Origin of the sequence: Fibrobacter sp., assembly GCF_017551775.1 — a bacterium.
Classification (GTDB): Bacteria; Fibrobacterota; Fibrobacteria; order Fibrobacterales; family Fibrobacteraceae; genus Fibrobacter.
This window is the reverse complement of record NZ_JAFZKX010000013.1, coordinates 1-51,984: the sequence shown is the minus strand read 5'-3', so window position 1 is coordinate 51,984 and position 51,984 is coordinate 1. Positions and strand designations below refer to the sequence as shown.

Sequence of the window (51,984 nt, the reverse complement as noted above, 5' to 3'; positions counted from 1 at the left end):
TTTCGCTGAAGGCGGTGTGACCTCCGTGTTTGCGACCAACGATGGCTGGAACGCTGCAGGCGGTCCCAAGAACCCCAACAGTTCCATGGCCATGTTCAGTGAAAGCAGTGGCAATATCGTCATTAGCGGTGGCTACCACTACATCAGCATAAAGGGCAACATGGTTGACGGGTTAGATGCCAACGGTACTGGAAAAATGACTGGCGGCGTGGTGATTGTTGAAATCACCGGTCAGAGCTACGAAAACAGCGGCATGGGCGGCATGGGTGGCTGGGGCATGCCCGGTATGGGCGGCCAGCAGGGCGGCAACAACTGCGGCGCCTACAACTTTGCCGGCGGACTCGTCGATACCGATGACGGATTTACGATTACTGGTGGCGTTCTCCTCGCATTCGGTAATTACACGATGGACGTTCCTGGATGCGCTGAAGTGTCCTACAACACCAACACCTACTACGGCAGCGACAAGGCCGCTTTCAAGCCTACTTACCAAGGTAAATACGTTATTTACGGTGGCGAAGTGAAGTCCGTGAGCCAGGTGCAGACAAACGGCATGAAGGAATTCAAGTTCCCCAACGGCGTAAGCTACATGTACAAGTAAGACTGTTCAATAGTTTCTCTCCAAGGTACCTTCCGAAAATCGGGAGGGCCTTTTTTATGTGAAAAAAAGAGCCGCGAGATGGACTCGCGATCCGATTTTTTCCATAAATATTCTTTTCCCGCAAATAGTTACGGGCTATTTTATTGCTATCCGCTTGACGAGGCTCGAAGATCCGTCGCGGACTCGTACCATGTAGATTCCTTCTGCGATTCCTTTCAGTTCGACAGAGCCCTTTTCGCTCTTTCCGCTGAATACCGGGCGGCCCTGCATGTCGAATACCTCGACCTTCGCGGAATTCGCGCCGGCGATAAACAGCGTGCGGCCGGAAATGTGCATGGAAAGGCTGGCCGGGCTTGCGATTGCCTTGATCGCGATTGTCGAATCCGTTTCGGTGGAGTCCGGCGGGTCGATGAATATCTTGCTGTCATACGGGGAGACTACGCTTTCTGCCGGGTGCGCCAAGAGGCTCGCCATGACGCTGTCATAAGCGGGCTTCGGCTTGTATTGCTTGTCGTAGAGGAGTGCTTCCGTTTTGCCCTGCTGCTCGTCGAGCCAGCTGTGAGCATCGGTCAGGCCCCAGATGACGAATTCGCCCATGTTCGGTTCTTCGAGGAACACGTCCATGAACTGGCGGTACAGATGCCCTTGCTTCGCATAATCTGCGGCGGTGAGTTTGCCCGCTTCTCCCTTCGGGAACCCGATGTCGAGTTCGGTGATGTTCAGCGTCACGTCGAGTTCCGCGAGCGCCTTCGCGAGCGCGCGTACGTTCTGCGGGGTCGTCTCGTGCGCGATTTCGATATGCGTTTGCGTGCCTACGCAGGTAATGGGAATGCCGTTTGCCTTCCAGCGCTTCACCTGCTCCACGACGAAGCTCGCCTTGGAACCTTCGCGCAGGCCCCATTCGAGGGAGTAGTCGTTGTAGCAGAGTTCGGCATCCGGGTCGGCCTTGTGGGCCCATACGAAAGCGGAATCCAAAAATTCAGCACCGATGCCTTCGTACCATACGGAACCATTGCTGCGCCAACCGGCGTTGTAGTCATCGTTGATGGCCTCGTTCACCACGTCCCATTCGGCGACCTGGCCCTTGTAATGTCCGACCACCTTCTCGATGTGGTTCTTGAGCACCGCGAGCAGCTTTTCTTTTTGCCCGCCATAATTGCTGCTGACCCATCCGGCGACCTGGCTGTGCCAGGCGAGGGCGTGGCCGCGCACGCGGATTTTGTTTTCCTGTGCGTACTTGACCATCTTGTCGCCCTTAACAAAGTTGAACTCGTTTTCGGCCGGTTCGGTGGCGTCGAACTTCATCTCGTTCTCGGCGACGACCACGTTAAACTGAGTCTTGTGAATTTCTTCGAATTCCGGTTCAATTGCGTCATTGAACCATTCGCTGTTTAAAATGGTGCCGATGAAGCGGCCTCGTTCCTTTGCGAGTTCCCTGATGGTCGGCTCTGCGGCGAAGGCGTCTGTGATACCCGTGCCGATGAGTGCGGCACCAAGCGCGACATTTGCAAAATAATGACTGTTTTTCATTTATTGCTCCTGTTAAACCCGATACTCCTGATATTCAATATATATAATAAACGGCAACTCTAAAAAGACATTTTTTATTTATTTTATAGGTATGAAGAATATCCAAAAATCACATCTAATTCTACTGGCTCTCGTGCTCCTGACTACGGTCTGGTCTGTCATCGGGGTCGTCGATACATATCTTACCTGGGTTCTCGAGGCTTCACCCGCGATTGCGGGGCTCCTTGTCCTCGTGTTCACGTACAACAAATTCCGGATGCCGACCTTCCTCTACGTGGTGATGGCGCTCCATATGGTGGTCCTCCTGGTGGGGGCGCATTATTCATATGCGAAGGTCCCGCTCGGCTTCTGGATGGAAGACTGGTTCGGCTGGACGCGCAACAATTACGACAAGATCGGGCACTTTATGCAGGGCGTTACGCCCGCGCTCGTGATGATTGAACTTCTGCGCCGGAAAACTCCGCTCAAGACCAACGGATGGACGGGGTTCATTGCGGTGTGCGTCGCCGAGGCTATTTCCGCGCTTTACGAAATTATCGAATGGATGGCTTCTTTGGGCAACCCGACAGATACGGAAGCCTTCCTGGGAACGCAGGGCTACATTTGGGATACGCAGACGGACATGTTCATGTGCCTTATCGGGGCTACAGTCGTGACTTTGATCCGCTTGCTGGTGCCGCGTGCTCGCGGCGAGCAGAAGTCTATATAGGAGGTCGCTATGATTTGTAGGTCGAAACTGGCCGTAATGATATCTGCCGTTGCCGTGTCTGCGATGTTTGTCGCGTGCAATGACCGAGCCGAAGAGAAGGCGCAATCCAAGGCGCAGCCCGCTGCGGAAACTGCCGCGCAACCTGCGGCGAGCAAGTCGGTTGTCGTCTACTTCTCGCAGACGGGAACGACGAAGAAACTTGCCGGGGTCATGAAGCAGGCGGTGAATGCCGACGAAATCGAACTCAAGCTGGTGACACCGTATCCTTCCACTTACGACAGCACTATTGCTATGGTAGGTGCGCAGCGTGAAAGCAAGCAATGGCCCGCGCTCGAGAATGCGAAACTGGACCTCGCCAAGTACGATACTGTGTATCTGGGCTATCCGATCATGTTCGGGAGTTTCGCTCCGCCGATTTATTCTTTCCTCGATTCGAACGATTTGTCGGGCAAGGTGGTGGTGCCGTTTTGCACCTACGGTAGCGGCGGCCGCAAGGCTTCTGCTGCCGAACTCAAGACGCTTGAACCCAATGCGAACGTGACGCTTGCGATGGGTGTTTCCAACAAGCGTATGACAAGGGAAGATGGCGATTCCATCGCGAAGGTAGAAGTGGAAACGTTCCTTGCGAATCTTGCCGCGGGCAAGACCGACGAGATGCTCATGGGCGGCTATTCTGAACAGCGCCCGCTTACCGCGGAAGATTCCGCCGTGTTCGTTGCCGCGACCAAGGACTACGCTTACTTGAATCTGACTCCACTCAGCGTCTCGACGCAGGTTGTGGCGGGAATGAATTACCTGTTCACTTGCGAGATGAAAGCCTTTGGTGGAGCGGCGATTCAGACGAATGTCAAAATCTTCAAACCGCTTCCGGGGCGCGGTGATCCGGAACTTATCGTTGTGGAAAAGTAAATCGTCATTTTAAAATAATATAAAAGAAACAATAACGAATAAAGTCTCTCCTGAACGGGGAGACTTTAATTTTTTGTAATAAAAAAAAATGTTGTCGCAGGGGTTCTCTTTTGCTAAATTCCGAGCGCTCTAAAAAAGGAGGAACTGTGAGAGCTGTTACTGCACTCAAAATGATTCTTATCTCTAGCCTGGTTTCTTTTGCCAGCGCACAAGTGTGTGATTTCCCGGGCGGACGTCTTGTTAAGGACTCGAAATTTCTGGATTTGAGTTCCTACAGTGATGATGATACCTCCAAGGTCTACATCTCTGACGCAACAGTAGAATGCGCCGGCGATATCTCCGGTTACGATATCTACGTAAACCGCAATACTCCTGTGGCTTCCCATTCGACGGTCGTTCTTCCGGTTGCATTTACGCTGGAGAAGAATGATTGCTTGAAGCTGTATGATATTTTCAATTTCACCACGGATGACAATGGCAAGTGGTATGCTGAGGCTCATGTTATTTCGGAAGTCAGCGCCAATCGCCCCGTGTTGATGATGAATGACACCGAAAACAAGAAGTGCCAAGATATCTATACGCTCGAATTCAAGGCTAAAGGAAGGCTGTCTGGATCTCAGCATGCTGTTATGAGTTATTGGCTTTACAACCAGAAGACCAATACCAATGATTGGTCCTTTGAAGGCGTGTATAACTTTACCCGCTGGGAAGCCGGTGACGCGGACCTGGGCAAGGTCTATGGCTATGCCGCCAAGGACAAGGGCAAGGTTACTTCGGGCCAGTTCGTCAAGGTCGGTTCCGGCGCCTATGTTCCGCCCCTGCGCGCTTACCTGAAGTATATCGGTGCCGGCGATGCTGACAGCAAGAAAAGTTCCCGCAAGCTCGGCAAGTCTGCTAATGAAGACGCCGTCGAACTGCCCAAGAGCATCGATGTGTTTCTTATTGATAGCGACAACGGCACGACCGGCATTGCTCGCTGGAACATGGCTACGGGCGAAATCACGAAGGTCAATAATTGGTTCGACCTGAAGGGCCGTAAGCTCAACGGAAAGCCCGAAAACAAGGGCATGTTTGTCGGCAAGAAGACCATCCAGAAGTAATTATTGGGGGAAAATAAAATGATGAAGAAAGAATATCAGGCTCCGAAGATGGAAGTCGTTGAACTCAAGCACCAGGCTAGTTTGCTTGATGCCAGCGACGCTTGCGATGCTGAATACTGCGATGAACTCGGTTTCAATATCGACAAGTCCGTGAATACGAAGGCCTAAAGAAATCCGTACTCCTATAATCGGAAAAGAAAGTCCCGAAAGCAGAAGCTTTCGGGATTTCTGTTAAATAACGCGATCGATATAGAGAATAACGAACTTTAAAAAATGAAAAGGTCCCGATCAAAAGTCGGGACTTTTTTTATTTGATTGAATTTTTGCAACGACGCTATGCGACGAAAAAATTATAAGCGAGCAGAGCGAGGCCGCAGGACCGAAGCTGTACAAGTAGTACAGCGAGAGTCCGAGTACGAAGCTATGCGACGCTTATTGGCGGGCAGCGAGTTCTTCAGGAGTGCGGGCGAGAATATCCCAGTCCCCGCGCTTGATGATCTTGTAGGCGTATCCCTGTTCGGTGAGGAACAGCTGACGGTTCATGGCGAATTCCTGTTCCTTGGAATCCTGCGTCACGATGCTGTAGAAGTGCGCGGCACCGCCGTCGCTCTTGGGGCGCAATACGCGGCCGAGACGCTGGGCTTCTTCCTGGCGGCTTCCGAAGGTTCCGGAAATCTGGATGAGCACGTTCGCGTCGGGAAGGTCGATGGCGAAGTTGCCGACCTTCGAAACCATGAGGTTCTTGAGGCTTCCGTTGCGGAAGGCGCCGTAAAGCTTTTCGCGTTCCTTGTTCGGGGTCTTGCCCGTGATGAGCGGGATGTCGAGTTCCTTCGAGAGCGCTTCGAGCTGGTCGATGTACTGGCCGATGATGAGCACGCGGTCGTCGGGCTTGTCGTAGTACTTGAGCAGGCGTTCCACGATGTCTGTCTTTTCGGGGTTCGTGCTCGCGAGCGTGATCTTCTCGCGGATAGGCGCGAGGGCGTACTTCATCTTGAGTTCCGCTTCCATCGGGATGCGAATCTCGTTACAGTCCGCAGTCGCGATCCAGCCCTGGGCTTCGAGGATGCGCCACGGGATGTCGTACTTCTTGGGGCCGATAAGGCTGAATACTTCAGTTTCCTTGTGGTCTTCGCGCACGAGCGTTGCCGTAAGGCCCAAGCGGCGGGTGGCCTGCATTTCGGTACTCAGGCGGAAAACGGGGGCGGGAAGCAGGTGCACTTCGTCGTAAATCATGAGGCCCCACTTCTCCTGGCTGAACAGCGGGAAGTTCGCGAGTTCCTTCTTGACTTCTTCGTCGGTAAATTCGTCGAGCGATGTCTCGGGCTTCTCGTTTTCGGCGTTCTTCACGCGCTTCCTCTGCGTGAGGATCTGGTAGGTCGCGACGGTCACCGGGCCGATTTCCTTGACTTCGCCGGAGTATTCCTTCACCTGGTCGATGGTGAGGTCGGTCTTGTCGCAGATTTCGCGAATCCACTGGCGGGATGCCGAAATGTTCGGCGTAAGGATGAGCGTCTTGGTCTGGACGAGGGACATGGTCGCAAGTCCGATGACGGTCTTACCCGAGCCGCAGGGGAGCACGATGACGCCCGAGCCGCCCTTTTCGGAACCGCTCGCGTAGAATACCTGTGCCGCTTCTCTCTGGTAGTCGCGGAGTGCGAACTTCTTGCCGGAGAGCGTCGTCTCGCGCAGGTGGATGGGCAGCGGGTCGCCCACGGTGTAGCCCGCGAGGTCTTCGACGGGGAATCCGGCGTTCGTGAGTACCATCTTCAGGTGACCGCGGCGTTCCGGGTCCATGATGGCGTGCAGGTCGTCCTTAAGTTCCAAAACGAACGGCTCGACATCCTTGAGCTTGCAGATTTCCGTGAACATGTACTTGTCGTCGGATTCCATGATCAGGAGGTCGCCATCCTTCTTGAGGCGCAGCAGGCCGTAGCGGGCCATGTAGTCCTCGATTTCGGTGATGACCGTCTGCGGGATGGGGTAACGGCTCTGGCTTTCCAGGCGTTCCAGCACTTCGGGAGCGCGCAGGCCGGTTGCTGCCGCGTTCCAGAGGCTCAGGTGCGATATCTTGTATGTATGCAGGTGCTCGGGGCTCTTTACCAGTTCGGTGAAGGGGGCGATTGCGTCGCGAGCTGCTTCGTAGGAGGGGGAATCAACCTCGACCATGATTTCGAGGTTGCTCTGTACAATGATTGCGCCGTTCGGATTCATAGGGCGCCAAATATAGTAAAAATGAGTGCCCTTGGATAGGGGGAATCTGACGGGCTGTTTAAGGCCGCCGACGGATGGACCAAAAAAGAAAAACCCCGATTCCTTGTGGAACCGGGGCTTCGAGCCACCCAGCAGATTTGAACTGCCGACCTGCTGATTACGAATCAGCTGCTCTACCAGCTGAGCTAGAGTGGCATAGCGGGGTCAAAAATAGCAATACAGGTCGTTTTTGTCAAGATAAAAGAGCGTTCGGTTGGCAAAGTCCTTCGTTTTTTCTATGTTTGGTTCACGAAATTTTAACATGGAAGTCTAAAATGGCTAACGAATCTAATCAGAGCAATTCCGAAATCAAGGAGTTTTTTGTCCAACACGGTTCCAAGGTCCTCGTGGCCCTCGCCGTTATTCTTGTTGTTGTCGCCGGCGTCGTCCAGTTCAAGGATAGCCGCAAGGCTGCTGCCGTAGAACAGGCTGAACTCCTCGGTACGGGTCTTACTTATCTCTATGTCAACGACAAGGACAACGCCCTCAACGAATTCGAGGCGAAGATCAATTCCGGTAAGCTGAATGGTCTTGCCCTCGCGAAGGCCGCCCTGTTCGCTGGTAACATCAAGTTCGAAAAGGCTGACTACGATGGCGCTATCGCGCTGTTCCAGAAGTCCATCGACAACGCCGGTTCCGTGGCGCTGGTCCGTTCTGCCGCCATCCATGGCCTTGCTTCTGCCAAGATGCAAAAGGGCGACTATTCCGCTGCTGCCAAGCTTCTCGAAGACTTCGTGAAGGAATTCGGCAAGCGTACGGGCGACAAGGAAGACCGCTTCCAGAAGGAAGAACCGCAAGATGAAACCCCGATTGTCCCGGATGCCATGTGGAAGCTCGTGCTGCTGCACAACGAACTCGGCTCCAAGAACAAGGCGAAGAGCGTCGCTGAACGTCTCGTCGAAGTCTACGGCGATACCCAGCCGTACGCCGACAGGGCCAAGAAGTTCCTCGCTAGCTTCTAACGCAAATTGAGAATTTAAAGCACGACCCCCGGTACAAGCCGGGGGTTTTGTCGTATGCGGGAGAGGTGTTGCGCATGGACCGTGTCTCAGGCCCTGCACCGGTTAGGAAAGCGCGGCGTGCCAGCCTACGATGAATATGGCGAAATAGATGGCGACCCACACGAGGTCGGCAAGCGTGGTAGGCGTTCCCCAGCGGAGCGTCTTTTTTTGTGGGATAAGCCCGCAGACTGCGCCCGCGATGAAGCCGTAGGCGTGGCCGAGGATGTCGGCGTTTTCGCCGAGCCCGAGGAATACGGCGAGCGAGGCCGCGCCGCACAGGGGTGCGAAGCGACGGAGCATCCCGTGGGTTTCCCGAGGCATGAGCCGGAATTCGATGACGGCGAGGGCCCCGATGGCGGCGAACACGAAGGTCGAGAATCCGAGGGCGCGGTAGTCGCTCTGGACGGTAAGCGCGACGAAGAAGTTCGCGATGGCGCTTGCTACGGCGAGGAAGGGCGCCATGCGTGCAAGCGGGAGCCTGTACGACATGAGGTTCAGCACGATGTAGCCGCTGAGCAGGTTCGACGCGATGTGGCGGGCGTCGCCGTGCAACGTGAGCGCGGTGATGGTGCGCCACCACTGGCCGTGCAGAACCTTGGAGGCATCTGAGAGTCCGGCGAAATGCATGCGGTCGACGAAGTTCCCGAAGTCGAGGACGGTGCAGACCACGGGTACCAGTAGAACCCATACGGGTTGGAGGCTCAGGCTCAAGGGGAGCGGTGGGTTTTCTTCCTTGGGCGGGTTTTCCCTGCGGTAGAGCTCAATCTGTTCGCTGGCGCGCGTCTCGAATTCGGGCGAGACGAAAATTTCGAAAGGTCCTTCCTCGGAACGCTGGAACTGGTGGACGATTCCTTGTGATAGGAGCACCAGGCTGTAGTCGCGAATTTGTCTGTAAGTGCCGATGGCGATGAGCGTCGATTCTTCGGGTTCTTCGAAGGCGGGCGGTTCCTGGTCGGGTACGGGTGGCTCGGGCGGGCGCTGCTCGTCGTCGCATAGGGGCGGCATGGGTCTTCTCCGAATCATGGGGGACATGAGGCGCGGCATGTTACCCCCTTTCAAAAGTTGCGGCGGATGTCAGGGCGAAATGGCCCGTGGCCGATTCGCATTCGGCGCGCAGGTAGGCGAAATTGTCCGTGTAGACGGCGATGTCTGCCGACGCGGGTGCGGCGACCAGGCTTTCCTTGCAGACTTCCTCTTCTTTCGTGAGCTTGCCGTTGCTCTGGTAGCGCCGGCCGAAGATGCGGATGTAGCGGAAGCCTTCTCCAAAATCCTTGGTGTTGCGGGCATGGAATACGACGCTCTTTACGCCGTGGACTTCGGCGTGTTCCCACCACAGCGCGGGGCCGTCGGTGATGTAGCAGTTGTCGCCCGCGAACGCTTCGTTCAGCATTTCTTGCGTGATGGCAGTGCTCTTGTCACCCTGGAGTCCGGAGGCAACCACGCCATTTCGCGGTTCCGAGGCCACCATGTCACTCCGCAGCCCCGTAGGGGCAAGAGAGTCTAATTGATGTCTTGTGGAAACACTTGTCTCGCTGCGCTCGCCTTCGGCATGACGTGGGAGGCACACCACGGTGCGCACTTTCCCGAACACGTGGTCGCGCGAATGCTTGAGTGAGAAGAGCGGGGTCGAGACCGCGGTCGTGTCGTTCAGGTCGCCATGCGCGTCGTTGCCGCCGATAGGCAAAAGGTAGTTCCCCTTGCCGAGTTCCTGTATCCAGAATTCGCGCCCGAGTTTGAAGCCTTCGTCGCGCACGCCGTTCCAGAACTGCAGCCCGCGGATGGAATGCGGTTTGTCGCAGTGCAGGTCCTTGGCGGTCCAGTACCCGCGCCGGAACACGAACTTTTCGACGATTCCCATTTGCTGGAAGGGATGTGCCGCAAAGCAGTGTGCGGTGGTGTCTTGCAGAATCTGGGCGATGCTCCGCGTGGGCTTGTTCTCGAGCCAGTACCGCCCGCAGTCCCCGAGTCCGGGGAGGTAGCTTTCTGGGGCGAACACGGTGACGTGCACGTTCTCGCCCTTGGAATTTCCGGCGGATACTTCTTCGCCTGCGAGCAGGAGCGGATTGCCTTCTCCTTGCGGGAGGGCCGCAATCTCGTCGCGCAGGGCCTGGAACCTCGGCGCCGGGGACCGCGCCTCCTTGGTGTAGTCCTCGTCGGTGAACGCGAAGTCGTAGGCGTGGTCGGTGCAACAGGCGAAGTCGAGACCGACCGATGCGGCCGCCTGTTGCAATACGGCAGGCGTGGCCCCGAATTCCACATGGTCGCGTGAATACTGGGTATGGCAGTGCATCTCGCCTGCCGCATACCCCGGCGCCTTCGGGGGCATTTCCGCAAGCACGTGCAGTTTGAGCGGTGCTGGCTTTAAGCCGGGAAGGTTCCAGCGATCAAATATCTTTACTTTGTCTGTAATATTCCCCGTTGCGGGATCGATGCGGCGTGCGGTCGCCTTGCAGCGGATTTCGTATTTGCCGGCGGTGAGCGTCCCGAGCTTTACGGGGTAAAAAACGACTTGTTCCGTGGCGCGGATTTGCAGGTCGATAGTCTTTGCAGGTAAGGTTTCGGCATCCGGCGATTTGCCCTTGATTTCGACTTCCACTTTCTCGATGAGCGTCGGGAACCTGTCCGCGTCACGCACCACGATCCACAATGCGGGTTCCGTTCCGGGAACCGCCTGGAAGGGCATGTCGAAAATGATTTCGGGCCAGGGCCTGTACAAAAGCGACCAGGGGAGCCTGAACTTGAAATGCGTCTCGGCGTACCGCAGTTTTTCCCCTGGCCAGAAACTCATTGCCCCGCCTTTTTCTCTGCCGTTTTTTCTTCGCTTGCGTTCGGCTTGGCCGCCGGTTCAGAAGCCTTCGGCTCGGTTGCCTTCGCTCCGTCTGCGCCAGTTTGTTCTGCGGGCGGATTTCCTTCCGCGTTCGTTTTTGTTGCGGGAGGTTCGCTTCCGTCAGTCTTGCTTTCGGCCGCGGTGCCGCCCTGGGTTGCATCCGTGGGTCCGGATTTGGCGGTCGTGTCCTTGACGTCCTTCGGCTGGAGCGTCTTGGACTGCGTCGCGGTCGTGTCGCCCAGGGTCATTTTCTTGTTTATGATTCCGAAGCTAGCGCGCACCTGCAGCTGCAAGCCGCCGATATTCCACTTCGCCTTCTCGGTCGGTCCGTCGGGAACGATGTCGGCGAAACTTTCCTTCGATTCCACGGAGATGGAACTGTATCCGATGTCGCCGTAGATGTTGATGCCGTTCCAGCTTGCAATCAGGTAACCGAGGCTTACCCCGAATCCCGCTCCCCAGGGCTTGTTCTCGGCTTCGAGCTTGCCCCACGTGGTGTAGATTTCGGTGCCGGGGAGTGTCCAATACCAGCGGACTGCGATGCTGAAGAGGCCCCCGTTCGAAAGGGTGATCAGGTTCTTGGGAATCGCGAGCCTGTATTCGAGGAACATCGGGACGCCCTGAATGGTGTAACTGTAGTTGTGCGCCTTGTTTTTGCGGTCGGTGAGCACCACGGATTCGTTGTCGTAGATGAATCCGATGCCCGCACTCAAAAAGTGGTCGTCCATGAGCTGGTATTGAATGCCGCCCATGATGGGGAAACAGAAGTTGACTTTCTGGAAGTTCTGCTTGGCGACGTAGAGCGATTCCTCGGCGTTGACGGCCTGCGAACGGAAATCGGCGTAGATGGTGTCGATGGCGTCCTGGAAATAGCTGCGTTCTTCGAAATTCAGGAAGGATATGGATGCCTGCCCGAAAATGGAAAGCTTTGCCCTGTCGTGTTCTATCCTCTGCTCGTCATCGGCGAAAGCGCCCGTTGCGAGGAACAGTGCGACAAGAGCAAGAACCGGCTTGAAACCCGCATGACCCATGGAAAACCTAGTTCAGCATTTCGCGTTCTTCTTTCTGGACGCGCTTTTTCTCGGCATCCTTCTTTATGCGCTTCTCGAAGCTCTTTTCGGCCTTGGCGATTTTCTCTTCGGTCTTTTCGAGCATCTTCTGCCCGTCCTTGTCGTCTGCCTTGAGTTCCTGCCTGGCGATGTTCAGGTATTCGCGAGCGCTTTCGAACTGGTCAAGTTCGGTATAGGCCTGCGAGGTGAGGAACAGCGCTTCTTTGCGGCGCTTGGACTGCTTGTAGGTCTCGAGGAATTCCTTGAAGTAGATGACGGCCGCCTGCGGCTTGTCCATGCGCAGGTAGAGTCTTGCCGTCTGGAATTCCTTTTCGGCGAGACGTTCAATCAAAAGTCCGTAGTAGTAGTTGATGGAATCGCGGAGCGGCGAATCCGGATGGTTCGAAAGGTAGCGTTCGAAATCCTTCATGGCGACGGTCGTGTTCGCGTCGTCGCGGCTCACGCGGAACTCCATGTTGAACGAGGCGATAGCCTTCCTGAATTCTGCGGTTTCCGCATACGGCGAACCGGGGAAGTTCATCACGAAGCTTCCGTATTCTCCGCGGGCCTCGATCCACTGTTCCAGATTGAAGTGGCTTTCGGCAAGCAGGAAGGATGTCTGTTCCAGGTAGCCGGTACCGGCGCAGTAGCTCATGATTTCTTCGAGCTTGTCGATGACGCGTCCGTACTTTTCTTTCTTGAAGAGTTCTTCCGCCTTTTCCAGTTTGTCTTTGCAGAACTGGGTGTGGGTGACTCTCGTGGAAGAACTGGAGGAGCAAGCGCCCAGCATGGCGACAGAAAGGAAAAGGCTTGTGAACAGGGCTGTCTTTAGAGAAAGTTTCATTTTTTTTCTTCGGTTAATTCTAATTTTTCATCGTTAAAGTAGAAAAAAAAGACCGACAGGAAAAATGATTTTAGTCCGTTATGTGTTGAAAGAACTTATTGGCCCGTTTTTGGCGGCGCTTTTTGGCATAACGTTTTTGTTCGTCGTCGATTTCTTGGTGAAAATACTGGACAACGTGCTTTCGAAGGGGCTGCCCGCGTCGACGGTTCTCGAGATATTCGTGCTGAACCTCGCATGGATGCTTTCGCTGTCCATCCCGATGGCGGTGCTTGTCGCATGCCTCATGGCGTTCGGGCGCCTTTCGGGTGACCACGAAATCACGGCGGTGAAGGCGGCGGGTGTTTCACCTTTGTCGCTCATGCGTCCGGTGATGCTTGTCGCACTTTTGGTCACGGTCCTGATGATCCTTTTCAACAACTGGATCCTGCCCGAGGCGAACCACCGCTCCGTCGAACTGATGAACGCCGTCTCCCGCAAGAAGCCGCACGTGTTTATCGATGCGGGCCGCCTCATCACGCAGTTTCCCGACGTACAGCTCTGGGTGAACCGCATCGACCCGGTATCGGGCGTGCTCTACGGCATCCAGGTGTATGAACTCGAGAAGAAGGGCGCGCCCAGGGTCGTGTATGCGGACAGCGCGACTCTCGATTACGTGGACAACGGGGCTACCCTCATGTTCCGCATGCGCAGCGGCGAGACGCATATCGTCGACCCCGACAAGCCGGAAAGCTATTTCCGTATCAGGTTCTTCTCGCAGGACCTCGCCATGCAGAACGTGGACGACCGCCTGGAACGCAGGACCAGAAGTTACAGAAGTGACCGCGAGATGCCTGTCGAGATGATGATGGACGTGGTGAACGAGGCTCGCGCGAAGTACGATACTGCATATGCCTTTGCCCGCGACAAGCGCCTTGCTTCCCTTATTTCCACAAAGAACTTGGTCATCGGGGACAGTATCGTTCCCAAGGATGCCGCCGGGGGAGCTCCTCTCGATTCTGTCCAGGGGCGGCGGTCGCTCCAGCGCATCCGCATGCAAGAAATTTCGGCGCTCCGCAATACGGAGAGGCTGTGGGGTAGGATGGAGGCCGAACAGAAGCGTGCCGCCCAGTATCTCGTAGAAATTCACAAGAAGTTCAGCACGTCGTTCGCATGTTTCATATTCGTGCTCATCGGCGCCCCGCTCGGGATTATGGCCCGCAAGGGCGGTATCGGTACGGGTATCATCTACAGTCTTGCGTTCTTCGTGATTTACTGGATTTGCCTTATCGGCGGCGAAAACCTGGCCGACCGTCTCATCATTTCTCCTGAACTCGCCATGTGGGCTTCGAATATCATCATCGGCGCGTTTGGCGTGTTCATCACCATCGCGATGGTGCGCGACCGCTTTACGGGAGATTCCAAGTTCTTCAGGGCCATGCGCGCCATAGGCCGCAAGTTCCGTTCCATCGGCAGGGGTCACGCATGAAGTTCTCGCGTTACCTGATATGGAATTTTGTGAAGATGTTCCTCATCGTGACTATCGGTGCCATCTTCATGTTCGCGGTCATCGACTTCGTTGGCAACATCAAGATATGGCTTGCCCGCGAAACGAAGGACGCTGTTGACTACTATGTGAGCTACATCCCGTACATGCTCTACCTCATCACGCCGGTATCCATGTTCATCGCGGTGCTCGCCTCGGTGGGCAACATGTCCAGGCATCTCGAGATGAGCGCCATGCAGAGTTCGGGCCAGAGCCCGCTCAAGACTTTGTTCCCCATATTCTTTTTGGGCATACTCGTGTCCTTCGGGTCGTACGAGATGAGCGAACTGTGGCTTCCGGATGCCAACCACAAGCGTCTCGAAATCATGGAGACCAACGCGCAGAAAAAGAAGAACCCGCGCATCAAGGAAAAGAGCGACTTCACGTTTATCGACAGCGAGAAGGCGAGTTGGTTCTTCAAGTTCTATTCGGGCAAGGCGAAGATGGGCCGCGACGTGGTGCTTCTGCTGCGCGAACAGGGAAGGCTCGTGGAACGCTACGACGCCAAGACCGTCAGGTGGGTGGAACCGGATACCACCTCGATCGACAGCACCTCCCGCGACAGCGTGATGAAGAGCTACGAGGAAAATTCCTACTGGATGTTCGAACGCGGGATGAAGCGCATATTCAACAAGGACGGCACGGTGACGGTCATACCGATTACGCGCGAAAAGATGGTCGGGAAGGTCACGACCCGTCCGGCTGACCTCATCAACGAGCGTCAGGTGCCCGACGAGATGGATTCCAAGATGGTCCGGGAGCGCATCGAAGTGCTCAAGCGCTCCGGCGAAGACACCCGCGCGATGGAGACTGCCCTCCATTTCAAGCTTTCCGCCCACTGGATGAACCTAATCGTGCTGCTCATCGGGGCGGCCCTCTGTCACCGTTATAGCCGTTCTGGGGGCCTTTCCCAGAAATTCGGCATTGGCCTCTTGCTCGTTTTTAGTTATTATATTCTGGAAAGAATCGGATTGAAGATGGGTGAGAACGGCGCGCTTTCTCCATTCTTGGCTGCCTGGATAAGCCATATCGTCTTTGGTGGCGTCGCGTGTGCCATGCTCTACCGCTCTTTCCGGCTTTAAGTGTAGAGGATGCAGATGCAGATATCGATGATAATGTTCGCTGTTGCAGGCTTGCTCCTGGGAGTTGCCTTCCAGGGAGGCATGTTCCTGTTCCTCATCCCGTTTGCAGGTGTCGCCGCGGCACTCGGGTACATGAACCTGCCGCGCGTTCCCGGCGGCAAGACGGCCTCGTTGCCGGTTGTCGGCTCCGCGGTGAAGGCTACCGGGATTTCTCCGGCCGTCACGCCCGAACTCAAGAACTCTTTTGACGATTCCGCATCGGAATACAACGAGCCCGGTTCTACGCTGCGCGTAAACCAGGTGTGGGCCCGCGCTGATGCCGACGTGAAGAAGGCTTTCAGCGACATGCTCGAAGGCCTCAAGCGCGTTGTCCCGAACGTGCACTCGCTCGTGCTGTTTTCGCCCCTCAATTCCATGAAGGAATGGGGCATGCGCGCCTACGCCTGCACCAATCCCGACGTGCGCATCGCCTCCGACGTGAAGATTACCGAGAACACGGGGCTCATAAGCCAGCTTTTCCGCATGGACGTGAGCCGCCTGCTCGAAGGCGACCTTTCGGGCGGCAAGCAGCTTCTCTACTATATCGACAATCCGATGGTCAAGTCCGTGGTCGCGGTCCCGATGCTCGACCGCGGCAAGAACCGCGTGGGCGCCCTGGTGATGGATTCGCTCTACCCGAACGCGTTCAACCAGCAGACGGCTCAGGCGCTCACCTATATCGCGAGCACCCTTTACACGCTCTACTTCAAGAGCTTCGTCTCGGCAAAGAACTACATAGAGCAGCAGCAGTTCAGCGTGCTCTACCATTACCAGCACCAGTTCTTCAAGAACATGACGGTGAAGGACGTGTTCCGCCAGATTTTCGAATACGTGAAGGGCAACATTCCTTTTGACCGCATGATGATTCTCGCCCTCGACCGCCAGAACGACAACAACCTGCACCAGGAGCGCGTGGGGCATGTCGTGTGCTGCGACGGTATCGACGCCGACCAGTTCGTGAACAAGAAGTTTACGCTTTCCGACAAGGGCCTTGCCATCCTCGCGCTGTACCACAACAGGCCCGTGGAACGCACTTTCAACCAGTCCGCCTTCAACGCCTACATCCCGCGCATCGACAACCAAGAAAAGAAGAACATGGAATTCCGCCAGCTGTTCGTGATGCCCGTGCCTACGGAGACGAATGCGGAACAGGCGGAACTTGCCATTTGCCTCGAGAGCCGCAGGAACGACCGCTACTCCGAACACGAGATGAACTTGCTCAAGGCGTTTGCGGGGGTTGCGGGCTTCGCGTATGCGCGCGCCTGCCAGGCCGAACAAGATAAGGACCTCGCGACGCGCGACGGGCTTACCGGCCTTATCAACCACCGTACGCTCCACGAGAATCTGCGTACCGAAAAGATTCGCGCCGACCGCCAGAGATACAATATCGGCGTGCTCATGATGGACATCGACCATTTCAAGAGCGTGAACGACACCTACGGTCACCCGATTGGCGATGTGGTCATCAAGGGAATCGCCTCTGCCATCAGCGGCGAAATCCGCAAGGAAATTGACGTGGTCGCCCGTTACGGCGGCGAGGAATTCGTCGTGGGTCTTGTCGACACGACGGCGGACGGCATGATCGAGACTGCGGAACGCATCCGCCATGCCGTGATGAAGCTCGAGTTCGACGTGCACCAGCAGGAACCGCTCCGCGTGACAGTGAGCATCGGCGCCTTCCTCGTGACGCCCGAATTCCACGACATGAAGAAGGCCGTGAACTATGCCGACCAGGCACTCTACAAGGCGAAGGAGGGTGGCCGCAACCAGGTCATCCAGTACACGGAACTGCCGATGGAACCCGCACCCGTGGACGATGGCATTCCGGTGCTTTCGTCTTCGATGAAGGCCTAGCACAGAATGTTTACCGTTATAGATTGGATTGTCCTCGCGGCGTACCTGCTGCTTTCCCTCCTCATTGGCCTCTGGGTTTCCCGGGGCAACAAGAACCTCAAGGAATACATGTTCGGCGGCGGCACCATCCCGTGGGTTGCCGTGGGCATCAGCCTTATCGCCACGTCCGTGAGTGCGACGACGTTCCTCGGGGCGCCTGCCGACGTGTATGGCGACAACATGACTTTCCTCATGTTCCAGATTGGCGCCCTCCTGAGTATCATCGTCGTGGGTTTCGTGTTTATCCCGAAGTTCCGCAGCTCGGGCATCAACAGCGCATATGAACTTTTCGAGGTACGCTTCGGCTCCAAGACGGTGCGCAGGCTTGCCGCGGTCTTCTACAGCCTGCACCTCCTTTTGCGTACGGGCATCTTGCTCTATGCGCCGTCGCTCGTGCTTGCGCAGATACTGCATGTCGATTTGAAGGTCGCCATCGTCGTGTCCGCCGCTGTCGCAATTTTTTACACGTGGTTCGGCGGTATCAAGGCCGTCATTTGGACCGACGTGATGCAGTTTTGCGTGTTCTTCGGTGGCGGCATCCTGGTGCTCGTGCTCATCTCGAACGCCGTGGGCGGTTTCGGCGAGATGGCCGCGCTTGCGAGCGAGGCGGGCAAGACCAAGTGGTGGGACGCTACGATGGATGTTTCCAATGCGCGCACGCTTATTTCGGCTGGATTCGCATATGCCATCCTCGAGATCGCGATACGCGGGTGCGACCAGCAGTTTGTGCAACGTTATTTGAGCTGCAAGGACGTGAAGGCGGCGAACCGCTCCAGCGTCCTCTCGATGGTTCTCGGCTGCTTCGTCTCGATTCTCTTCTACTGGGTGGGTGCCGCGCTCTACGTTTACTACAAGATGGCGAACGTCGCCCCGCTCCCCGAAGGAATCGGTCAGAACGACGTGTTCCCGTATTTTATCGTGAACGGCCTTCCGGTGGGCGTGACCGGCTTGATTGTCGCCGCCATCTGTGCGGCCGCCATGAGCAGCCTTTCGGGAGCCATCAATTCGCTCAGCAACACGTCTGAACGCGATTTCCTGGGATGGGAAGAATCGAAGGGGATGGGCGGACTCAAGCGTGCAAAGATCTGGACGGTGGTCTGGGGCGTGCTCGGTGTCTTCTTCGCTCTGTTTGCCGCGACGCAGCAGGGGAGCCTTCTCAAGAATGCGCTCTTCTTTACCGGGCTTTTCACCGGCCCGCTCCTCGGCATGTTCCTGCTCGCGTTCTTTGTCAAAGGACTCAAGAGTTGGCAGGTGGTCGTTGCCGTCGTTTGCGGCATGGCAAGCCTCGTGCTCGTGCAGGGAATTCCCGCGTTTGGCGTGCCCGCGGTGCTTGAAAATGTCTTCAGCTGGCCCTGGATGCCGTTTATCAGCATGACGACTACCGTGCTTGTCGCCGTTGTGCTCAAATACGCGGTGTTGCTCGCTCCGAAGAAGTAGGAACCATATTCTAGATTAGACTATAAAATCCGGTAAAAATCTTTTTGCCGTGGGCAGTTGCCTTCGGCAATATCTTTTTGTGTAATTTAAGAAGTGGTTCCAACAAGGAGTGCCTTATGCAGAACAAAGTATCATACGTCGTCATTATCGTCCTCGCATTTGTATGCCTGGTACTTTCCTTGAGCATTGGGCGCCCTTCCGATGTGTCTGCGCAAAAAAATGTTTCGTCCTTGGAACCGGTCCCAGAGCAGGAGGCTCAGCCGTTTGGTGGTGTGGCTGTCTCCAGCAAAGAGACCAAGAATTTCTTGGCGGATGAATATGTCACGTCTTTTTCCTTGGTCTTGAAACACAAGAAGAAGGATGCCGCCTACAAGCACCTGAATGAAAGCCGTGACAAAATTCTCACTTTGCTGAAAAAGCATTCCGTTGATTCGCGGGCATATGAATTCAGCAGTATGGTGGTGAAAGACGACTGGAAATATACGAACCACAAGAAGATTTTCTTGGGCTATGTAGCCTCGCAGAGTGTGAAGGTCATATTCCATAGCAAACAGGATGCCGATTCGCTGGAGTTGGACTTGGCGGGTCTTGCTTTTGTCGATAACGTGTCCACCTCGTCGCGGTTGAAAAACGCGGAAGCCTTAGAAGTTTCCGTCATCAAGGAGGCCTGCAAGAAGGCGTCCAAACTGGCCGATGTGCATGCCCGGAGCGTCGGTGCCGAAGCCGGGAAGGTCTTGTCGGTGGAAGGCTCTTCGATGGTTGAAGAATTGAGTTCTTCGGATTCTGTTGAGGTCTTGGCCTCGATTGCGGCGAACCTTTCGCTGGTGGGGGTGGAAAATGGCGGAAAATCTTATGTCCGTGTTTCGCAAAGCGAGGACAAGAATTTCCTGGCCGACAAGTTTGTCGTAGTCGTGGGTATGTCGATGAACGGTGCTGACAAGGAAATGATTTATAAGCGGGTGAGTGAACGCCGCAATGATGTGGTGCAACTGGCGAAAGACCTGGGCGTCGCCGAATCCGAGATAGACGAGGAGTCCATGCATCTGTTCAAGAGGCCGGATTATGAATTCGACAGCAATGAATCCCGCAAGGATGCCTTCAGGGCGGCCCAGAAGATTACGGTCAACTTTACGGCCAAGGCGGCCGCGGAAGCCTTCCTGGACGGTATGGTGGGTATGGAGAACTCCCGCGTGCTTGCTGCCCGCCCTGTTCTGAAAAATGAAGATTCCCTCAGGGTCCAGGTGACCAATATCGCCGGCAAAAAGGCCATGTCCCGCGCCAAGGCGATAGCCGAAGGCTTTGGCGGGTCTCTCGGCAAGGTCGTTTCCGTGAGCAACAAGCCCGAAAACGAGTTCGGGAGAACCGGTCTTGGCTCTCTCAATGGAGCCTTGTTGCGCAAGGCTAGGGGAAAGTCCGCTCCCATGGTGCTGCCTGATGCTGATTTCCCGAAACCCGGGATGAATATCGCCGATTCCGTGTCAGTTTCTGCATATCTCGCGGTCACTGCCGAAATCGAATAAATAAACGATCTCCCGAATTCGGCTAGGTTTTTAAAAGGTGGTGTCCCATGGAACTTGTAATATTTGCCTTGCCTATCGTTATTATCTTGCCCATAATTACAGTTGTATTTGCAAAGCTAATAACTAAAAAAGAAAGACATGCTTTTGAACAACAACAAAACACAGATTTGTTTATCAAACTTCAAAAAGCAGCCAAAGGTTTCAAGATAGCCTCAATCGTATCCGTATCTATTCCCTTTCTGTTGCTTTTCCCGTTTCTGTTTAGTAAACCAACCCATTCTACCGGAGACGATCTCCTGGTATTCCTAGTTTTTTTGTCTGTAGCAATAATTGTTTCATCGCTTTGTAGCATCAACTGCTACAATTATCTTTTCTACGCCTCTAGTAGCAAAAAAGCATTCTGGATTTTATTTACTCCATTTCTTCCGTTTTTCATTATAGGAGGTTTTATAACCTTCATTATGAGCTTGTTTGGCGGCGGTATTATCGATTCCGGATTGATAATCATGGGACCGTTCGCAATGATTTTGGCTATAATGGCGTATATTTTGCATCTTAAAAGGAAGTCCTTTAACGCGAATTCCTGAAAAAAATACGATTTGACTTGACAGAGCCTACAAAATACTGTATTTTTGTGTAGTAGAACAAATGTTCACTATTTTGCGAGGTGCGCATGGCTCAAGAAAATATGGATCAGGAACAACGGGAAGCGGTGGAAACCACCGAGGGTTATGTGCGCGTGGTGGCGGGGGCCGGTTCGGGCAAGACCCGGACGCTGACCCAGCGTTACCTGTACCTCGTGAAGGAGATGGGCATTTCGCCGTCGAACATCCTTTGCGTCACGTTCACCAACAAGGCCGCGAACGAAATGAAGAAGCGCATCCGCACGGTGCTGGGCGGCGACGACAGCGGCTATATTTCCACGTTCCACGGCTTTTGCGTGCGGTTCCTGCGCGAAGAAATCCACGTGCTGAACTACCCGAAGGAATTCATGATTCTGGACGAAGACGACCAGAAGTCCCTTTTGCACAAGGCCTACGCCGATTTGGGCTACTCGCTAAAGGATTTGAAAATCAGCAGCGTCATCGACTATATCGGGGGCCGCAAGGCTGCCGACATCAATTACGTCTCGCTTTTTGCGGAACTGCCTTCGGAGGGCATGGCTTCTAAGGATCATTTGCTCGCGCTTTCGGATGCCGCCGACGACAAGTGGATGAAGGTTTATTACCGCTACCTCTACGAGCAGAAAAAGAATTACGCGCTGGACTTTGACGACCTGATTCTTTCGACGCTGTACATTCTCGAGAACTTCCCGGAACAGCTCGACAAGTGGCGCAAGCGCATGATGTACATCATGGTGGACGAATACCAGGATATCGACGGACAGCAGTACCGGCTGGCGGACTTGCTCGCTAGCTACCACAAGAATCTTTTTGTGGTGGGCGACCCAGACCAGACCATTTATGGCTGGCGCGGCGCCGATGTCAACCGCATTCTGGAATTCGACAAGACTCACGAAAATACGAAGACGATTTTGCTGCAGAACAATTACCGCTCGACGCCGAACATTCTGAAGGTTCCGGACGCGGTCATCAAGAACAACAAGTTCCGAATCGAAAAGGTCTTGAAGCCAAAGCGTGCCGACGGCAAGACGCCCGTCTTTTACCACGCCAAGAACACTCGCGAAGAAGCCCGCTGGATTGTGGAGCAAATCCAGAACGCCGTGCAGAATGCGGACGGAGTCCATTACAAAGACATCGCGGTGCTCTACCGCATGCATTCGCAGTCCCGTTCCGTGGAAGAAGCCTTGATGGCGGAGAATATCCCGTATAAGGTTTACAGCGGGGTGGGCTTTTACCAGCGCAAAGAAATCAAGGATGTCATTTGCTATTTGCGAATGCTGGTGTACGCCGACGACTTGTCGTTCATGCGTACGGTGAATACGCCCAAGCGCCAGTTCGGCCCGCGCAAGATTGCGGCCTTGCAGGATTTTGCCGATGCGCGTGGTGTAGGCCTTTACGAGGCTCTGCTTGAAATTGTTTCGGAGGCGGGCCTTTTGAACAACGTTGCTGCCGATGTCTCGTCGCAGGCGGAACTTTCATCGGTCGGAAACGAAAAGCAAAAAATCGATTTCGACTGCAAGGGCTTCTTGTCGCGTAGCAATGTGGTGGAATACGTGAAACTGATCGAGAAGTACCGCTCCCGCTACAAGGACATGAGCGTCTCCGAAGTTCTTGCGAAAATCCTGCGCGAAACCAAGTACGAAGAAATGCTGCGCCTCGATGGCGACGAAGACCGCCTGGACAACCTGGCGGAACTCAAGCAGGGCATTCTGGAATTCGAGAACTACTACGAAGAAGACGCCTCGCTGGATGAATACCTGCAGAACATCGTGCTGTTCACGAACGCCGACGAAGACTCCGAAGAAAAAGACCGCGTGCAGCTCATGACGATCCACAACGCGAAGGGCCTGGAGTTCCCGTACGTGTTCGTGTGCGGCTTGAACGAAGGCTTTTTCCCGGTCAAGCGCGTGCAGAACAAGATTCAGCTCGAAGAAGAGCGGCGCCTGGCCTATGTGGCCTTTACCCGCGCCGAGAACGTGCTTTGCCTGAGCGATGCCGAAGACGGCGTGGCGGGGGAAAGCGGAACACGCTATCCGTCCAGGTTCCTGCTCGAAATGGACATGGACGGGCTGGATGTGGCGCGCGGCATTTCGGAGGATTTCCTTGAGGCGGCGAAAGCCTACATTGAGAACGTGGATTTCGAGCGCGATTTTTTGAGCGACGAAAGCCTAGGGCCCGTAAAAAAGGCGCCTTCGGCTGATTTTGCCGCGGGCGACAGCGTGATGCACAAGTTTTTTGGCGTGGGAGTCGTGCGGACGGTAGACGAAAAGAATTTCTGCTACGAGATTTCCTTCGAAAAGTTCGCTACGCCCCGTTCTATCCAGTTTGATTTTCCCTTGAACCGGGTGTAGGAAGAATGATTGACAGGGTATTTGTCAACCCCTCCGCGTAAAAAAATATGCTTTTTGGGGTGTGAATAGATTCCAAAAAGTGCCCGAATGTCTAAATGTATGTGCGATAGGGACTTGGAAAGTTGCAGACCCGACCTGCGGTGGCAGTTTGACGTTACATTTTTGGAAGATGTTGATAAGTTTTTCGGATGTTACAAAAAAAATACGGTTTTTTTCGAAAAAAGGTCTCAAATCTTCAAATCTTTTATTATCTTATACCCATATCTTGTGCTACTGGTTTGGTGTTGAACACAAGATATAGTGGAAAAATGGAAAACAAGCTTATTTTGAATAAACGTCTTTTGACTAGGGCCTAGTTAATAGATTTGAAGGATAGGTGATGATTTTTACAGTCAAGAAGCGCGACGGCCGCGAAATGCCGTTCAACATCGAGAAGATTTCGGACGCCATTGTCAAGGCGTTCCGCGCCTCCGGCGAGCTCAACGACCAGATCAAGGCCTCCCAGGAGCAGATTGACCTCCTTGGCCACGAAGACGTCTTGAGCAGTACTGCTCTAAAGGTAGCCGCCTATGCCGTGGGCCGTCTCGAGGCCGAAGGCAAGACCAAGCCCGATATCGAAGAAATCCAGGATGCGGTCGAAAAGGCGCTCACCGACAACAACTACGCGGATACCGCCAAGAGCTACATCCTTTACCGTGCCGAGCGCACCCGCATCCGCGAGGTGAACACTCGCCTCATGCACACGCTCCGCGACATCACGTTCAGCTCCGCGAAGGAATCCGACCTCAAGCGCGAGAACGCGAACATCGACGGCGATACCGCGATGGGCACGATGCTCAAGTACGGGTCTGAATCGGCGAAGCACTTCTACACGATGATGATGCTCAAGCCCGAGCACAGCCAGGCCCATTCGAACGGGGATATCCACATCCACGATCTGGATTTCTATTCCCTCACCATGACCTGCTGCCAGATCGACCTGATTAAGTTGTTCAAAAACGGCTTCAATACGGGTCACGGGCACCTGCGCGAACCGAAGGATATCCGCAGCTATGCTGCCCTCGCGGCGATTGCCATACAGAGTAACCAGAACGACCAGCACGGCGGACAGTCGGTGCCGAACTTCGACTATGCCATGGCCGACGGCGTGCGCATCACGTACCGCAAGGCCTACCTCTCCAACATGGTGAAGGCGCTCATCCTCTTCACCGGCAAGGAAGAGGAAGAAATCCTGCCTATCGTAAAGAAGCTCCATTCCGAAATGGCGGAAATGGGCATGGTGGCGACGCTTGTGCCGAACGAGAAGTTTGTCGAGACGGAAGCCCGCGAACTTTCCAAGTCCTTCGATACCGAGATGGTGATGAAGTCCCAGAAGTTCGCCGAGAAGCAGGCCTACGAAGAGACCGACAAGGCGACTTTCCAGGCCATGGAAGCGTTTGTCCACAACCTGAACTCCATGCACAGCCGCGCCGGTGCGCAGACTCCGTTCTCCAGCATCAACTACGGCATGTGCACCGATCCGGAAGCCCGCATGGTGATGAAGAACCTCCTCCTCACCACGGACGAGGGCCTGGGCGGTGGCGAAACGGCCATCTTCCCGATTCAGATTTTCCGCGTGAAGAAGGGCGTGAACCTCAACGAGGGTGACCCGAACTACGATCTGTTCAAGCTCGCCTGCCGCGTGAGCGCGAAGCGCCTTTTCCCGAACTTCAGCTTCCAGGACGCGCCGTATAACCTGCAGTACTACAAGGAAGGCCATCCGGAAACCGAAATTTCGTACATGGGCTGCCGTACCCGCGTTATCGGCAACAACTACGACCCGAGCCGCGAGATTTCTTACGGCCGTGGCAACCTGAGCTTCACATCCATCAACCTCCCGCGCATCGCCATCAAGATGCGTTCTATCGACCTGTTCTTCAAGGAACTCGATCGCATGCTGCAACTCGTGAGCGACCAGCTCATGGAACGCTTCGCCGTGCAGAGTCGCCGCAAGGTCAAGAACTTCCCGTTCCTCATGGGACAGGGCGTGTGGATTGATTCCGACAAGCTCGGCTGGGAAGACACCGTGGGCGAGGTCATCAAGCACGGTACGCTTTCCATCGGTTTCATCGGCCTCGCCGAAACCCTGGTGATGCTCACGGGCAAGCACCACGGCGAATCCGAATCCTCCCAGCAGCTCGGCCTCAAGATCATCGGCCACATGCGCGATTTCTGCGACAAGGAAAGCAAGCGCCTCGGCCTCAACTTCAGCTTGCTCGCCACGCCGGCGGAAGGCCTTTCGGGCCGCTTCGTGCGCATGGACAAGAAGAAGTACGGAATCATCCCCGGCGTTACCGACCGCGATTACTACACCAACTCGTTCCACGTGCCGGTGTACTACAAGATTTCGGCCTTCAAGAAGCTTGCGCTCGAGGCTCCGTACCACGCCCTTACCAATGCGGGCCACATCAGCTACATCGAGCTCGATGGCGACCCGACGCAGAACCTCGACGCGTTCGAGAAGATTGTGCGCTACATGGCGGAAGTGGGCATCGGTTACGGTTCCATCAACCATCCGGTGGACCGCGATCCGGTTTGCGGGTTCGTGGGCGTCATCGGCGACAGCTGCCCGCGTTGCGGACGTAGCGACGGCCATTCCATTTCTGAAGAAAAATTGAACGAACTCCGGAAGAAGTTCCCGGGAATGCCTGCCTTCCGCGGCATCAGATAACCATTTTTTAGCAAGGAGTCAAAACAATGTCCGATAAAGAAAAATCCCTCTATGGCGAAGGCGTGTGCTTCGAACGCATCCGTCGCATCACGGGCTACCTCGTGGGTACAGTCGACCGCTTCAACAATGCGAAGCGCGCCGAAGTGAACGACCGCGTAAAGCACGGCGTGTAAGATGGACGTATACCCGCGTTTGCGGATTGCCGGAATCGAGCCCGAATCTTTCGTGGACGGTCCCGGAATCCGCATGACCATCTTTACACAGGGCTGCCACCACAACTGCCCCGGCTGCCAGAATCCCCAGACCCACGATTTCAACGGGGGTCGCGATATCGACATCGAGGAAATCGTCTCGATGCTGGATGACAATCCGCTTTTGGACGGTGTCACGTTCAGCGGAGGCGACCCGATGGACCAGGCGGAGGCCCTGATTCCGCTTGCGCGCATCATCAAGGAACGCGGTCTCAATCTCGTGATTTTCACGGGATATACCTACGAACGCTTGATGGAACTTGCCGCCGGACGCCCGGGGTTCACGGAACTCCTGAGCTATGCCGACATCCTGATCGACGGACCGTTCATCATGGCGAAGAAGTCGCTCGAGATCAAGTTCCGCGGTTCCAGCAACCAGCGTATCATCGACGTGCCGAAGAGCTTGGTAGAAGGCCGTGTGGTGCTGCACAAGATTCAAATTGAAGAAATGGAAGAACGTCCGGACTTGCATTTTGGGTAAAATTTCGTGATTTTGCTTATAAAAAAGCAGCAATAAAAAATTAAGGTCCTTGCCCTAGTATGGGTAGGGATTTTTAACTTATATTAGGAAAAAAGTTTAGAGTCCTGTAAGGAGGGAGTCCATGAAAAAGCTGTTTGCCGGCTGTATTGCCATCTCTTTTGCTTCTATGCTTGCTGCCTGTGGTGATGATTCTTCGTCCACTTCTCCGGATGCTTCCGGAAACGAAAGTTCTTCCTCGGTGGAGGATGTTTCCTTGTCCAGCCAGACGCCTTTATCATCTGAGGCGGCACCCGGGTCATCTTCCAGCGCGCCATCTTCGTCTGCCGCTCCGGCGTCGTCTTCTAGTGCTAAGATCATTATCAGTAACATGCTCTGGGATGCCGAGAACGACCGCGGCGCAGGTCAGGTTATAACGGGTGGCGACAGCCGCACCTCTGGGTTCTGGTATCAAATTAGCGATGGCGTTAATGGAGGTTCTTCTGTACTTCAGTTCCCGTCCGATATAGATACGCTAATTTATGGTTCTCCATTCCCGGAGCTCATTGAAAAATATCACGGAATTGAACTGGAAGCCAAGTTCGGAGCTGGCTACGAAAAACCGTATGCGGGGGTCGCTTTCAATGTCTGGAACGAGGAACAGGAAGGGGGGAATATCTCTCCGTGGGGTGGCCTCTGCCTTGATTACAAGTCATCTATCGATTTTGTGATAGAGCTTGGTCTGGAAGATGGAGCGATCCCGACGATGGATTCCTGCAGCTTTGTGGCGAACGTTCCGGCTTCTGCAAGTGAAAAAGTCAGTGATTTCGATTGGTTGATGTTCAAGAACAGCTGCGGTGCTGGCGTGAGTCCCGATATAAATGATGTTCTGAAAAACGTTGCTACTGTCAGGCTGAAGTTCTCGGGTGCGGCCGGGACTACGGGAGACTTCTTTGTACGCCGTATCGGGGCTATTGGTTTGTGTCACGATATGGTGCCTGCGCCGTAGGCAAGGACTGGTTACATGACTTGCTTTGAAAGAATGAATCATATTGATGATGCGCCTATTACGTTTGCAGTTGTCAACTACGGAGGTTGGGGCGCTCGTCCTAAAGGTATTATTCTTTATAACGACGGTGTTCTGTGCACGTACGAAAGGGACCAGTTCCCTGAAAAAGAAGATGTCGAGGAATCCATCACGCCGGTCGGCTTTGCTCCGCGAATGGTGGAAGATATCTCGGGCCTGATTCTCGCAAACGAGAAAAAGATTTTGCAGTTTCCCGAAGAATTGCGTGGCGATGCTTTTGATGTGGGATTCACGGAAATAAATTTCAATGGGAAATGTTGCTATGCCTATGCGTTGAGCTGCTGCCCGGAAGGGAAGGAAATTATCTTCTGGAAAGATGCGATTCTTTGCTGCATCAAGCGGTATGGCTATTATAACTATGTGAAGGATTTGTTTGGGTAAAAAAAAAAGAGTGAGTGGGGTAGGGACCGATTCGTTTTGCAAATAAATTAAAAAGACGCCGCAAAGGTGTCTTTTTTGTTTGGAGCGTGCTGGGCCGCACCCTCTCCCCCAAGGGGTCTCGGGCCCGGTCCCTTCCGCGTATAAAAAAGAAAACCACCCTGATGGGTGGTTTTCTTTTTTAGAGCGGGAAAAGGGACTCGGACCCTCGACCCCGACCTTGGCAAGGTCGTGCTCTACCAACTGAGCTATTCCCGCGAGGTGAGCACAATTATAGAATATTAATTTAGGGTTGTCAAGGGTATTTGCAAAGAAAAAATCAAAATTTCGTTTTTTTTTCCCCTTAATTCGAAAAATCCTTCCCTCTTGCATAAAAATCCGTGCGGAAGAGGCTTCGGAAGTGCCGCAAAGAGGTCTTCGGATATTAAAAATTCCTGTCCGAGGCGTCCGCAGAGTGTCTGGATGCGACTTGTTGTGTTCAGCACGTCGCCGTGATAGGCGAGTTCGCTCCCGAAATTTCCTACTTCGGTCGTGACGACGCGCCCGCAGTGCGCTGCCGCCTTGAAACTCGGCACTCTGCCGTACTTGCGAATAAACTTGTAACTTATCCTTTCGAGGCATTCGCTGAAGTCGAAGAAGCAGTTGACCGGCCGTGCCTTTTTCCTGCATGCGGAAATGGGCCAGGTGAGGAATGCGCCGTCGCCTGCTATCTGGTAGATTTCGCCGCGGTTTTCTTCGCAGCAGTTGGAGAGCAGCTTGTAGTAGTCCTTCAAGAAGCTGCTGTACTTCACGTGCCCGAGTTCTTCGGCGAGCGTGGTGGAGTTGCGCAGGTCTACCATCATGAACACGAGATCTTCTTCGAGAGGTTCCTGCGACTTGCCGAGCAGCGTGTTCCAGAAAACGCGGGGCCCGAACTTCTTGTGCACCGAACGCACGAAGGTGATGAGGTATGCCATCAGGAAGAATACGAGCAACTGCATCTGCACCGCGGGATTGGAAAATTCCGAGAAGACGCTCCCGAAGCCGATTTCGTTTATGATTCCTTCGCTGGAATCCCTCTGGAACAGGAGAATGCAGAGAACTTTGCTCGAGCAGATTGCCGAGATGAAGTACAGCGTGCGCATGAGCAGGGATTTCCAAATGGACCTGCAGTCCATTTCGTCTCTGAGGATAAGGATGTCGTACACGCCGTGCGAGAGTCCCATGAACAGGGCGAACTGTAGCATCGAGAGAACTTCGCCTGCGTCAATCGTTCCGAACTGGGCGTAACTGTCGACGGCCGAGAAACCTTCCGCGGCAAAAATCCAGCAAAAGACGTAGTAGCAGACTGCGTTGAACTTTCTCTCTGTCTGACGTGTGATTCTCATTGGCTGGCTAATGGACGAACAGGGGGAGAGCCCAGATCATGGCGATGAGGATGATGTCCTTGTAGGAATCGTCCAGTAAAAGGGTAGATGCGAGGAAGAACACTATCGTGGCGATAGTGAGGAATATGAACAGGGGAACCTTTTTTTTCACCCGATCAATGAATTTCTTCTTTTTCTTGTCTTCCATGTTACGGATATAAATTAAATTTTTACAAACGGAACCCAAAAAACTTAAAAAAAAATAACTTGACGATGCTCGGCCTGTATATTCATGTCCCTTTTTGTGCAAAAATCTGTGATTATTGCGATTTTCACGCATTTTCGGCACCTGAATGGTTGCAGTTGGAATATTTGGAGCTGATTTCGAGGGAAATGACCGTTTTCGCGGAGCGCCATCCGGGCGTATTTTCCCGTGTCGAGACCCTGTATATAGGCGGGGGGACGCCCTCCGTGCTTTCGCCGGAGCGCCTGGCCAGGCTTTTCGGGATTGTCGCCGGTGCGGGCGTGAGAATGGGGGCGCTGAAAGAGGCTACGATGGAGTTCAATCCGGAGTCCTGCGACGCCGAACGCATCTCCGTGGCGCTGGAATCGGGCATCACGCGGGCAAGTCTCGGGCTGCAGACGCTCAGTGACGACTTGCTTTCGCGGGTTGGCCGTAGGCACGATGTCGCGACAGGCCGGCAAGCCCTCGACCTGCTCCTCTCGCAAAGGGGCCTGCGGGTGAACGCCGACCTCATGTTCAATCTCCCTGGGCAGGGAATCGACGACATGCTTGCCGATGTGGAATGGCTTACAGACCGGCCGCTCGGCCACGTGAGCTTCTACGGGCTTAAAGTCGACCCGACGCGCCGTCTGGGCAAGCGCATCGCGAAAGGCGAGGAATCTGTGGACGAGGACCTCTATGCGGATATGTACCTGCGGGGCGTCGAAAAGCTCGAAAGCAGGGACTTTGTTCGTTACGAGACGTCGAACTTCGCGCGCGTCGGCGAAGAGAGCCTGCATAACCTCAACTACTGGCGGCGTGGCGAATACCTCGCCTTCGGGCCGAGTGCGCACGGCTATTTCGGGGGAGTGCGTTTTTCCGCCCCCGAAAAGTATGCCCCCTGGCGCGAATACGTGAAGGGCGGCTGCCCCGATAGCGCCCTGATGCTCGACAGGCTCTCGCCCGAAGATGAAATTGCCGAAATCATCCAACTCTCGTTACGTACAAAGTATGGCCTTCCGTTGGAGGCGCTGAAAGAAAGGGGCGTGGCGATAGCTCCCCAAGCTATCGAACGCTGGATTTCGAGAGGTTATCTTGAACAGGCGCAGGGCACAATCCGCCTCGTGGGCGAGGGCTGGCTTTTCATGGACACCGTAGTGCTCGACCTTTATTCGAACTGCGTTAGGTGATGTTGTTGCTAATTGTTTTTTGAGAAAATCTCGGAAGCCCCGGTTGCAAGAGGCTCCGAAAGCAGGAAGAATCCCTGCAAAAACACTGAAAAATTCGCTAGTTTATTCCATATTGGAATAACATTTTTGAGTGAAAAATGGCCCGTAACCCCCTGTATGTATGCGGAGCATCACAGAACGGCCTGCTCTAGGGCCCGGTGTGATGGCCGTCGTTCCCACTTTTCTAAAAAAAAAGATACATTTAATAATGTAAATGCACCCGTTAGGGTGTAGTGTTTGTTTTATTGAGGTCCCCTATGTGCTCTGTGAAGAGAAATCTCGTGATGTTTTTCCTGTCGGTGATGATGCCGGTGGGGCTTTTGGCGCAGGAACCTGCTGACTGCATTGAGTATACCGGCACTCCGGACCCGCTTTGCACTTATCTCCGCATCGAAGATGGTAAACGAATCGGGCTCTTTGTCGTCCCCGAGAACATGGACGTCGTCTCCGCGAACGCGCTCCCGAACACGGATTTCTTCATCTACATGCCCAAGGCATCCTCCGATTCCATCACCGCGAAGCTCGATGCCGATGGTTCCGCCGTTACCCACATGCGCAAGGTCAATTCCGGCGACGAACGCATTGTGGTGGCGGAAATCAGGGGCCTCTATCCGATTAGCAACGTCGTGGTGGGTACGACTGCGGCCGAAGACGGCGACATCGCCTACGCCCGCGTGTACAACTTCTACGCTCCGGATATCGAATACTGCCTCGACTATGACTGCCAGGAAGTGGTGACCAGCGTCTCCAAGCTCCAGCTCGAGGTGGGCGATACGCTCAAGGTCTATGTGAGGGCGGTTATCCCCGTGGGCCCGGGTACGGGACTTACGGATTCCACGCTCGAGAAGGATTTCTACATCAACACGGAAGGGGCGAGCGAGAACCTCCGCTTCTACACGCAGGGCGGTACCGAGCTGCCCAAGGGCGAGAAGGGCCAGCAGCTCATATTCCACGAGGGTCGTGCCTCATTCCTGGTCTGCGCGACCAAGGCCGTGACCGATGGTTCCACCTTCACGCTTAGCGGTTTCGAAGACCCCACCCCCGAGGGCGGCACGGACTTCATCGTCAATAGCGAGTTCCCGGGTAGCCTGCAGTTCGTGAACCCCGACATGCCGATTCTCGACAGCGCATTCATCTACGATACTAACGGTGACGGCGCGGGCGACAGCATCGTGGCGTACTTCTCCGGCCGTATGGATTCCGTGCAGATGGAAGAATTCGCCTACAACTGGCCCGATGGCGGCAAGTTCAAGGATCACCAGGGTGATTGGAAATGGAACCCGAAGACGGGCGTCCTGGAACTTACCGGCGTGAGAGCCTCCATTCCGACGGATTCGGGCAAGGGCGACCTCTCTGTGACGATGTCCTCGGTGAATACCGGGGCGCGGGCCGAGGCTACCGGTGCGCTGACCGACCGCATCGGTCCTGTCATCAAGGTGGCGAACCTCATCAAGGGCGAGGGCTCCACCGATACGCTCGAACTCTTCTTCAACAAGGACATTGACACCTCTTGGACCAAGGGCAAGGGTTTCATCGTGAACGGCACTCCGGTGAATCTCGAGGCCATCCAGAAGGACGGCAATCATTGGTTCTTCGTCATCGATACCGGTGTGGTGGACTTCGGCGATTCCATCCAGATTGCGGTGAGCTGCTCCAACAAGGCCTGTCCTGACGGGCTCGTGAAGGCCGCCGACGGCAACGAGACGGGCAAGAACAACCCGGCAATCGTGCAGAATTCCGGCCGCATCTACGTGGACGACGAGCGCAACGCCTTCTTCGACCGCAACGGCGACGGCCGCATGGACAGCGCCTCCATCGCCTTTGACACGCCCATCTCGCGCGAAGAACTCGACAAGATGACCATCCGCTATTACTGGCTCGACACCGACGGCAATCTCCTGGTTCTCGAACCCGACGTGGAGAAGCTGAACCTTTCGGAAGACGGAACCGTGGTCGGATTCGCCCTGAAGGAAGACAAGTACGGAATCAAGGAAAAGCTCACTTCCATCGACCAGTCCTACTCTAAGGACGGCGAATACGGCTACGTCACGGTGACCTACAGCGAGACGGTGAACGGCGAAAGCGAAGAGAAGACCCTCAACCTCGCGATGCACGACCGCATGGCGCCGGTGATTTCGGGGACGTTCCTCGAACCGGAATCCTACCAGAAGATGGCGTCTGACGTGTTCCGCATCGAGTTCTCCGAGGCTATCGACTACAAGAACCTCTCCACCGATGAATTTGCCGATGTGCTGCGCTTCTACGTCGACGGCGAATGGGTGAAGATTCCGTTCTCTTCCGTGCGCTGGGATTCCGACGGCAAGGGCGCCGAAATCCGCATGGAAAGCGGCACGAGGCTCGTGGACCGCATGAACCCCGCCGATTCCGTGAGGTTCGACCTCGACGGCGTGAAGTTCGTCGACAGTGAGGGCAACGGCGTATCTGGCCTCGCTCCGGCCGAAATGGTGGAGGGCGACCCGCGCGTGCTGATGCAGGCCTACTCGTTTGCCTCCAAGCGCGATGTCGACGAGTCCGTGCAGGATGCCATTACCTTCGAGGTGGCCGACAAGCTCACCTCCGAAGAGGCCAACAAGGCGCTCGGCGTGCTCATGGACATAAGCTTCGCCACCATCCTGAAGGAAAACGAGAAGAAGCCCGAGATGGACCTCTCCGAAATCGGTATGGAATGGGAACTTGAGGTCTATACGAACCTCGGCAACTTTGTGGCGAGAAAATCGCAGAAAATCAAGTGTGATGACAGGGAAATCTTCGACGGCAACTGCTTCGAGAACCCGCATCAATTATATTTACGTTGGAATATGCTCTCGGACAACGGACGCCGCGTGGGCGTGGGTGCCTATGTCGCCCATATCAAGGCGCGCGTCTATGGTGCGAAGGAAAGTTTTAAGATGGAAAGGTTCTATAACTGGGGCATCACCGGATCCCGCAAGATCCGCTCTAGCTCCAAGAAGTAGGCTTACCGGAGGATAGCGCAATGAAAACGACGTCGAAAACATTACTGACCGTAGCGCTGTGCTGTGGATTTACCATGGCTGCGGGCAATATGGCGCCGCCGGAGAACCCGGCGGTCGGTATCTGGATTCAGCAGGTGGGCGATATCGTGCCGCACGCTTCCACGAAGGCTACGCTGTACTATACCAAGTATAGTCAGGATGACCGCGTGAAGGACCTGAACTATTATTATGATGGTGCGGGTTATTTGCAGCTGCTCAGCAAGGAAACTCTTTGTACCTCCGGCGACGGTATGGCGGGTGCCGACGGTATCGTGCACCACCCGGATGGCGACCTCCTGGTTGCGGCTCAGGGCGTTAACATCCACAAGGTGAGCAAGACCGCGAAGAAGGAAGGCGGCCATTGCGTCGTGAAGACGGCCACCCCGGCGACAAGTACGGAAGGTTTCTGGCACTTGATGATGGACCCGACCCAGGAATGGCTCTGGGCGGCGGGTATCCCCGGCTACCTCTACAGGTTCTCGACCAAGATCGACAAGACTCACCCCGAAAGGAAGAACTTTGCGGACAAGGGCTACAAGGTGGAACTCGTTCCGAAGTCTACGGACAGATTGCAGAAGGATAAACTCGCTACGCTTGTCTGGGACAAGGACGGCAACGCCTTCTTCACGTATTCCGACTATTTTGGCGGTGGATGCGAGGCTAATTCCCAGGGAAAACTGTGCTCCGATCGCTCCAAGAATGAACGCAGGGCTGGTGCCTACTTCGGCTACATCACCGATACTACTTGGACCAAGGTGACCAACAGTAATAAGAATACTATCGGCGGTGAAGTCGGCGATTCCGTCATTACCAAACTCGGTACGACCATCCTCATCGACTCCCTCGAAGGTGCGCATGGCGGTACGTACGACCCGTATTCCGAGACCATCTTCGTATTTGGTGGCGCGCGCATCGTGCAGATCAAGCCCTACAAGCAGGGCGGCAAGATGAAGGCGGAAGTGGTCGCATTCATTGACCTGCGTGACTATTTCTTCGTTGAATCTTCGGCCAACCTGACCCAGCCGAGAACCCCCGATGTGGGTTGGCGACTCGACCAGGGTACCGTCGACGGCATGGGACACCTTTTTGTGGCTAGCAATACGGGCCACCTTGTGTTCGTGGACTATGCGGCGAATCCGAACAAGAGAATTAACGACAACGTGCTCGTGCATGTGCAGTGGATTGACAACTACCTCGATGACCTTGCTCCCCTTTCGGGCGCGGGTGTTGTCCGTACGGGTGCGAATACCGGTTCTGACGAAGAAGAGTACAGCAGCAGCGTCGGTTTCAGTTCTTCGCGTATCACTTACCAGGAATCCTCTTCCAGCGTGAAGTCTAGCAGCAGCGTGAAGTCCTCTTCTTCGGGCAACTCCAGCGGCAACAATCCTGGTTCGTCTAACGATAATCCGGGCAACTCCAGCGGCAACAACCCTGGTTCGTCCAACGACAACCCGAACTCCAGCGGCAGCAACCCCGGTTCGTCCAACGACAACCCGAACTCCAGCGGCAGCAACCCCGGTTCGTCTAACGACAATCCGGGCAACTCCAGCGGCAGCAATCCTGGTTCGTCTAACGATAATCCGGGCAACTCCAGCGGCAACAACCCTGGTTCGTCCAACGATAATCCGGGCAATTCCAGCGGCAATAACGGCAATTCTTCCGGCGGCAACCCGGGAACTTCTTCCGGCAGCAACCCGGGTACCTCTTCCAGCAGGCAGACCGGTGCCGAAGATATCGAAAACAGCTCTAGTTCCTCGAGAGTGTATGTCGGGTTCGAAGACTACGACCTCTCCAGCAGTGGTGGCATCGACTTCTACCCGTCCGATGACAAGTACGAGAAGGGCGATTCCCTTGTCGCTTCGGCCACGGTGCTCTTGCCGGTGGATTCCGGTAGCGGTACTGGCTTCATCAAGATCGGCGAGAACTACTACATGGAAGAGAACAACCCGACCGGGCTCAAGCTTGACCTGCGCGTGAATTCCGGACTGGATTCCGCCCAGGTGGGCCAGGTGGTGGCTCTCACGCTCGATTCCGCGAAGGTTGCCGAATACTTCGGCACCAACCTGGATAGCCTCACGTTCGCGACGGGCTCGGGCCTTATCCTGATTGACCCCACGAACCCGAATCCGAACGACACTATCAGGGTGAACGCCGACGGCTCCATTACCATCTGGGTGACTGCGGACAGCGTCATCCAGGGCGGCTCCATCATCGTGCATGACCCCGTGAGCAATACGACCGTCATTATCGATAACATCAACTTCTACGACCCGATTCCGGATGCGGAACTTGGCTACATCAAGGATTCCGATGGCCTCGATGGCTTGGATTACGTGGAAATCGTGCTGAAGGATTCCGTGATCGCGGATCTCGAGGTGGCCTCCGTGGCGCTCGTGGTGAACGGCGATACGCTCAGGACGAAGCACAAACCCACATTGAACGATTCCCGCGACCGCATATCCCTGAAGGTGGAAGACCTGACGTTCCCGGAGAAGTTCCCGGAGGATGCCATCGCCATCATCACCTACACCAGCGTGCATGACGGCTCGACCTACATCCGCGAGACGGGAATTGTCGAGGTCGGCAGCCACGTCATCAAGGATGCCTTCGCCATCCGCAATACGAGAGGCAAGGACTCCCTGTTTATCGAGTTCAACATCGACATCATCCCGAAGGACCTCTCGACGCCGGAACTGCTCGTGATGCTCAAGCAAGATGCTAAGCGCTACGGCTTCGATCTGGACCAGATTACCAACGTGTACATGCCGACCAGGAACATGGTTATCCTCGTGGGCGAGAAGATGGGCCTCAAGGGCAACGACCGCGACAGCGTCTCGCTGCACCCGCAGGTACAGTTCAGCAACCTTCGCTACGTGACTTCCGACGAATACGACCGCGAAGTGCCGGTGACCGTCATGGACCGCCTGCCCGCCGTTGTTGACGTCGAGTACAGGGACGAGGATGGCGACGGCGTGCTCGATCATATCGTTACCAACTTCAGCGAAGCGCTGAGTGCCAAGGAAAAGGACATGATTTATGCGACGTTCCCGTGGTACAGCGAACGCGGCATGCTCATCCAGCTGCAGGCTCAGCCCTCCGACATGAAGTTCGACGGCAAGGATTCCACGCGCCTTGTGTGGGAAGTGCATTCTACGACCCCGATCGCGAAGGGCGTGACGAGCATCAGCGAATCTCTGCCGAACGCGACCATCTTCAGCTACTACGACGTGCTGGGACAGACGTTCGTGAGCGAAGAGGCCGCACCGCTTGTCGACAAGATGTCGCCGGTGGTCGCTGGCGTTACCCTCAGCTATGGGAACAAGGCCGATACGCTTATCGTGTACTTCTCTGAAACCATCAAGTACAAGGATTTGAAGGGCGATGACTTCTTCCGCTACATCCACGGCAAGGATACCATCGATATCACCCCGAAGGGAATCGACTGGGCTGCCGACGGCCTGAGCGCGAAGCTCATCATCGATGGCAGCGTCTCCACTATCCTCCCGGGTGACTCGCTCATGGTGGTGAAGGGCGCGAAGAGCGTCATCCAGGATAACTTCGGCAACGTCGCCGGCGAAAAGCCGAGCCCGGTTGTTATCGCAGGCCTGCTGAACCACCTTGTCGAGGCGACCAACATGGGTACCTTCGATGGCGAGGATGAAGTGCTGCGTACCCTGAGCTCCGTGAACCTGCGCTACATGGACGGCTCCACGACCAAGGAAGACATGGAGAAGGAAGGGGCGCTCGGACAGCTGGTGCAGCTGGGTGAACGCTTCGTGCCGCAACTCCTCGACCGCGCGCAGATTTCTGCGGACGGTACGGTAGACCCGACGGTGCTCGATTCGCTCGATCCGGAGAAGGTGTTCATCACGTTCGTCGTGAACTACTACGACCACTTGGGACAGTACGTGAACGATACGACCATCATCGTGCCCTGTAAGAGCCCGAAGTTCGGTGGAAACTGCCTTGTTTCGGACAAGAAGATCTTCGTGAACTGGAACTTCAAGGATCACCGCGGCCGCTTCGTGGGAACGGGCGTTTACTCGGTGCAGTTCAAGATGGTCGTCCGTTACGAGAAGAAGAAGATCGAAGAAGAAATCAAGGACAAGTGGGGCGTACGCCGCAAGAAGAAAAAATAGTCCTGGTAATGTAGCCCTGGAGCGCGGCCGCCGGCCGCCACGATAGGGCTTGAGAATATGAGAAAGGCTCCGCAGATGAATGCGGGGCCTTTTCTATATGTGTTATGTCGAGGCCGTTAGCTGTTACGGGGCTTCTTCCACGATATTCTGGTTTTCTATCTGCTTCCCGTCGGATTTGCGGATCAGTTCGTCGAAGAGCAGCCCGCTGTTGGCTTGGTATTCGCTGATTGTCTTGCGGTTGCCCAGCCAGCAGAAGGATTCTCCGTTGAACCAGCGGGTGCGTTGCGCCGTTTTGGTGACCTTGAAGCCATAGCCGCCGAATTGGTCTTCGTCGATACGGAAGGGCTTGTATTCGTTGTCCGAAACTCCGGCCCCCTTTGCACCCAGAAGCTGGGTGGACGGGCGTGTCGGCAAGTAGGGATCTTTGGTGGGGTCTTCGTTTTTGTAGAAAATGGGCATCTTGGCGCGTCTCATGAAGATGTTGCACTTGTCGGATTTCTGCTCGGGGATGAACGGAATCCAATTCAGCGGAACCCTGTTCTGGATGAGCAGGGAATACTTCGCGTCGTTTTTCGCCTTTTCGGATGTGTTCGAATTTTCAAGAGCGTTATGACGGTCAACATCTTCGAATACCGCGTCTGAGAGCGTCTTGCCGTCCATGGTGCCGCCGCAGCCGTCGTTTATCTTGTTTTCGACGCCCCATACCATGTTGGCCATCTCGTCGCGAAGGAACTGCACTTCTTCGATAGGGGCGCTTTCTTCGCAACGCAGGACCGTCGGCGGGCAGACAAGTCCCTTGTTTATGGAAAAGTCATCGTTCTTGTAAGCGTCTGGTTTAGTTGTGCCGAATAAACTCCAACGGTTGATGGGAGGGGTGTTTATTTTGTTGTTGTCAATGTCTTCAGCGCTTTTATCAATGACTCTTGGTTCGCCGAAGGTATCTATGACCTCGATTTGTTTGACATTGATGACGGTACCTGTTTCGACTTCTATCGGGCTAATCATCCAGTCGTTGCCGTACATACTGACGTACTGCATCATTGTTGCTGCTGATATGAACCTTTCGTCGGGGACGCTGTTGCCCATCTGGACTTTTCTGTCCTCGAATTCCCAGAGCCTTTGTGCTGGAGCACCAGGGAATGTCGCCGGTGTAGGAATGGTTGTCCATTCTTTTGTCTCACTCTCCAGAGGCTTGGGAAGTTCTCCGGATCCGTCGAAAGAATACCACGATAATGTACCGGAATCGTAACATTCGGTGGAATATGTCAAGGAATTCTTTGTGTTGTCTAATTTCATGCCGACTTCGTAACCGAGTTTTTCGGTGCTCCAGTAATTGTTGTCGGCCTCGTTAGGCAGGAACTTGTTGCCAAACCATTGGGCGTATTTTTCTAGTTCATCCTTTGCCGATTCGGTGCCTGCTATGTTTTTATAAATGCTGTTGCTCTTGATTTCGCAATATACTTTATATCCATCGAAAGAACGCTTTGCATAGAATGCGATAAATTTCTTCAGGGTTTTGTTGTTTTTTGTTTTGAGTTCTTCAAGGGCGTCGCCTTTGAAAGCAATTTCTAATGGATATTTATTTTTTAACTGAGGAACTAAATTGGAAAGTCCTCTGGCCTTGAGCTTTTTTGTCAACTGCATCGCGGATTCTACACGCACGTACGGTGTGATGTCGTAATCTTGTTTTTCGACATCGTATTCTGTCGGACGCTCCGTACTGTAGGGCTTTGAAGCCCATTCTCCATCTGCTTTTTTATATTGCAGCTGGGTGATTTTTTTGCGGCTTGTTTTAATCTTCATTTGTACAGGTGTGCCGCAATCGTTTCCTTGAAAACGTCCGTATTGCCACTGGCGGGTAAGCATCCAAAGAGGGTCGAATACCTCGAAGGAAAGGGCGTTGTCGTAGTTGTTGTTCCTAGTCCTGGGCTCGATTCTCGACCAGATTTCGGTATCGCCAGTTTTCTTTATATATTTTTCTATGGTACTTTCAAGATGGCTTGTGTTCGTGATAAAAGCGTATGCGCCATTGTTCTTTTCGTCAATTGCCATAATAGAGTCCTCTTCCTGGTTGCCTATTTTTGCTTAATCAAGGGGAATATTCTTGATAGTTCCATGTCTTTGTAAATCATATCCGGTTCTACGGCGCGGTTCATCATCATGAATCGGGTTGTGTCTAGGATTTCCTTTAAGGAATCAAAATTCCATGTTTCTTGGCTAGATGGAACTACGCTCGGATACATCGCATATAGGAGTGCCTGCGGAGCTTCATTGTCCGGTTTGTCGCAATGGAAAACTAGGCCTGCGTTGTGCTTCTTATATGGTATGTATTCTATCCAGGAATCAAAGATGAATCCGGAATTGTAATTGTTTCCACATTCATAGGAACCCGTGTTGTATAGGATTAGGGAATCGGCGTCTGTTAGGTATTTTTCGTCTTTGACCGCAGCTCCCATCCAATACCATTTTTTGCTCTCGTCATCAGTCTTTTTTGTATTCTGTAAAATAGAGATTTTCCCGACATCCTTTTCAAGAGCCGTCTGGAACATGGAGAGGTTGTGTATTTCCTTCATGCCGCTGCGGACTTCGGCAATTTCGTCTTCCCATTTTTCGAAGGAATCTTTGTCTGTATTTTGAATTTTTGAAAAGTCATCCGCAATGTCGTTATCAATTCCCAAATTGTTTGGAGGAAGTTTAAACAGCGGGAATACTTTTGCGTTTTTCAATGTGAGCGTCTGAATGGCAGAAACGTAATCCTTAGATTCGAATTGTTCGATTGCAGAGAGAATTCGATTCTTCGATTTCGAATTGATATCTAAATCGTTCATTGCGTCTTCTACATATTGATGCAGCAAGGCCTTTGATTCTTCGGAATTGAAAATATCCGTCTTGTACTCGATGAGGCTGTTCACCATGCCGAGTTCATAGCAATTGCAGAGGAGCTCGTATGCACGACGGATGGCATTCTCGTCAAGTTGAGCTGCGCTCTTATTCTCATCCAACCATTTTTTCAATTCCTTGTGAAGGTCTTTGGCTTTTTGTGCGATTGTATTGAATCGTTTTTCTAAATCATTAGAGTCAATATAGTCTTCGTCTGTTATATTGTTCTCGTCTGGATTCAGCAAATCCGATGGCTTTAGGCTTCGTCCGGCCTTGATTATCTTGCGAAGGGTCTCTATTCTGAGGGCGTCTTCTTCGAGGCTCAGGCGAGTGCCCATATCTTGTGCTTCAAGATCAATGGGGCTTTCGGTGAATTCAATCGGCTCGCTATTGAATTTATTGTTCTTGATTCGCCAGCATATTTCAAGGTATTTGTTGAATGCTTGCGGGTTTGCCGAAAGGTAAAGGTATTCTGCTGCAGAAATATTTAAATCTGCGAGGGTACATGCTCCTCCATTGATGGTGAAATAGATGTTGGCTGTATCACCCAAAATAGAATCTATCCAGCCGTCTATGGCGGGGTCTGCCATACACAAGGGCTTGCTTGAAATTTCGCTCTTTGATTGTGGAAGAATAAGACCGGCCTTATGCGCAACAACGACTTTTTCACTAGGGAATTTTAGGAGTTCTGGTTCTGGAACTCCCCCCTCACCTGTAGCGATAAAATTGCCAATGGCAGCAAATGATTCCTTGTCGCCCATAACCAGACGATGAACACCCTCTGAAAGCAATAAATCGTTCAATGCGTCATAAGAATCCATCAAGCGTTCTATGATTTTGAAGAAAGCGCTCTTCTCTTTCTCGTCTTTAAGATCAAGACCTCTTATCCAATTAATAGAACCTTCGTTTGTTTCTAACCATTTGGAGGTTGTCTGTTCCCATTTCCAATTTTTATGATTGATTATAGTATCAAGCAGCGCTTCCCCATTAATGACTTGCATTATATAGCTATGTGCTTCATCTGTTTGAGAGTCTATATTGTTGATTTGAGGAAATTCCTCTCGTAACGGGATGATACAACGGTCTAGTTCAATATTGTATAGATTTGAGGCGTCGTGCAGATATCGCTCTAAATCGCATCCAAGAACAACGCTCATGGACATGCCGATCTTTATTCCGTCTATGAGTCTTAAGGCCTGCCGTACTCTCATAGATGACAGGTTGACACAAATGTGACTATCTTGTTTATCTTTTATTGATTTTGTATAAGCGCTTCTTAGAACAGCAGCAGATAAGGCATGCTGTAATGACGGCGCCAATATAAAGTGGTCGCTATCGGACTTTGAATTTCCTTCATTTAAATCGAAAACCCAACCATAGGCTCCTAAAAAGGATGGGGTAAGTCGGTTTTCTGTCCTGATGTAGTCGAGAATTCCACTGAACCAGGCGTCTATTCTGTATGTAAAAAGGTCAAGGAATTCACCAACGTATTTTTTTGCGACTTCGATGTCGTCGGTGAATTTGTTTTCTCCTGTTGTTAAGGCTCTTATTAATTTTTTTGTTATTTCGTTTTTCTCAAAAATTTCTGAATTGCCGGATTCGTCTAAATATTCATTGACCGCCTCTTTGATTGGTTCGGCAGAAAATAATTTACGACTAATTAATTCGTTGAAAATACTGCTTTGTCCAAATATTTTTTGTGAAAACTGACTTGTTGTCGAATTTAATTTATCTGGTGTATTTTCTTCTAATAAAGGCGAATGGATGAGTTTTCTTTCAGAAAATGAAATGGAATAGGGCGTTTGCCCTGCCATCTTAAGGTAGTCTTTTTCTGCGTTGTTTCCTTTGAAGGGGGCTGAAATCTGTTCCTTGTTGCGTAAATCTTTCCATTTGTTTGCTAAGGCAACCAAATCGTTTAATAAAAATCCTGCTTCCGCAAATGTGCGTGTCTTGAAGATTATTTTTCGATTCTTGTAAAAATCGTTACAGATTCTTTGAAAGTCCGATACGGGAAGGATTCCGTACGGGAGATTGTCAATTCTTATAGAGGGAAATTTCCCGCAGGCTCGAAGATTGTTTTTTATAAAGTGTTTAAGGAAAGAATAGATGTCTTTGTTAAACGATGCAATAATTTCTGATTCATTTAAGACCGTCCAAAGGAGACTGTATGCTTGCCCTGTTTCATGATCCTGCTTTAAGTCAAAGTTTGCGATGTGTCCAAAACAATTGTTATAGATGTTTTCTCCTGCAAATAATTCTGAAATGACGTTTGCATCATTTCTTTTTTCGTTTATGTAATAGTCGTTGACTTCGATTTCGTAGCGTTTACGCATCAAATCTTCTTCACTGAGAGATTCTGATGCGCATGAATCCTTTTCGACAATATTTGTCTTGGTACGGGCGGGAATAAATTGAAGCGAAGATGTATTGTAGTTGTGCCCATTAAATAACTTTTCAAAAGTATCGCTAGAGTATTCTTCTTTTATTCCTAGCACATAGATAAAATTGAACCCTTTGACGGAATCGTCAAGGTCAATTGTTATCGCCATCCCCATGTCTTCGGCGGCTTTATAATCGACAAGCCATTTGGCTTTTTCGTCAAATTCTAGCTCGGTTGCTTCTTGATTAAGAGTATCTTTTTGTAAGTCAAAAAAGGTGCTTATGCAATCTTTTTTGACTTTATACTTGGACAATTTGTAGATAATCTTTTTATCTGTTTTGGTTTCTCCGATAAATAAGAATTGATTGGGAAATAATTCGGCTGTTGGAAAATTAAAGTTTGAATTTGGGTTATCGTCGACTTGGCAATTTGGGAAAAAATTGGGATTGTCTTTTCGGCACTGATTGATTACATCTGAAAGAGATTTTTTCTTATCGATTAATTTATTGATAAGGTCTTTAACATCCTCCTTAACCGCATTTAAAAGACTGTAGTCGGCATCCCATAGTTGAATAGAATTGGTCGATTTTAAATCTGGGTGTTTTTGGTAGATAATTTCGTAATAATCAAGGCGCTGATTTAAATAAACGGCCATGTTATAAACTGTGTCACAAAGATAATCAACGATAAATTTGCGCTTTTTTATGTATGTCGTTATGTCGCCTATATTACCTTGGATTGATTCGAGATTTTCATTAATTTGAATTTCGAAGTTACTTTTTGTATTTTCTGTTTTTTTTACATCGTCAAGCTCATTGAATGAGATTTTTTCGAGTGTCTCGTATATAGCTGAGCATTTTTTTTCAATTTCTTCCATCCCGACATATGGACGATTGCCAAATTGGACACCACCTTTTCGATAGTTTACTATATCTTTTGGCCTTAAAGTTCTGCAAATCCATGCCGCTCGGTGGACGGGATACTTAGAACAAAGATTCTCCCATGCTTCATATTCGCGTTCTTCATCACCGCTTGCAATATACCACTGGAACCAGAAGAATGTCCCGTCTTCTTTTTCATCGGATGTCAAGGACTCTTTTTTATATTTCAAAAGCGCTTCGTCGGGGATAATCCTGACGCGAAGCTGTTTTTTCTTTCCTGGATTACTAGGGCTAAAATGTGTCTCCAGTCTCAAGGGAAAGAGAAACAGGGGGGATGTTTGAGGAATCTTTGAAAGGATTTTGTCAAATTCTTGTATGTCGCTCATTTTGCTATTCACTGATTAAGGTTGAGACGTGTATGTTGTAGATTTCGGCTGTTACTAAATGTTCTGTTGCGAATAGGGCTGCATTGGACAAATTGCTAGATGGAGAAACTTTTGCTTTGAACTCGGTATTTTCGATGTTTTTTTCAAAGGACAAAAAGTATCCGCTATTTATATTGCGGTTTGTATTGAATGTGCCGATGGCATCGTCTGGGCTTATATCGAAACTTACAATGTAGATGTCGTCTCGAATGAAAGCTTGTGATGTAGGCTCAAGTATATTGTCGGGAAGGTTATCGTCTGTCACGAGTTTTAATTCGTTATGTGCAGTGGCGTCGTAATAAGCTTTTCTGAGGGTTATTTTTGTGTCGGGGTAGGCTTTCATCAAATCTCCCCTTATTGCAAAAACAAGCAGATCGCCTTTATTGCCAAGATGATTATGTCCGATATCATTTTTCCAATCATGTAGCGATTTTACATCAAAGTAGTTATCGTCTTTGATGTCATCAATGCTTACGTCTGTATCCCAAAATTTGCAGAAATAGGAGCCTCGTTGATCTGTCGGGTATTCTCTCCATAGCAATTCTCTGCCCATTTCTGTATTCATTCCGCAAAGGAATGATTCGATAAAGGTTGGATTGTTTTTGAACATTGATATTGTATTGTTTTCAATGTCATCAATTCCCGGTAAAATAAATTCGTCAGAAATTGCTTTTAGGTAGTAATAGGTTGGCTCCGGGAAAATCGGATAGGCCATAATGGGGTATTTGGATGTTGAAAGGCTTGCTTTATATTTCTTGATTGATTCTGGATTGTTCAAGAATATATTGAAGTATTTCTCAATCTTTTTATTAATATATTCGTTGGTTTTAGAGTTTATCAAACTTTTGACAAGTATTTCAATTTTTGCATTCGTTTCGTTCTCGTTATCATTGTTGTTGCCATTGTTGTTTGAACTGCTGCTAGGACTACTCTGCTTGATAGATTGAATTTTACTCCAAAGTGATACCAGAGAATTGTGAATGACCTGAATATTAAAGTCTTCAACAAATTCGGTGTTTGAAATGAGTTCTGCATCGGCGAGAATGTAGGATGGATTAAAATAGTAACAGTATAAGTATTCTAAATAGATTCGAACCTCAGAGTTGTTTTCCCCATTGCAGAGCTTTGTCTGGGCTTCTTTTTTCCACTCATCTTTGGATGGATATCGGGATGGCATTTTTATTTCTTTTTTTTCTTTATCATACAGCATAAAGAATTTTTTTATTGGGCTGTTTTGCTTTTGTATTTCATCCCTGTTTACAAAGAGGAGGCAAATATCCTTATCTTTGTCCTGAATTCTAACAATAGATTTGGTTGCTTTTGGAAAAGTCTTTTTGAATTTGGATGTTTCCAAAGCGATGACATCATAGTTGTCTCCATTATTTATAGGCTGTGGGGAAGAACCTTTGCCAAGATAAATATTTCGAGGCTCCCTGTAGTCCTTTATACTACTCTTTCCTTTCTTCTTTATCCATCCTACCGATGAATTAAATCTAGCGGTATCGAATGACATGTGTGCCGCATTGTTGTCTTCTCCTGCACAATTAGACCTATCCCAGAGTGCGTACATACTATCGGAACTGGAGGAAGTTTTGTTGGAAAATGACATCATTGTCCTGATGGAAAATGCGCTATTGTATTGCCCAAAATCCTGGCGGTTGAAACTTGCGCATGAAAATTTTGAAAATATTTCAGCAGTGTTGAGAAGGCCTTCCTTTTTGTCAAGAAGCCTTACTAGCTTTGAAAAGAAATTTGTTAAATCACTAAAGGATGGCGCTTTTATCAAGTCTTTGGCAACTGGAATGGTGTACGTTTGATTTTCGGCGATTCTTTCCATTAGGGAACTGGTTTCGGTTGTATCTTCTTTGCTGTGTTTAAAGATATCTCCAGTTCTTCTTAAAAATGATGTAGTTGCAAAGGATTGGGGAATTCCTTTTTTGGTGAGAATTTTTGAAATGGAGCTGGAGCTATTTTCATCGCTTCCGGAGCCCACATCTCGCATGAGCGGAAGGTTCATTATCAGCCTTGCTAATAACTTCTTTTTGTCTGCCTCTGATTCTAACCATTTATAGTTATGCTTCTGTATGGATTTCTGAACATTTACGCTGAGCATCTTTTGGTTTAAGTCGGCATTTATGCTCTTTACAAATTCGACTTGTTCCCAGGCTCGGTGTACGAACTCTTCTTGGTGCCTTTGTACCACTTTTTTTCCGAGCCCTGCAGCCGCCCTATGGTGCAAATCTAGGTTGATTTGCTTTAACCACGGGGGGGTATCGTTACTTTCTAAAGATGTCGCAAGAACGTGTTTAGCTCCGTATACGGGAGGAACGATCCAAGGATCTTCATTGTCTTTTTCTGCGTTGTAACTTATTTCGTTTATTATTTCTTTGTTCTCGCTAAAGACTGGGTTCCTGGATAGTAAATTTTTCAAATTTTTGTAAAGATTAGTTCCCTGTGATGGAAATGCTTCTTCGGGATTGTCGCTTGTTGGCCCTAAAGCGGCTGGCATGCAGATGGTTCCGTTTTTTTGAGGGGTATCGCTTGATTTACACGAAAGCCCCTCTCCTAGGGCGGTAACATCGATGTAGATTCCATCTTCAACATCATTATTAGGCTTTAGTTCTTGAACCAGTTGATTAAACGATTTTCCTTTGGGCTGGAGAGTCCATGAGTAATAAAAGGGAAAAACTAAGGAATCTTTCTTTCCTTTTTGTCTTGCCCAAGATTCTTCCCAAGCGGGGGCTTGGGCTGGGGTTGTACTCAAAATATCTTCACTATAACCTAGCCCTCTGAGGCGTCCGACTTCGAAGACTGGAATAAGAAAAGCTCTGAAATATTTTGATTCTTTTCCAAAAATGGAATTTTCCTCTTTAAAAGAGGCCCCCCCTAGGCAAAGGATGCGGCAAAAGGTTACATCTTCATCGGAGTCGCCTTGTGCGTGTGCTGATTTGTAGATTTCCTTTGGGTCTGGGAATATTTTTTTGTATTCTTCTTCTGAGTCTACAACGAATGTGACTTTGTTTTGCTCGATATTGTATTTGCCCTCTTCGCAAACAACGAGTGCGATCCATGGGCGCAGATTGCCTTCATTGGCGCAAGCTGGGGTATAGCGCCAGGCAAAATCGGGTTCCCAAAATTCGATGTATGGACGATGATTTACGACAATTGTCCCGTTACTCGATTCAGGAAATACGTGTTTAATAGCTTTGGTTGTGATATTCAATACATCGCCAGGGCCTGCAATGCTGATTTCCTTGCTTTCGTATCTTGTTTCTTTTACTTTTCCCTCTTTGTCTTTGTATCCGCAGATTTCTGCCGATACAGTAACTGTTGGACGATTCTTTATTAGAGAGTTTTGGCAATCTAGACCAAGAAGATCTTTTTCGTTAATGTGGAGGCCTAAGCCTTTTCTAACCCAGGGAGAAAAATAGGTTTGGTTGTTCATAAGGGACTCTTGTTTTGGCAAAATTCTATCGTTGCTCAGATTTAATTCGTTTAAGGTTTGATGCGGATTAATTCGTTCATCTGTTTGATGTATCTTTCGATGCCGACGGAACTCCTGTTGTACGAAGCCTTTAAGGTTATGCCTTTTTTGGGGGGACGAAGACTTTCTGAAGAATCTTTTTGGGGCAGATTCTTCGTTGTTTCCTGAATAACCCTTATAATACTGGGAAATACCTCTTTCTCTGTGCGCGTAGAATCTTTGGCTTGAGACGTTTTGATGTTTTTTATTCGGTTTTCTATGCTGAATTTTTTTGATGTGGCCATGGGTTGAGTGGCTCGATTGACGATTTTATGAATATTAATGTTTTTGTTTTTTGATGTTCCATTTTTCCAGCGTTCGAATTCGGCAGAACTTGTCATGTAATTCTTTTCTTTTTTTATTTCTTTTTCTTCAATTTTTCCGGAGACTTTTTGGAATATGTCGCCTGCTTGGAATCCGCTATTCATATTTTCGTAGGATTTTTTTGAGAGCTTTTCTTTGTCACTCATTTTTGTTATGAGGCTGGGCGCAAAAGAGGATTTCTCTTTTTTTAATTCTTTAATTGGGGCATCTCCGATATAGACGTTCTCCAGTTCCAACTTGCAAAAATCGTCTATCTTGCTTTCTCCGTAAAAATCCATGTCTTGGTCGAATGGTACGGCTGTTTGGTTGAATACTATGGTATCGTTTGGTGCGATGATTAATCCGAGGTTATCGAAAGATATGTGGGTAACCATGTTGTCTGTCTGGTCAGACGAGATTACTGTCCAGTTTGATTTCTCTTTTTCCTTATTGGAGAATTCATCGTGGAACAAGGCGTATACATTGGTGGGGGCAATGGCTTGGCCTTTGTTCGTTTTACCCCATGTAAGGTTGAAATTGACCTTGATTTTAATGACGACCCAAAATTCAGCACAGCCCTTGGCATGCCATGGAGCGGGACCGGACAGCTCGAATGCGAGCGAGATGCCGCAAAGTGTACAACGGCCAAGTTTTACGGCGAGGCCGGCGGACATGTCGACCGTAAAGGCGAAGGGATTGAATTGGAACAAGGCGTTGAAAGCGGCGTTGCCTGTAATGCCAAATTTTTCCCAGCCAATACACATAAAGAAGGCTGCCCCGAATTGCACTGTATTCGATGTTATTGCAAAGTAGGTGTCGAGCGACATCTTGAGGATTTTGTAATCCAATTTTAGGCCGACGCGTTTTAAGGCGGGAAGGTTGAATCCTGAATCCGGCTTGTATTGTGGATGGAATCCTCCGACGGTAAGGACGAATCCCTTGGTTTCGCCACCCCAGTAAATGCGCATCGCAATGTCGCCATACAAGTCTAAGCCGACGATTTGGGAGTCGAACAAAGATGCGTCAAGAGAAATTCCTTTATCAAACTGGATTGCTCCGATGAAGTCTGCATTGATTGCAAGTAGCTTGTCCAACGATTCTTTGATTTTTACATGGATAACGCCGGCAAGGATGATGGTTAGCGGTTCTGGAGCCTGGATAAATAGACCGACATCCGCCTTGAAAAGGGCTTTTGTTCCCCAGGTAATTTGGGCGAGCAGTCCGAAATACATCTGCCCGTCCCTTATGGGGTAGAATTTATCTACGTTTGCAAGGACTTTGTCGAAGTTTTTCTTGATGTCCCTTACAAAAAGGATGGAGGAAAGGCTTCCATCGTAAACGGCGTTGGTCAAATTGTCGACGTCCAAGCCTCGGTTTATGCCTAGGGAGCCTCCAATGCCTGTAATGGCAAATCCCATTCCAATTTGGATCCCCGGGTTGAATTCGGTGTTAAGCGCCGCCATGAGCGAGAATGGCTTGGTGGCGATGACAAACATTGTGCTTGCGCTGAATTTTTCGAGAATTGTTAGTTCTACGGCACTGGAAAATCGATTTTTTTCCCATTGAATAATGCCGGCACCTTTTACGGCATTCACGTCTATGCCTATGCCGATTCCATTGGGGTATTTGAGGATGGCTTCGATATTTGTGGATTTGCTTTGGTCTAGTAGCGATTTAAACCTTATTCCGACGCCACAATTGGAGAGCGATAGGGTGATTCCTTTGATGTCGACGGTAAAGGCTGTCCTGAGATAAGCGATGAAATCTTTATCTTCGATTTCGAGGTCGATAGCGGAGTTGCTGAACTTGAGGATTTCTAAATCAAGTTGTTTGTTGATTGGAATTGATAACAGTCGCTTTTTGCTTGTTGCGGAATTGTTTGTGTTTGATGTGTTTTTGGAAATATTATTTTTTTCAATATTGCTGGGAAGGCTGCTGATAATTCCTAACGCATTGGTTTCGGAATTGTCGCTTTCGTCGGATTTCCACGTACTGATGGCGTCGATAAAATCGTTAAAGGCCTGGAGGCATTGAGTTCTTATTTTTGTAGAAAAATCCTCTGAATCGTTTTTTTTCTTCTGAGGAAAGTATTATTTCACCGGCGAACTTTAATATTTCTGCTATTGTTGAAATAGGGTTGGAGGTCCCTTCGGTGATATTTTCTTTGTTCTGCTCGTTGCTCATATAGTATGTAAATTGGGAAGGTTTAGTAAAAGATAGCGACTAACAAAGTAATATAATAAATAAAAAGTAATAAAGTAAATGTTTAGTAAATTAAACATTTTTGGATGAATTTGCATAAAATATTGCATACAAGAGATGTGAAAAACAAATATATTGCGTAAAATAATGATTACTTTTGGTGTTTTTTTGAAAAAAAAGTTATGTTAAGTTAGATACAAATAAACTATGATAGAGAGTGTATTCTGATGGATATTGTAAAAAAAATTTATTTAACGAATAATGGTAATGAATCTTATAACGTAAATTTGCTCGTTGATGGAAAAATAGTTACGCTATCCTCTGGTTCTGCAGATATCGTAAATAATTGGAAATCGTCTGGCTTGCGTAAAGGTCAAACACTGACGATTAATCTGGGGGATATTCGGAATTCATTTCAGCAATGGAAGAGGTGCACAATTCGTTTGGTGGTAACAAACCGCAGAAATTTGTTACAGCGCAGTTTCGAATTTCTTTATTTAGAGCATTTAAGAAATGTTGTTAATTCGGACGTTACTATTAATATAGTTGAAGAAAAAGAAGAAAATTTTTCGCTTGTGTCTAAGGTGAATTTTAAGGCTCCAGAAAACCATGCGAAAAGAATTGTTTTAAAAAAAGGAGTCTTGAATGACCCGGCTAAGTTGAGGGTTCGGTGGAGATCTCCTGATGATCCAAAAACGCAAGGGGAAAGACTTACGAAAGAAGTGGGTAAGCGTGAAAATACTTATTGGGATCTTATTGATGAATTGCATTTGCCTGATCTCACGGAGGTTGAGGTGGCAATTGTTGTGGAAAATAACACTTATTGTCAGCCGCAAAAATTTTATGTTTATAATAAATCATCGAGGTTTGCATATTACTGCGTTTCATGGAAATTATATCCATTTGTAAAAAAAATGGAAGGTGTGAGATATGATGGCATAAAATAATTTTGACTTTTTATTCTGTACAAACTAAAAAAAAGAGCCCGACTTGATGTCGGGTTCTTTTCTGTAATTGCTGCTAAAAAGGAGATCCCCGTGATTCTATCGCTTCGCTCCAGAATGACAGCGGGGATGACAATTGCTAGCGGCGTCAGGATGACGCTATTAGCGCCTTCTCTCTGCCATTTCTTTCTTCAAGATGTCCATGACGGCGCCGAGGTCTGCCGGAGCCTTGAACACGGGGTTCGCGTACTTGGAGCAGATGTTCTCGAGCTTCTTTTCGTGGTAGCCGACCTTGAATTCGGTGAACTTGAGGCCGTGTGCCGTG

At 51.2% G+C, this 51,984-nt stretch carries 34 protein-coding genes, 2 tRNA genes and 1 pseudogene; 22 read left to right on the top strand and 15 right to left on the bottom strand.

Annotation, left to right across the window (positions count from 1 at the left end; translation table 11 throughout):
• A pseudogene (locus IK012_RS01445) lies at positions 1 to 601 on the top strand (hypothetical protein); the annotation flags it as partial.
• A gap of 135 nt (positions 602 to 736) precedes the next feature.
• On the opposite strand, the gene IK012_RS01440 reads toward IK012_RS01445, so the two are convergent.
• The gene (locus IK012_RS01440) at positions 737 to 2,131 is read right to left on the bottom strand and encodes an endo-1,4-beta-xylanase (protein WP_290949572.1); all 1,395 of its coding nucleotides are present in this window, start codon (positions 2,129 to 2,131) and stop codon (positions 737 to 739) included.
• Positions 2,132 to 2,222: 91 nt separating this feature from the next.
• On the opposite strand from IK012_RS01440, the gene IK012_RS01435 reads away from it, so the two are divergent.
• The 4 genes from IK012_RS01435 (at position 2,223) to IK012_RS01420 (ending at position 5,017) form a co-directional block, all read left to right on the top strand.
• Positions 2,223 to 2,840: a DUF2238 domain-containing protein gene (locus IK012_RS01435; RefSeq protein ID WP_290949570.1), complete on the top strand. Its 618-nt coding sequence runs from the start codon at positions 2,223 to 2,225 to the stop codon at positions 2,838 to 2,840.
• A gap of 9 nt (positions 2,841 to 2,849) precedes the next feature.
• Positions 2,850 to 3,749 (top strand): flavodoxin, encoded by a 900-nt coding sequence (locus IK012_RS01430; protein ID WP_290949569.1) that lies wholly within the window; start codon positions 2,850 to 2,852, stop codon positions 3,747 to 3,749.
• A gap of 146 nt (positions 3,750 to 3,895) precedes the next feature.
• Positions 3,896 to 4,849, top strand: a complete 954-nt coding sequence (locus IK012_RS01425) for a hypothetical protein (RefSeq protein WP_290949568.1) — start codon at positions 3,896 to 3,898, stop codon at positions 4,847 to 4,849.
• Between the two features lie 18 nt (positions 4,850 to 4,867).
• A complete protein-coding gene (locus tag IK012_RS01420; RefSeq protein ID WP_290949566.1) occupies positions 4,868 to 5,017 on the top strand; it encodes a hypothetical protein in 150 nt (49 codons plus the stop codon).
• 264 nt (positions 5,018 to 5,281) lie between these two features.
• On the opposite strand, the gene IK012_RS01415 is transcribed toward IK012_RS01420, so the two are convergent.
• The gene (locus tag IK012_RS01415) at positions 5,282 to 7,060 is read right to left on the bottom strand and encodes a DNA repair helicase XPB (RefSeq protein WP_290949565.1); all 1,779 of its coding nucleotides are present in this window, start codon (positions 7,058 to 7,060) and stop codon (positions 5,282 to 5,284) included.
• 122 nt (positions 7,061 to 7,182) lie between these two features.
• Positions 7,183 to 7,255, bottom strand: a tRNA-Thr gene (locus IK012_RS01410).
• 119 nt (positions 7,256 to 7,374) lie between these two features.
• Between IK012_RS01410 and IK012_RS01405 the strand changes: the two genes are divergently transcribed.
• Positions 7,375 to 8,061, top strand: coding sequence for a tol-pal system YbgF family protein (locus IK012_RS01405; protein WP_290949563.1), 687 nt, complete (start codon positions 7,375 to 7,377; stop codon positions 8,059 to 8,061).
• 102 nt (positions 8,062 to 8,163) lie between these two features.
• Here the strand turns inward: IK012_RS01405 and IK012_RS01400 are convergent, their stop codons facing one another.
• The 4 genes from IK012_RS01400 to IK012_RS01385 are packed head-to-tail and all read right to left on the bottom strand — an operon-like array spanning position 8,164 to position 12,820.
• Positions 8,164 to 9,105 (bottom strand): rhomboid family intramembrane serine protease, encoded by a 942-nt coding sequence (locus IK012_RS01400; protein ID WP_290949561.1) that lies wholly within the window; start codon positions 9,103 to 9,105, stop codon positions 8,164 to 8,166.
• A gap of 40 nt (positions 9,106 to 9,145) precedes the next feature.
• Positions 9,146 to 10,888 carry a hypothetical protein gene (locus IK012_RS01395; protein ID WP_290949559.1) on the bottom strand — a complete coding sequence of 581 codons (1,743 nt, stop codon included), beginning with the start codon at positions 10,886 to 10,888 and terminating at the stop codon, positions 9,146 to 9,148.
• Positions 10,885 to 11,958 carry a hypothetical protein gene (locus tag IK012_RS01390; RefSeq protein ID WP_290949557.1) on the bottom strand — a complete coding sequence of 358 codons (1,074 nt, stop codon included), beginning with the start codon at positions 11,956 to 11,958 and terminating at the stop codon, positions 10,885 to 10,887. Before IK012_RS01390 ends, IK012_RS01395 begins: the two co-directional genes overlap by 4 nt.
• Before the next feature lie 7 nt (positions 11,959 to 11,965).
• Positions 11,966 to 12,820, bottom strand: a complete 855-nt coding sequence (locus IK012_RS01385; RefSeq protein WP_290949555.1) for an outer membrane protein assembly factor BamD — start codon at positions 12,818 to 12,820, stop codon at positions 11,966 to 11,968.
• A gap of 82 nt (positions 12,821 to 12,902) precedes the next feature.
• Here IK012_RS01385 and IK012_RS01380 point away from each other — a divergent pair, with 82 nt between their 5' ends.
• The 12 genes from IK012_RS01380 to IK012_RS01325 all read left to right on the top strand — a co-directional run bounded on the left by IK012_RS01380 (position 12,903) and on the right by IK012_RS01325 (position 28,173).
• Positions 12,903 to 14,285, top strand: coding sequence for an LptF/LptG family permease (locus IK012_RS01380; protein WP_290949553.1), 1,383 nt, complete (start codon positions 12,903 to 12,905; stop codon positions 14,283 to 14,285).
• Positions 14,282 to 15,424 carry an LptF/LptG family permease gene (locus tag IK012_RS01375; RefSeq protein ID WP_290949551.1) on the top strand — a complete coding sequence of 381 codons (1,143 nt, stop codon included), beginning with the start codon at positions 14,282 to 14,284 and terminating at the stop codon, positions 15,422 to 15,424. The genes IK012_RS01380 and IK012_RS01375 overlap by 4 nt, the downstream gene beginning before the upstream one ends.
• Positions 15,425 to 15,457: 33 nt before the next feature.
• Positions 15,458 to 17,317, top strand: a complete 1,860-nt coding sequence (locus IK012_RS01370; RefSeq protein WP_290949549.1) for a sensor domain-containing diguanylate cyclase — start codon at positions 15,458 to 15,460, stop codon at positions 17,315 to 17,317.
• 6 nt (positions 17,318 to 17,323) lie between these two features.
• Positions 17,324 to 18,793, top strand: coding sequence for a sodium:solute symporter (locus IK012_RS01365; RefSeq protein WP_290949547.1), 1,470 nt, complete (start codon positions 17,324 to 17,326; stop codon positions 18,791 to 18,793).
• A 116-nt stretch (positions 18,794 to 18,909) separates the two neighbouring features.
• A complete protein-coding gene (locus IK012_RS01360; protein WP_290949545.1) occupies positions 18,910 to 20,313 on the top strand; it encodes an SIMPL domain-containing protein in 1,404 nt (467 codons plus the stop codon).
• Positions 20,314 to 20,360: 47 nt separating this feature from the next.
• On the top strand, positions 20,361 to 20,900 hold the full coding sequence (locus IK012_RS01355; protein WP_290949543.1) for a hypothetical protein: 540 nt from the start codon (positions 20,361 to 20,363) through the stop codon (positions 20,898 to 20,900).
• Positions 20,901 to 20,986: 86 nt separating this feature from the next.
• Positions 20,987 to 23,287, top strand: a complete 2,301-nt coding sequence (locus IK012_RS01350; protein ID WP_290949541.1) for an ATP-dependent helicase — start codon at positions 20,987 to 20,989, stop codon at positions 23,285 to 23,287.
• Between the two features lie 379 nt (positions 23,288 to 23,666).
• Positions 23,667 to 25,997 (top strand): anaerobic ribonucleoside triphosphate reductase, encoded by a 2,331-nt coding sequence (locus IK012_RS01345; protein ID WP_290949539.1) that lies wholly within the window; start codon positions 23,667 to 23,669, stop codon positions 25,995 to 25,997.
• 26 nt (positions 25,998 to 26,023) lie between these two features.
• The gene (nrdD, locus tag IK012_RS01340) at positions 26,024 to 26,170 is read left to right on the top strand and encodes an anaerobic ribonucleoside-triphosphate reductase (protein ID WP_173343486.1); all 147 of its coding nucleotides are present in this window, start codon (positions 26,024 to 26,026) and stop codon (positions 26,168 to 26,170) included.
• A gap of 1 nt (position 26,171) precedes the next feature.
• Positions 26,172 to 26,729 carry an anaerobic ribonucleoside-triphosphate reductase activating protein gene (nrdG, locus tag IK012_RS01335; RefSeq protein WP_290949536.1) on the top strand — a complete coding sequence of 186 codons (558 nt, stop codon included), beginning with the start codon at positions 26,172 to 26,174 and terminating at the stop codon, positions 26,727 to 26,729.
• A 166-nt stretch (positions 26,730 to 26,895) separates the two neighbouring features.
• A complete protein-coding gene (locus tag IK012_RS01330; RefSeq protein WP_290949534.1) occupies positions 26,896 to 27,714 on the top strand; it encodes a hypothetical protein in 819 nt (272 codons plus the stop codon).
• A 15-nt stretch (positions 27,715 to 27,729) separates the two neighbouring features.
• Entirely contained in the window at positions 27,730 to 28,173 is a 444-nt protein-coding gene (locus IK012_RS01325) for a hypothetical protein (protein ID WP_290949532.1), read from the top strand.
• A 182-nt stretch (positions 28,174 to 28,355) separates the two neighbouring features.
• Here the strand turns inward: IK012_RS01325 and IK012_RS01320 are convergent.
• From IK012_RS01320 to IK012_RS01310, 3 genes are all read right to left on the bottom strand, one after another.
• A tRNA-Gly gene (locus IK012_RS01320) sits at positions 28,356 to 28,428 on the bottom strand.
• A 23-nt stretch (positions 28,429 to 28,451) separates the two neighbouring features.
• Positions 28,452 to 29,537, bottom strand: a complete 1,086-nt coding sequence (locus IK012_RS01315) for an adenylate/guanylate cyclase domain-containing protein (protein ID WP_290949530.1) — start codon at positions 29,535 to 29,537, stop codon at positions 28,452 to 28,454.
• Positions 29,538 to 29,544: 7 nt separating this feature from the next.
• Entirely contained in the window at positions 29,545 to 29,724 is a 180-nt protein-coding gene (locus tag IK012_RS01310) for a hypothetical protein (protein ID WP_290949528.1), read from the bottom strand.
• Positions 29,725 to 29,789: 65 nt separating this feature from the next.
• Between IK012_RS01310 and hemW the strand changes: the two genes are divergently transcribed.
• The 3 genes from hemW (at position 29,790) to IK012_RS01295 (ending at position 38,121) form a co-directional block, all read left to right on the top strand.
• Positions 29,790 to 30,929: a radical SAM family heme chaperone HemW gene (gene hemW, locus IK012_RS01305; protein ID WP_290949527.1), complete on the top strand. Its 1,140-nt coding sequence runs from the start codon at positions 29,790 to 29,792 to the stop codon at positions 30,927 to 30,929.
• Between the two features lie 320 nt (positions 30,930 to 31,249).
• Positions 31,250 to 33,943: a hypothetical protein gene (locus IK012_RS01300; RefSeq protein ID WP_290949526.1), complete on the top strand. Its 2,694-nt coding sequence runs from the start codon at positions 31,250 to 31,252 to the stop codon at positions 33,941 to 33,943.
• 20 nt (positions 33,944 to 33,963) lie between these two features.
• Positions 33,964 to 38,121, top strand: a complete 4,158-nt coding sequence (locus IK012_RS01295) for a hypothetical protein (protein ID WP_290949525.1) — start codon at positions 33,964 to 33,966, stop codon at positions 38,119 to 38,121.
• 123 nt (positions 38,122 to 38,244) lie between these two features.
• On the opposite strand, the gene IK012_RS01290 is transcribed toward IK012_RS01295, so the two are convergent.
• The 5 genes from IK012_RS01290 to IK012_RS01270 all read right to left on the bottom strand — a co-directional run bounded on the left by IK012_RS01290 (position 38,245) and on the right by IK012_RS01270 (position 50,697).
• Positions 38,245 to 40,173, bottom strand: a complete 1,929-nt coding sequence (locus tag IK012_RS01290) for a hypothetical protein (RefSeq protein ID WP_290949524.1) — start codon at positions 40,171 to 40,173, stop codon at positions 38,245 to 38,247.
• A gap of 23 nt (positions 40,174 to 40,196) precedes the next feature.
• The gene (locus IK012_RS01285) at positions 40,197 to 44,660 is read right to left on the bottom strand and encodes a hypothetical protein (protein ID WP_290949522.1); all 4,464 of its coding nucleotides are present in this window, start codon (positions 44,658 to 44,660) and stop codon (positions 40,197 to 40,199) included.
• Entirely contained in the window at positions 44,653 to 48,132 is a 3,480-nt protein-coding gene (locus IK012_RS01280) for a hypothetical protein (protein WP_290949520.1), read from the bottom strand. Before IK012_RS01280 ends, IK012_RS01285 begins: the two co-directional genes overlap by 8 nt.
• 50 nt (positions 48,133 to 48,182) lie before the next feature.
• Positions 48,183 to 50,291 carry a DUF6603 domain-containing protein gene (locus IK012_RS01275; RefSeq protein WP_367273757.1) on the bottom strand — a complete coding sequence of 703 codons (2,109 nt, stop codon included), beginning with the start codon at positions 50,289 to 50,291 and terminating at the stop codon, positions 48,183 to 48,185.
• Positions 50,292 to 50,526: 235 nt separating this feature from the next.
• Positions 50,527 to 50,697: a hypothetical protein gene (locus tag IK012_RS01270; RefSeq protein ID WP_290949517.1), complete on the bottom strand. Its 171-nt coding sequence runs from the start codon at positions 50,695 to 50,697 to the stop codon at positions 50,527 to 50,529.
• Positions 50,698 to 50,942: 245 nt separating this feature from the next.
• On the opposite strand from IK012_RS01270, the gene IK012_RS01265 reads away from it, so the two are divergent.
• Positions 50,943 to 51,662: a hypothetical protein gene (locus IK012_RS01265; protein WP_290949515.1), complete on the top strand. Its 720-nt coding sequence runs from the start codon at positions 50,943 to 50,945 to the stop codon at positions 51,660 to 51,662.
• Positions 51,663 to 51,984: the final 322 nt, after the last annotated feature.

What these genes read in the sequence shown, in the direction of transcription:
- IK012_RS01440 (WP_290949572.1), bottom strand. Translation starts at nt 2,131, where the DNA reads ATGAAAAACAGTCATTATTTTGCAAATGTCGCGCTTGGTGCCGCACTC.
- IK012_RS01435 (WP_290949570.1), top strand. Translation starts at nt 2,223, where the DNA reads ATGAAGAATATCCAAAAATCACATCTAATTCTACTGGCTCTCGTGCTC.
- IK012_RS01430 (WP_290949569.1), top strand. Translation starts at nt 2,850, where the DNA reads ATGATTTGTAGGTCGAAACTGGCCGTAATGATATCTGCCGTTGCCGTG.
- IK012_RS01420 (WP_290949566.1), top strand. Translation starts at nt 4,868, where the DNA reads ATGATGAAGAAAGAATATCAGGCTCCGAAGATGGAAGTCGTTGAACTC.
- IK012_RS01415 (WP_290949565.1), bottom strand. Translation starts at nt 7,060, where the DNA reads ATGAATCCGAACGGCGCAATCATTGTACAGAGCAACCTCGAAATCATG.
- IK012_RS01405 (WP_290949563.1), top strand. Translation starts at nt 7,375, where the DNA reads ATGGCTAACGAATCTAATCAGAGCAATTCCGAAATCAAGGAGTTTTTT.
- IK012_RS01400 (WP_290949561.1), bottom strand. Translation starts at nt 9,105, where the DNA reads ATGCCGCCCCTATGCGACGACGAGCAGCGCCCGCCCGAGCCACCCGTA.
- IK012_RS01395 (WP_290949559.1), bottom strand. Translation starts at nt 10,888, where the DNA reads ATGAGTTTCTGGCCAGGGGAAAAACTGCGGTACGCCGAGACGCATTTC.
- IK012_RS01390 (WP_290949557.1), bottom strand. Translation starts at nt 11,958, where the DNA reads ATGGGTCATGCGGGTTTCAAGCCGGTTCTTGCTCTTGTCGCACTGTTC.
- IK012_RS01385 (WP_290949555.1), bottom strand. Translation starts at nt 12,820, where the DNA reads ATGAAACTTTCTCTAAAGACAGCCCTGTTCACAAGCCTTTTCCTTTCT.
- IK012_RS01375 (WP_290949551.1), top strand. Translation starts at nt 14,282, where the DNA reads ATGAAGTTCTCGCGTTACCTGATATGGAATTTTGTGAAGATGTTCCTC.
- IK012_RS01370 (WP_290949549.1), top strand. Translation starts at nt 15,458, where the DNA reads ATGTTCGCTGTTGCAGGCTTGCTCCTGGGAGTTGCCTTCCAGGGAGGC.
- IK012_RS01365 (WP_290949547.1), top strand. Translation starts at nt 17,324, where the DNA reads ATGTTTACCGTTATAGATTGGATTGTCCTCGCGGCGTACCTGCTGCTT.
- IK012_RS01360 (WP_290949545.1), top strand. Translation starts at nt 18,910, where the DNA reads ATGCAGAACAAAGTATCATACGTCGTCATTATCGTCCTCGCATTTGTA.
- IK012_RS01355 (WP_290949543.1), top strand. Translation starts at nt 20,361, where the DNA reads ATGGAACTTGTAATATTTGCCTTGCCTATCGTTATTATCTTGCCCATA.
- IK012_RS01350 (WP_290949541.1), top strand. Translation starts at nt 20,987, where the DNA reads ATGGCTCAAGAAAATATGGATCAGGAACAACGGGAAGCGGTGGAAACC.
- IK012_RS01345 (WP_290949539.1), top strand. Translation starts at nt 23,667, where the DNA reads ATGATTTTTACAGTCAAGAAGCGCGACGGCCGCGAAATGCCGTTCAAC.
- nrdD (WP_173343486.1), top strand. Translation starts at nt 26,024, where the DNA reads ATGTCCGATAAAGAAAAATCCCTCTATGGCGAAGGCGTGTGCTTCGAA.
- nrdG (WP_290949536.1), top strand. Translation starts at nt 26,172, where the DNA reads ATGGACGTATACCCGCGTTTGCGGATTGCCGGAATCGAGCCCGAATCT.
- IK012_RS01330 (WP_290949534.1), top strand. Translation starts at nt 26,896, where the DNA reads ATGCTTGCTGCCTGTGGTGATGATTCTTCGTCCACTTCTCCGGATGCT.
- IK012_RS01325 (WP_290949532.1), top strand. Translation starts at nt 27,730, where the DNA reads ATGACTTGCTTTGAAAGAATGAATCATATTGATGATGCGCCTATTACG.
- IK012_RS01315 (WP_290949530.1), bottom strand. Translation starts at nt 29,537, where the DNA reads ATGAGAATCACACGTCAGACAGAGAGAAAGTTCAACGCAGTCTGCTAC.
- IK012_RS01310 (WP_290949528.1), bottom strand. Translation starts at nt 29,724, where the DNA reads ATGGAAGACAAGAAAAAGAAGAAATTCATTGATCGGGTGAAAAAAAAG.
- hemW (WP_290949527.1), top strand. Translation starts at nt 29,790, where the DNA reads ATGCTCGGCCTGTATATTCATGTCCCTTTTTGTGCAAAAATCTGTGAT.
- IK012_RS01295 (WP_290949525.1), top strand. Translation starts at nt 33,964, where the DNA reads ATGAAAACGACGTCGAAAACATTACTGACCGTAGCGCTGTGCTGTGGA.
- IK012_RS01290 (WP_290949524.1), bottom strand. Translation starts at nt 40,173, where the DNA reads ATGGCAATTGACGAAAAGAACAATGGCGCATACGCTTTTATCACGAAC.
- IK012_RS01280 (WP_290949520.1), bottom strand. Translation starts at nt 48,132, where the DNA reads ATGAACAACCAAACCTATTTTTCTCCCTGGGTTAGAAAAGGCTTAGGC.
- IK012_RS01270 (WP_290949517.1), bottom strand. Translation starts at nt 50,697, where the DNA reads ATGAGCAACGAGCAGAACAAAGAAAATATCACCGAAGGGACCTCCAAC.
- IK012_RS01265 (WP_290949515.1), top strand. Translation starts at nt 50,943, where the DNA reads ATGGATATTGTAAAAAAAATTTATTTAACGAATAATGGTAATGAATCT.